Source organism: Paenibacillus sp. FSL R7-0333 (assembly GCF_038000365.1).
In the GTDB taxonomy this organism is placed as follows: Bacteria; Bacillota; Bacilli; order Paenibacillales; family Paenibacillaceae; genus Paenibacillus_AQ; species Paenibacillus_AQ silagei.
The window spans coordinates 7,668,667-7,726,337 of the sequence record NZ_JBBOBZ010000001.1; the positions used below are offsets into that span (position 1 = coordinate 7,668,667).

The window sequence follows — 57,671 nt, forward strand, 5'->3', positions numbered from 1 at the left end:
GCTTGGTGCAGGGTGGAACCTATTTTTCAGATTGAGCAGCTGAGGCGCATCGGGCATTTCAATATGGACACCGACCATTTCCATGATTTCTACGAAATATATTATCTGCTATCCGGGGAGCGGCACTATTATATCCGTAACGGAAGGTACGCGCTGGAAGCCGGAGACCTCGTGTTTATTAACAAAAATCATCTGCACCGCACAACCGGCGGAAGCCATCTTCCGCATGAGCGGGTGCTGATCAGCTTTGACGATGCCTATCTGGAGCCCGTGGCACCCGGGGCAGACTGGATGAATGTGTTCGAAGGGGAGAGCTTCCTGCTGCGGCCTACGGCGCATGAACAGGGACTCATCACAGACCTGCTCCAGGCGATGCAGGAGGAACAGAAGGAGGGGCTGCGCTGGAGCACTGAATATACAAGGATGCTGCTGCTGCAACTGCTGATTACGCTGGAGCGGATAAGGAGGGCGAAGCCCGCCCTGGTCTCACCGGAGCAGAGCGAGGGGCAGCGCCGGGTATACGGTATCATCGAATACCTGGACAACCATTACAGCGAGCGGCTGAGCCTTGGGGGGATTGCCGAGCGGTTCTTCATCAGTGCTACATATCTGTGCCGGATTTTCAAGCAGACGACAGGCTTCACCATCATTGAGTACCTGAACTATGTCCGCATCCGTGAGGCGAAGGTACTGCTCACGCAGACGAAGTGGCCGGTCACCCGGGTGGCGGCGGAGACGGGATTTGAGAGCATTGCGCATTTCGGAAGGGTGTTCAAGGCAATTACAGGACGTTCACCCTTGCAGTACCGCAAGCAGCACCGGGGGTGACGATTACGGCTCGCATCGGCCATCCGCTATTTCATTCGACAATAGCTGTTGGGATGTTACATATCTTTCTATCTTTTGACACAGAGTCTGTCTTATAATAATGAAGGTTGAAATACAAATATTGGGGTGTCCTATGACAATGAAGTCAGGCGGTCTCTGGCTCGTTGCTGCTATGCTAGCGGTAACCGTAACCGGCTGTTCTTCGGGCAGTGCAGGCGCTGGCAGAGATCGCACGGAGAAGCTGAAGGCAGAGATTAGTGAGCTGAAGAAGGAGAACAAGTTTTTAAAGGAAGAGAATGAAGCGCTGAAGAGGGACCTTGTTGTGAGGCCTGTGACAGCGAAAGAGGAAGGCGGTACGGCCGAACTTCTAAGTACCGGGGACAGCCCGGCAGCCGCTGATTCCGGCGATGAACACAAGCGGATCGTAAAAGGCACGCCGCTCACGATCGATGGAACGGGTGAGTATACCATTACCAAGACCTCATTTGGAAAGAAGGTTAATCCATCGAATCCGGGGTCATATTACACCTACTATGAAGCCAAGGAACCGGGCACAACCTATCTGGCGATCACTTTGAAGGTGAAAAATCTCGCAGGTCAAGCCATCAATGCGGGTGGAGTAGCGGAGGTGGAGGTTACATACGATAACAAATATGAATATAGTACCTTCGCGACGATGGAGAAGAACGGCGGTGAAGATTTCACCTATACCAATATCTCGACGATTGGACCGCTGAAGTATGGAACTCTGGTGTTCATGGCCGAGGTTCCTGATGAAGTGAAGTCGAGTGGCAAGACGCTATATGCGGATTTCGAGATTGAGGGCGAAACCTACCGTTATACCATAAAGAAATAAGAGAAGAGCCTGTACGGCCGCAGTGTGAACTGTGGTTAGCAGGCTCTTTATTGATGTTAAGGGATTAGTCCTGAGCGAAAAAGGCCGGCAGATACTCCCTGTTCGCTTCCAGCATCTCATCCAGCATGACGATCGCTACTTCCACGGAAGGGACGAGCGGGTGATGGGCCAGCGCCTGGATCGCCAGGCTGCGGTCACCGGTGACGGCGGCGTCGATGGCTAGCTGCTCATAGGTCTTCACAGCATGAATCAGTCCCTTGGCCATCGGCGGAATCTTCGTCAGCGGCAGCGGGAGGGGGCCGGTCTTCGTAACGACACAGTTCACCTCGATGCTGGCATCGTCCGGCAGGAAGTCCAGGATGCCCCGGTTCGCCACATTCAGCGTCTGAATGTCATTGGTCCCGTTGTAGAGCGAGCGCATCAGGTTCACAGCCGCTTCGGAATAAAAGGCTCCGCCGCGCTGCTCCAGCTGCTTCGGCTTCTCATCCAGCGCAAGGTCGCTGTAGATGGCGAACAGCTCCTCCTCCACACGCTTGACGACTTCGGCGCGGTTCCCGCCTTGCGCGGCGGCTTCCTGCTGCTCCGCGAGCATCGCATCGGTCATGTAGAAGTACTTCAGATAATACGAAGGCAAGGCATTCAGTGATTGCAGGAACTCGGGGTTCCATTCGCGGGCCGGAACATTCTTTGCACTGTAGCCTGCGGTATCCTCCAGCATCTCCTGCAGCTTGTCTTCCCCCTCCACATCAATCCGGGTAATCCAGTGCAGGTGGTTCAGGCCGACGAACTCGGCATAGATCCGGTCCGGGGCTGCGTCGTATTTGGCCGATACCTGCTTGATCAGGCCGATCGGGGCATTACAGAGACCGATGCTCTTCACCTTGGAGTACCGCAGGACCGCCTCGGTGACCATACCTGCGGGATTGGTGAAGTTGAGCAGCCAGGCGTCCGGTGCCAGCTCCTCGATATCCCGGCAGATGCCGAGAATGACCGGGATGGTGCGCAGCGCCTTCAGCATGCCGCCGGGACCGGTCGTCTCTTGGCCGATCACGCCGTATTTCAGCGGGATCGCCTCGTCACGGGCACGGGCATCCAGCATACCGACACGGATCTGCGTGCTGACGAAGTCCGCACCGGCAATGGCCTCGCGGCGGTCGGTGGTGAGATGGACCTCGATCGGCAGGCCGGACTTCTCCACCATACGCTTCGCCAGAGCGCCCACGATGTTCAGCTTGTGCAGGCCAGCCTCAATATCTACGAGCCACAGCTCCCGGACCGGAAGCTCCTTATGATGCAGGATGAAGCCTTCTACCAGTTCGGGGGTATAGGAAGAGCCTCCGCCGATGACGGCAATCTTAAGACCTTGGTTCGCTGTCACAATAAATCACTCCTGTCTGGTGGTAGTGGGAATAAGCTCGAACTCCCTGTAAGCACGCATCGTCTCATACATACCCTGGCTGACGGTGATTCCGTCACTCTCCAGCGCCGACCAGAGAGCGCCGACCACAGGCTCGGTGGAGAGGGTGACCACTGCCCCGCCTGGTGCCGCTTCATGCACAGCCTGCTCAATCGGCCCGCGAATCCAGCCCCGGTCGCCTCGGGTCAGCACGCTTCCGGCCAGGACCACATCAAATTCATCGTTCTCCATACCGAGCCGATGAATGACGGCCGCCGCAGCCTTGCCCAGTTCCACGCCTTGGCGGTTTAGGATCGCCAGAGCGGCAGCATCGCCCTCAGCCGCAGCCGGGAAAAGCAGGCGGGCCGCATCCAGCGGCACCTGCTTCCCGTGATCCAGGAAGTCATCGTACATGTCTTCCACCCGCTCATAGCCGAGCAGCTTCAGGAGCGGCACCGTCAGCAGCGTGGGCGCTTCGCGACCGTCCCAGGCCCGGATGACTGTGCGGAACACCTCGATATTCAGCGCACCGCCGCCGCCGAAATCGCCGTACATATAATCGAACCCGCCGCACTGGAAGTGGCGGCCCTGCGGATTACGGCCCGCCGCATTGGTGCCGGTGCCGCAGATCAGGGCCACCCCGTAGGGGCGGTCCGTCCCCGCCCGCAGGCCGATCATCGTATCGCCGCTGATCGTGTACTGTGTGAATCCGATGCGGCGGATCATCGGATGAAGAATATTATAGTCCGTCTGGCGGTCAGCACCGGCAAGCCCCAGATAGGCTTGCCGAAGCTGATCCAGCCGGAGCCCGGCTTCCGCCAGCGCCATGGAAGCCGCTTCGCGGATGTTATTCTCCGCCTGCGTCACGCTGGTCTGGTGATTGCCGTTGCCGCTCCGGCCTTTGCCGAGGATGCGGCCTTGTTCATCGCATATGAGGGCGTAGGTTTTGCTGCCTCCCCCATCGATCCCCAAGTAGTAAGCCAATGTTTGTACCTCCTAAAGTGTAATCTTCGTCGATTCCCGCACGATCAGCTCCGGATCGATCCGGATAGCGGAGCCGCGCTTCATCTCCCCGCTGATCCGGCGCAGCAGCATGTCGGCGGCGGCGACGCCAATCTTATCCGCCGGCTGGCGTACAGTGGTCAGATGCGGGTGGAGCCGGGAGGCGATATAGTGGTCGTCGTAGCCGACTACAGCAACCTCCTCCGGCACCTTTACGCCTGCCTCCATCAGGGCATTGATCACCCCGAGGGCGATATTGTCATCTCCGGCGAATACCGCCCCCGGCAGCTTACCCTCTGCGAGCCAGCGCTGCGCCGTGTCGTAGCCCATGGTGATCTCAAATTCACCGTGTACGATCTCGAACGGGGCGAGGCCCTGCTCCTGCAGCGCTTGCAGGAAGCCCGCGCGCCGCTCCCGTGTACTGCGGAACATCTCCTGCCCGCAGAGATGGGCGATGGAGGTATACCCCAGCTCCAGCAGGTGGCTGGCTGCGGCATACCCGCCTTTGAAGTTGTCGATGGTGATCGAGTAGCTGTCATTCTCCGGCAGCTGGTTGTCGATCAGCACATAGGGAATGCCCCGCCGCTTCAGCTCGACAATATAATTGTCCTCTTTGATCGGGGAGAGCAGGATAAGTCCGTCCACCCGGTCTTCCTGGATCAGGTAGTGGCTCTCGCCAGAGCCAATGCCATCATATACGGAGATCGCCAGATAATATCCGTGCAGGGCCAGCGTCTCATTCAGCTCCTTGACCACAGCATCGAAGAAGGAATCCTGCAGGGTCGTTACGATCAGGCCGATGATGCCGGTCTTGCCGCTGGCCAGACTGCGGGCTGCTGCATTCGGGCGGTAATCCAGCTCCTTGATCGCGTCGAGCACCTTCTGGCGGTTGTTCTCCCGTACTGACGTTGCTCCGTTTAATACCCGCGATACGGTGACCACGGACAGCCCTGATTTTTTGGCTACATCAAAAATACTTACTTTCATCTCAAGCGCTCCTTGCGGCAGATTGTCCGGTGCTTTTATTCTATCTTCAGTATACAGGCCGCACCGGGGTTTCGCTAAACATATAACCATCGCCGGGCCGCTACCTCTTGATGATCTCCGTAACCTTCTTCTGAATCACCGGCATCACCTCTTCCAGGGTCTTGTGACCCGTCTCGACCGGCTGCAGCTCATTGATGAACATGTCGTTGATCTGCGAGTAGTTGGTGATCAGATGGTTGTAGGATTCATAACCGTATTTGACTGCGCCTTCGTAGACCTTCTTCACATCCTCCGGATCAATGCCGTCAAAATGCTTGTAATACACCTCAGCCGCTTCCGTATTGACTGGTGGATTGCCGCCGCTCAGCTCGATGGACTTCTCCTGGATTTCAGTGGTCATCAGGTATTTGATCCATTCAAAAGCCTCCTTCGGATGCTTCGAGTCCTTCAGAATCAGCAGCGGATCAACGAACAGCGTGCTGCGCACCTTGTCGTTGCCTCCCCATGGCACAGCAGCTACGCCAATTTTGAACGGGAAGTCGTTAGCCCCGGCGAGGTTCCAGGAGCCGCCGATCGACATGCCAATCTTGCCTGCGACGAACGGGTCGCCGTTCTGTCCGGCTACGCTTTTACTCCACTCGGAAGTCGGGGACACCTTCTCCTTAAACACAAGGTCGAACAGCTTCTGGTAAGCGGCAATGACCTCGGGTGAATCGAAATGCGTCTCGGAAGGAACACCGCCGTTGGTCCAGGTATCTTCAGAGTAAGGCTCTGCTCCGAAGTACAGCGGCCGCATATCCCGCTCCGCCCAGGTGAAGTCTACACCGTACTGTGTTTTGGCGATATCGTCCGAGACAAGTGTCATCTTCTTGGCATCCTCCACCATGCGGTCAAACGTCCAGCTCTTATCTTCATAATCACTTGGCGGGTAGGAGACGCCCGCAGCATTGAACATATCCTTGTTGTAGAGCATCAGGGTGACGTACATATTGACCGGTATGCCGTAGGTATGACCGTTTACGGTATAGATTTTCATCAGATTCTCTGGGATATGATAATCCTCGGCTTTGAAGCCGTCTTCCTGAATAAGGTCCGTCAGATCAAGCAGCATGTCTTTGTTATAATACTCGGCAAACCCGCCATATCCGTAATGGCTCGTCACATCCGGGGAATTGCCGCCGGCAATCAGTGTCTGCAGCTTGCTGTCGAACTGCTCATAGGGGGCCTTCTCCACCTTGACCTTGATGTTCGGATGCTCCTTCTCGAATTCCGGGATCAGCTTCTCGATAAAAGTCCGGTCCTCGGAATCAATGGTATAGTGGGATATCGTCACTTGCTCCCCCGAACCGCCGGTATTCCCGGCTCCGCTGTCTCCAGCCGCCACATTGCCTGCCGATTTGCCGCCGCCGCAGCCCGCCAGGACTGCCGCCCCTGTCAGGGCTGTTGCCAGCAGCAACGCATACCTCTTACTCTTCATGTTACGTTTCATTGTCCAATCCCTCCTGAATTTTCCATGTGTTGTAACCCGGGATATCTTTGCTGCCTTACTTGATACCGGTCAGTACGATGCCTTCGACGAACTGCTTCTGGGCGATGGCAAACAGGGTGACGATTGGAACCATAGCCAGGACGGAGGCGACCATCAGCAGATGCCACGGCGGAATGCGGAAGCGCGATGAGGTGAGGGAGGCCATCCCCACGGGAAGCGTGAATTTGTCCGACGAGCTGAGATAGAGCACAGGGGTCAAGAGATCATTCCAGCTGTAGATAAAAGCAAAGATCGCAACCGTCGCCAGCGCCGGCGCAGACAGCGGCAGCGCGATGGTCCGCCACATCCTCAGCTCGCCGCAGCCGTCAATGCGTCCGGCATCGAACAATTCCTCAGGCAGCGTGGAGAAGAATTGCCGCAGCAGGAAGATGTTATACGCCGAGCCGAAGAAGGCAGGCACAATCAGCGGGAGGAAGGTGTCGATCCACTGCATTTTGGAGAACAATACGAACTGCGGAATCATAATGGCCGGATAAGGCAGCATCATCGTGCTCAGCAGCAGGATGAACCAGAAGTTGTTGCCGCGCCCCCGGTACCTGGCGAACCCGTAAGCAACCAGCGCCGAAGAGAGCAGGGTGCCGAATACGGAGAAGCCGGCGATAATCAGGCTGTTCTTGTACAATGTGCCGAACTGGAGAGTCTCAAAAATATCGACATAATTGCGTAAGGCCCAGCTCTCCGGCAGAAACGTCGGCGGGAACTTCAGCATCTCCCGTTTCGACTTCAGCGAGGTGGAGACCATGAAGAACAACGGCAGCAGCATGAGAAACGTTGTGACTAGGAGCGCGGTGAAGCTGGCAATCTTAACGGGCTTGATTCTCCGGCGGAGCCGGGGGGACGGGTCAAGCGGGCGGGTGGCCTTAACAGTGCTCATCGGCTGCTGCCTCCTTCATAATGGACATAACGGCGAGACAGCCTCATAATGACCGCCGTGAACAGCATGACGACAATCAGCAGGACCCAGGCAAGCGCGGAGGAGTATCCGGCGCGGTATTCCTTGAAGGCACTGGTATACAGATTGTAGACGTAGAACCAGGTAGAGTAATTGGGTCCGCCCTGCGTCATGACGAAGGCTTGCGTGAACACCTGGAAGGAGTCGATCAGCCCCATAATCAGTTGGAACAGCAGGACAGGCGAGATCATCGGCAGCGTAATATTCAGGAAAATGCGGAAGCGTCCTGCCCCATCCAGATTGGCAGCTTCGATCAGGCTGGCTGGGACTCCTTGCAGACCAGCGAGGAAGAGGATCATGCCAGAGCCCGCTGTCCAAAGGGACATGATAATTAGGGCATACAGCGCTGTATCGGGATTCATCAGCCAGGCCGGGCCGTGAATGCCGAACCAGGAGAGCATATAATTGAAGAGGCCGATCTGCGGATTGAAGATCCAGTACCAGAGGAGCGACATGGCCACACCGGAGACCATACTCGGGAAATACATCGCTGTGCGGAAGAAGCCGCGCCAGGGGATGGTCTGATGCAGCAGCAGGGCGAACCCCAGGCCCAGCAGCAATTGTACCGGCACGCTGATGAAGGTATATCTTAGGGTGACCTTCACGGAACGCCAGAACAGTTCATTGTGGAACATCTCCGTGTAGTTGGCGAGGCCGATGAATCTGGGCGGATGAATGATGTCATAGTCGGTGAAGCTGTAATACAGCGATGACAGGATCGGGTACAGGGCGAAGATCAGGAAGCCGACCAGCCACGGGGAAATGAACAGATACATGTAGAACGTCTGCCGCCGGCTCTCACTCTTAATCACGGACACACCAGCCTTTCATTGTCAAAAGTATAAGCGCTTTAATTTTAAGGGTAAATAAAAATTTAGTTTGCCAATTTTATTATAGTGGACAAATTATAAGTTAAATCGCTTTAACTTTAATGCCGTCCGTTGACCTAATCATAGTGGATGATCACCAAATAATCAACCCTTTATTTCGGTAATAAAGCGTTACCAGTCAATAAATATAACAAATGAATGGATGATAATGCTGAAAACGGTGAAAATTCCGGTGTGAACAGGGATTTTATGTAAGGAAACCTGACTTATGAGGCGTGATTTCATGAAAAGCTCACCTGCGGGCGATAGATTTGCATACAAAGTGCCTGTCAGTCAACGCGCTGTCCAATGTAATCGGTTTTTCGCATACAATGGGCTCGGTAGCCCTCGCGGAGCCCCATGTAATCGGTTTTCCGATTACAATCAGCCCGTCAGCCCGCGCGCCGCCCGATGTAATCGGTTTTCCGATTACAATCGCCCCGTTAGCCCGCACGCCGCCCATAGTAATCGGTTTTCCGCCTACAATCAGCACGGTAGCCCGCGCGCCGCCCAATGTAATCGGTTTTCGATTACAATCGCCCCGTTAGCCCGCGCGCCGCCCGATGTAATCGGTTTTCCGATTACAATCAGCCCGGTAGCTCTCGCGCCGCCCAATGTAATCGGTTTTCCGATTACAATCAGCCTGGCAGCCCTCGAGCTGCCCGATGTAATCGGTTTTCCGATTACAATCGTCCCGGTAGCCCTCGCGCCGCCCGATGTAATCGTTTTTCCGCCTACATTATACTTTCCGTAGCAGCAAAAAACCGTCCGGCATGCCGGACGGCTACTGCACCCATATCAGCCGGTGCGCGGCTTAGTTCCATTGGTGATCGCCGGACAGATACTTCTCGGTCAGTACGGACAGCAGCTCGATTCCGACTTGATTCTGTCCGCCTTCCGGGATGATCAGATCCGCGTATTTCTTGGAGGGCTCAATGAAGGCCTCGTGCATCGGCTTCACCGTAGTCAGGTATTGCGTATGGATCGAACGGATCGTCCGCCCGCGTTCCTCGATATCCCGCAGCACCCGGCGCAGGATACGCACATCGGGATCGGTGTCCACGAACACCTTGATGTTGAGCTGCTCGCGCAGCTTCTCGTCGGACAGCACATGCAGTCCTTCCAGAATGACGATATTATTCGGGGCAAGCTCTACAGTCTTCTCGGTTGAACGGGCATGAACCGTGAAGTCATACACGGGAGCGAAGGCGGCTTGTCCCGCTTTGAGACAATCCAGATGCTCGATCAGCAGTTCCGTGTCAAAGGCCAGCGGGTGGTCATAGTTAATGGCACCGCGTTCAGCCATGCTGAGGTAAGAATGGTCTTTATAGTAGTTATCCTGGGATATGAATGTTACTTTGTCAGAGCCAAGACGGTCAATCACGGAGCGCGCTACCGTTGTCTTGCCGGAGCCGGTCCCGCCGGCGATACCAATAATAAGCATGGTGAATTTATAAACCTCCCTAAGCAATTGCCTTTGCAATTCCAATATTGTAGCACAGCGGTCAACTTATTTCACCTTGCTGGAGAGGAATATCATGTGAACATTCTAATAATTCGGTTATTTTGTAGAGGAATGATATAATTTCAAGGATTCATGCAGATCGGGTGCTACGAAGAAGGGGGCTGGGATAATAAAATGAACGAGGAGAATGCTTTAATGGAGGCGTTCGGCAGGACGCAGGTGCAGCTTGCTGGCCATGGCGGACGGGACGCAGCTGTACTCAAGAAGGCGCTGGATAGTGTAGAGGACGGCCTCGCTGCGGACATGTACGGAACAGGGACGGTGATTGAGGAGTTCCAGGCAGAGATGGCGGAGACGCTGGGCAAAGAATGCAGCGTGTTCTTCCCCAGCGGCACGATGGCCCAGCAGATTGCCCTGCGTATCTGGAGTGACCGGGAGGGCAGCCCAAAGGTCGCTTATCATCCGCTATGCCACCTGGAGATTCATGAGCAGGACGGCCTGAAGGAGCTGCATCATCTGGAGCCGCTGCTGCTGGGCAGTGCCGACCGTCTGATTACCCTGGAGGATGTGAAGGGGATGGGACCGGGGGTTGCCTGTCTGCTGCTGGAGCTGCCGCAGCGGGAGATCGGCGGACAGCTGCCGGAATATGCCGAACTGGAAGCGATATCGGGGTATTGCCGGGAGCAGGGAATCAGGCTCCATCTGGACGGTGCAAGGCTGTTCGAAGTGCTGCCTTACTATGGGAAGACCGCAGCGGAAGTCAGTGCGCTATTCGATAGCGTGTATGTCTCCCTGTACAAAGGCATCGGCGGGATTGCCGGAGCGATCTTAGCCGGCAGCCGGGAGTTCACGGAGACCTCGAAGATCTGGAAGCGCCGCCACGGGGGAGACCTGATCAGTCTCTATCCCTATATTGTCCCGGCCCGGTATTATTACCGGCAGAGAATCGGCAGGATGTCAGAATACTATGAGCAGGCCAAGGAGCTGGCAGCCTTATTCAACAGCTGCCATAAGGTATCCACGCTGCCGGAGGTTCCGGTCTCGAATATGTTCCACATTCATTTCGCGCTGCCTCTGGAGCAGCTTGCCCCTGTATTGATTGGGATCTATAACGAGACCGGCATTGGCCTGACGCCACGGCTCAAGCCAACCGGCGGGAACTCCTGCTACTACGAGCTGAACATCGGCGATGTCTACGGCGGACTCTCCAAGCCTGCTCTGAGGGAAGCGTTCCGGCTGCTGGATGAGCGGCTGAAGCAGCTCTGATCAGCAAGCTTGCCAAAAACCAAGAGAAGAAGCCTCTGCGGATCTTGTCCGCAAAGGCTTCTTTGTTTATGCCCCCCCACGGAGCAGGCAGCACCTAAGCGCGGCCTGCCAATCAGCCCCGCCTCACGTAGAGTCCTAGGCCTGACTCCGCAGAGCTATTTTTCTAACCGGTCCGGCCACCATCTGCTTCTCAGCCCCGTTCAGTCCGAACAGCCACATGGTAAGCACATAGATGAGGGAGTACAGGATGACATACATGCCCAGATACACGTAAGAAGTGATGCTCACGAAGCTAAGCAGGAACCCGCACACACCGGACAGCAGCACCACCGGAATGAAGACGCGGATGATCTGCAGCCAGAAGTGAAGAATATCAAACTTCAATTTATATTTGTAGTACACATTATTCAGGCATACATTGATGATCATCCCGATGGCCGTAGCAATGGCGCAGCCTGTAATCCCCCAGATCCGGATGAACCAGAAGGTTAAGGCCACCTTCAGAATTGCAACTGAGAAGTAGATAAAGGCCTTCACCCTGTGCATATTCATCGCTTCCAGCATGGTGGCGAACAGCGATTGCACAATCGACGTGATCTGGGGAATGATGATGATCAGCGCAACCGTGTACGCATATTTGTAATCCTGGCCGAGCCAGATCAGAATGAAGCTCTGTCCGAATAACACGAAGCCCGAGACGATGTAGCCTACGATCAGCGCCTGGATTCTGCCTATTTTGACCAGCTCCAGCATTAGGGCCGCCTGATCTGCCCCCTTGACGATCATCTTGGTGAGCTTCGGCAGATAGAAGCTGGCCAGCACATTGGAGAAGTTGAGAATATACGTGTTGAGTTGGGCGGCGATGGCGAAAATGGCTATGGGCGTAGCCCCGAGGAACATCCCGATGATCAGCGGATCAGCATTCGTATAGATCTGGAAGGCAATCGAGGATAATAAGATATACGACGAATAGCTGAAGATTTCCTTGAACAGCTTGGTGTCGAAGCCGTGGAACCGGACCCTCAGATTCAGCTTGGTGCGGCAAAAGACTACGTTGATCACGCCGATTGCCAGGTTCAGTACAAGCGCAACGGTGACCATTCCTGTCGATCTGAAGTCGAACAGCAGGACCAGCACCATCATGGCCGGAGACAGGACCACGCGGATCAGATTGATGATTTTGAGATAGACGAACCGCTCATAGGCCGTAATGATCGAGCTGAAGATATTCAGCGGGAACGAGACAGCCACGTTGATGGCGGCAATGATGAAGATGGTCTTCAGAATGCCCAGCTCAGCTTCATCAAGGCTGCTGAAGATCGCATCGAAATTAAACACCAGAATCACACTGGCAAGTAAGGAGAGGAGTCCGATGGCTGAGAACAGCAGCAAGAACATTCCGTTAATATTGCGCTGGCCTGCGGAGTCATTCTCGGAGATGTATTTCGCATTGAAGCGGATGACCGCGCTGCCGAAGCCCAGATCCAGCAGGACGATATAGGCGATGATGGAGTTCACCAGCGCGAATAATCCATATTCGGATTTCCCCAGGGTCGACACAATGAACGGCGTCGAGCCCAGGGAGATAATAACGCCTAGGAATACCGAAGCATAGGTTATGATTGCAGCAAGTTTTATATTTGTTTTCAAGGGTGGGATCGCTTCCTCGCTACAGAGAGTGTCTTGTGCTTATCTTAAGCGGTAACGATAGACGAAGCAGGTTCTTCAGCGCTGCTATTCGACATGGCTTCAATAATTTGGTTGTAATGCTGGACCGAGAATTCATTATTGTAACGGGGACTCTGGATCGTCTTCAGTTCTTCCAGCAATGCCGGGATTTGCTTCACATCATTCGTGAATTTCACATAGCCCAGATGCTTGATCCATTCGTAGCTGCCTACGACCTTATAATTGTAATTCCCCAGCGCAATACAAGGCGTGGACGTAATCGCTGCAAAAATCATCCCGTGCAGCCGGTCCGTAATCACGACCTCGGCCTCCTTGAACTGATTCCATAGGGTGTTCAGCTCGTGATCCCGGTCTTCCAGGGAGACAGGGCGGAGGATGCAGGTATCCGTGAAGGTAGTGGTGCTGTAGTGCTTGGAGGTGTAATCCTGGATGATCTTTTTGTCCTGCTCGCTGAAAATACTCTCCTTATCGGCTCTAATGCACAGAAGGGCACCGTGGCGCTCCTTGGGAGGATCAGTGATATCCAGGGACATGACAATGTCCGGCGTTAACAGCACTGCGTTGTTTCTGAAACCTGCTTTCATAATTTCGTACGACGTTTTCTCTCTGGCGACCAGAGTGAGGTCCTTATGGGAGCCATAGAGGTCCTGTGTCTTCTTGAACTCCGCGCGGCCCAGCTCGGTATCACCGAAGTAGATGGTCTGCGGGAAGACGATAATTTTGTTATTCGGGAAATCGGAGATAATCTTGCGGCGTACCTCTTCCTCACGGAAATACTCGATTCCGAAGTTGCCCCCGCCTTGAAGCACGAAGATATCCTCCGGCGAACAGAATTCCTCCAGGCACTTCATGTTATGCATCAGCCGGTTGGCTACAATCTCTATAAGTGTATAGTCGGGAAAAGCTTTTCGCAAAAAATTCATCTGCGCATAAGTGATGGCGTGATCGCCCAGATTGTCATGCTCGGGGGAGCCGACGACGTAAATGGCTTTTGTCTTGTCTTTATATGCATTCCGGTAGCTCAGATAGCCCTTATAATATTGATAGACGGGAATATTGCTTACATAATTGCGGAAAGACAGCGGCAGGATCTTCTCAAGGGCTTGGCTCATATCATATTACTTCCCTTCAAACGGAGTTTGGAATAATACAGCATTTTGTATACCGTGGAGCTGGTCATAATCAGCAGGGCAGCGGTCTTCATCTCCCGGCGGAGAATACGGTTGCGCAGGATCGCGGAGGTATGCTTGCTCAGGAACCCGCCCAGCTCGGCCAGATATTCCTTGTTAACTGCAGTCTCGCCGGTAATCAGCTGGAAGTTGCACAGCTCAATGCCTTCCGTTACCGTCCGGGATAACGAGATTTCTTTGGCGATCGGATAGTTTTTATCCTGAATCGTCTCGTAGATCTCCAGCGCCGCGCAATAGCGGTCGTAATATTTCCGGTTGTTCATCGCTCCGGTGATGCTGTCGCTTCGCTTCAGATACAGATATTTGGGGGAATCCAGCGAGACGGTCTTGTTCGCCTGGAGGAATAATTTATAGGTGGTAAAAATGTCCTCGAAATACCGGCCGACCGGGTATCTCACCTGGCTGAACAGCTCGGCCTTGTACAGCTTATCCCAGGCAAGGTTCTGGATCTCGGTATCCTCCAGCAGCTTGTCGATGGCATGCGCATTATCGTATACACGCACCTGGTGCGTGAAGGACTTTTCCAGCTTGACATCATCCTGCACCTCGCAATGACCGCATACAGCGATATCTGCATTGTGGGCGGTGATGAGTCCGTACAGGGCTTCATACATGTCCGGTTCGATCCAGTCATCGCTGTCGACGAACCCGATATACCGGCCCTCTGCCACATCAATTCCATAGTTGCGGGCATCGGACAATCCGCCGTTCTGCTTATGAATGACGACGACACGCGGGTCCAGCTCCTTGTAATACTCGCAAATCTCGCCGCACTTATCGGGTGATCCGTCATTGACCAGAATCAATTCAAAATTGCGGAAGGTCTGCGCCAATATCGAATCCACACACTTCCTCAGGTACAATTCCACGTTGTAGATAGGCACAATAATACTTATCTCTGGCTTCACTCGAGCAGTCACTTCCTTTCCCGGTTCTGATTCGGGTCTACGCGTCACTTTATTTGTGATAATCTTACTATCCGGGTCAAAAGGTTGTATATACTACTAAAGTGTACTTATCACTTGAGGAGGGCCGTGAACTGCCTGACGAGAAGCCGCTGTTCCACAGCAAAAAGACCGCAGCACCACGGGGTGACTGCGGCCTTCGCCTGTTGAAATTTAGTTAAACGTAATCGCCAGCGCGCTGGTAAACTGGCCGCCCGGCGGCAGGGAGATGACGTTCTGCTTCTCCCGGAAATCGCCGGTGAAGCCTTCGATATCAGCCACGCCATGCCAAGGCTCGATACACACGAATGGTGCATTCTTCGGCTGCCAGATGCCGAGATCGGGGAAATTGGTGAAGGCGACTGTTACGCTCTTGTCAGACTGTCTGCTTTTCAGGGCAACCGATTTGGACTGGACATTGCGGAAGACCAAGGCGTCATGCGCGAACATGCCGTGGTTCAGCGGCAGCTTGTTGTCCCCGTCGAGCATAGTCTCGCTCTGGCCTGGAGTAATCAAGCCATTCTCATTCAGGAATAAGCGCTCCAGGCGCTCCGGCTGCTCAAATTCAAGATAATAGTCGGTGAAGCTGCCTTCCCCGCCGACCGGGCAGTTGAATGCCGGATGGGTGCCGAGCTGGAAGAACATCTCCTCTTCTCCGGGATTCTCCACCCGGTAGCCGATGTCCAGCGTGCTGCCGTTCAGCGTATAGGTGAGATACAGATGGAACGGATACGGGTAGCTGGCCAGCGTATCTTCGCTGTGGGAGAGCCGGTAGATCGCCTGCGTCTCGCTTGCCTCCACCAGCGTGAATTCGCTGCGTCTGGCGAAGCCGTGCCGGGCCAGCGGATACGCCTGCCCGTCTACCCGGACCGCTTCGCCTGCGGCTCCCCCGATCATCGGGAACAGCACCGGGGAACGGCCTGTCCAATAGGCGGCGTCTCCGTTCCACATATATTCAGTGTCTGTATCCGTTCTTTTGAAGCTGACCAGCTCAGCACCGAGTGAACTGATCTCGGCCACGGCCAGGCCGCTGCGTAAAATAGTGTTCATGCTTTTACCCCTCTCGCCCTGCAATATGTAATCCTGATGTCTCATATTCTAACAGACTTCCCCGCAGGTGCCAGCATATAACGGAAATTCTCCAGCCTATAATTTTTACAGTATGTACAATGACAAACATGTGGAATTCGTTAACATATAAGGATAGCAATCATTCCATATCAGCGGAAACGGGGGAATAAGCCGATGCAGGTGAAGCAACTATTGGTGAACGGTGGGCGGCTGAAGAATACGATTGAAGCTTTTGCCGATTTCGGGCGGACAGATCATAACGGAGTTACCCGGCTGTCGCTGTCGGAGCAGGATGTGCGGGTGCGCGGCTATTTCACCGCCTGCTGCGAAGAGCTGGGCATGAGCGTGAAGGTGGATGATATGGGCAATATGTATGCCACTCTGGCTGGCAGTGAAGAGGGGCTGCCCATCGTGATCGGCTCACATCTGGATACTGTGAAGAAGGGCGGCAGATTCGACGGTGTGCTGGGGGTGATTGCCGGCCTTGAGGTGGTGAGAACCCTGGTAGATCACGGGATTAAGCCCCGGCTGCCTGTCACGGTGATGAACTTCACCAATGAGGAGGGGGCGCGCTTCGAGCCGTCCATGATGGCTTCTGGGGTCTTGTCCGGCAAGTTCGATAAGGCGGCTATGCTGGAGAAGAAGGACCCGGAGGGGATCACCTTCGGAGATGCGCTCCAGGCCAGTGGCTATGCCGGGGAGGCGGAGAACCGGATCAGGGAAGCGGCGGCTTATCTGGAGCTGCATATTGAGCAAGGCCCTGTGCTGGAGAAGGAGAACGTTAAAATCGGTCTGGTTGACTGTGTTGTGGGCATGGTCTGCTATGAGATTGAAGTGACCGGGGAGTCGGATCATGCCGGGACTACGCCGATGGATATGCGCCGGGATGCGCTGTTTGCCGCTACCGATATTATTACGGAACTGCGCCGCAAGCTGGCCGTGCTGGACCCTGAGCTGGTCTATACGATGGGGCGGATGAATGTGCTGCCGAATATCCATACGGTCATTCCGAACAAGGTGATCTTCACCGTGGAAGCGAGACATAAAGATATGGACGTGGTTCGGGAGGTCGAGGCAGTTATTCACGACCTGCCGGAGGAGCTGCTGGATTGCAGCGTGTCGAAGACGAAGCTGTGGGGCCGCGACACGGTATGGTTCGATCCGGGGATCTGTGCGCTGGTGGAGCAGGCCGCGCAGAAGCTCGGTTACAGCAGCCGGAAGCTGGCTAGCGGCGCGGGGCATGATGCCCAGTTCGTGGCCGGGTTCCTGCCGTCGGCGATGATTTTCGTCCCAAGTGTGAACGGGAAAAGCCATTGCGAGGAAGAGCTCACCTCCTATGAGGATTGCGAAATGGGCGTGAATGTGGTGCTGGAGACGGTGCTGTCGGCGCTTTCCCGTGCCTGAGCGGCGGGTACTAAGCTTAGTTAGATAGTAATATTGGTATATGGATATGCTTAAAGGAGGAATGCAATTTTCCCTCCTTTAAAATTCGCAGTTTATAAAGATTACGAACCAAACTAACTTTTTATTATGCTCATTTTGCGTGAATAGGTAAATTGAAATCCAATCGATCAAACTTCCTCAAAATATCCAAATTGGAGGTAATATGATGAGTACCCCAATAATAATTTCCGATGGCTTGTTCAGTGACACACCATCGTTTGCCGTCCGGATGCGGGTTATTCTGTTCATATGTGTTTAATTCTTCCTCAGGTGCTATTCGAATCTCATTTGTATTATGCAGTGTGTCTATAATCGTATCCAGATTTATATCTACAACATGTTTAAGTTCTGGATAGTGGTCGCTTTTTGGCGAACCCATAAAGTACACGGGCAATGGTAACCAAAACGGCCATGTTACAGGGTCAAAGGATTTCATTTCCAACGATACCGGGTCATAATCGGGGACGCCGTTGAGTAGGATTTGACCACACAGCTTGTACTTGTCTTTTAAAGTCACTGCTTTGTGGTAGATATCACTGTTTTCGTCTGCATATTTAAGTATAAAGTCTGAAAGTCTCTTTGTTACTCCAATATCAGCTTCCGTGGCTTTCTTTGGGTCGAAATGAAACCATGGCAAATGTGCGAAATCATTGTTGCTAGGGATTCCTTGCATCCCCACCCAGCCGTCATCCAACAAATATGTACCGGAATCAAGGTATTTGAGGATACCCATAATAATTGTATCTCTTAGACTGCTAACAGAATCATCTGCCGTGTCCAAATAATCCAACGCTATACATATTGTATAGGGAGAAGAATTAGGGTTCCAATTGTTGCACTCGATGTTGTAACCAAAACCGCCATCCTCATTTTGGTAACTGGACAGAACTGAAAGGAATTCCTCGCAGCTCCCTTTTTCAAATAAATACTTCCACTTTGTAAATTCAAGCGGTCTGGCATTACGGTGAATCAGTTTTCTTAATCTCAAAAACTCATCAAGTGATATTTTTTTCAAAATATTTACCTCCCGTATTGTTACAAAACTTTATATGGTATTATTATACATTTTTTTCATCGGAAGTTGTCGATCGCTGACTAGTTTTCTGTTTAGTAGAGAATATCCTTCACTGTAATCAGCCCATGCCCTGGTGGAGCCGTCACAGTATCTCTGATGCGTGCCGCCGCGAATGGTGTAGGAACAAAGCAGGTTCGGATTATTGTGCTTTTTAAAGGCGGTGGCTTTCGGGGGATTAGTATGAGCGGCCCGTTCTATAGATCCCAGCTATGTGGGATGGCGGTTCCGGACGATATCCCTAATAATGAACCTTATTCGTTATTGGGGATGACTGTGCCGTTACGGTCATTATACCGATGACCACACCGGAGGGGATGAAATGAAGAACCATATATCCAATGCAGCCAACCCATGGGAACAGGCAGACGGAGATCAGTACGTACAGAATATCAGCCGCAAAATCCCCGGATACACGCTGCAATATGACCTGATGGATACGCTGCTAACAGCGCGGCTGGACAATCAGGAGAAGCCCAGGCTACTGATCGTTGGAGCAGGCGGGGGCCAGGAGATTCTGAAGCTGGGCCTAAGCCATCCGGCCTGGAGGTTCAGCGGCCTGGACACCTCGCAGAGTATGCTTCAGGCTGCCAAGCAGCGGCTGGAGGCTGCGGGTCAACCGGGTCTGCTGGATAGAGTGCGGCTGCATCATACGGAGATTGCCGCGTGGAGCAGTAATGCGCTGCATGATGCCGCAACCTGTATGCTGGTGCTTCATTTCGTGCAGGGGAGGGAGAGTAAGCTGGCGCTCCTTCGCAGCATTGCCGCGCGGCTTCGGCCAGGCGCGTCGCTGTGCCTGTCCGCCATCTGCGGGGTGCCGGGTACTCCTGCATGGGAGCTTCAGATGGCAGGCTGGCGGCTGCATATGCTGGGGAACGGGATCGCAGAGGAACAGTGGCAGACCTTCGAGCAATCGTTCGGCGTAATCTCTCATCCGCTCCATGCTGAAGAGATAGAGGAGTTGCTGAAGGAGGCCGGGTTCACTGCCGTATCCCGATTCTTCGGCGCTTATCTGATTGATGGCTGGGTGGCGGTGAAGGCGCTAGAACGATAGCAACTGCACTTTGTACAATGGATTGCTGTAAAAAAGGCTTCCAAATATGATCTATTGTATTCCGTACAGTCGAATATTGAAAAAAGGCCATTTTTCACCCAAAACTCAACATTCCACTGTATGAAATACAATAGAACATCATTTTACGATCAGCTATGCGTTTTCTATTGCACGAAATACAGCTAAACAGAGATTCGGCGGCACATCCGGGGGTTTAGTTGTACAGATTACAATTAAGCCCACCCCGGAGCCTTAATCCGGCATGATCGGGCACGCCAACCCCGCCCCGTCATCCCTTCACCGCCGAGCTGGCCACTCCTTCAATAATGTATTTCTGGCCGAGCAGGAAGACGAGAATCATCGGGATGATACCGGCCGTTGCGGCGGCCATCATGCCGTTGTAATCGACATTGTTCTCCAGGATGAAGTTCTGCAGCCCGAGCGGAACGGTGAACAGATCCTGGTCAATCAGGAAGACGAGCGCGTTCTCATAATCGTTCCAGTGCCAGGAGAAGTCGATAATCGCCAGGGTCGCCAGCGAGGGCTTGGCCATCGGCAGGATGATCCGCGAGAAGATGCGGAAATGGCCGGCACCGTCGATGAAGGCGGCCTCCGAGATTTCATGGGGCACGGAGAGGAAGAACTGCCGCATCATGAATACGCCAAAGATGGTGAACATGCCGGGCAGGATCAGTGCCCAGTGGGTGTTATAGATGCCCGCCCAGTCGAACATGATGAACTTGGGCACGAACAGGACCTGCGGAGGAACCATCATCATGGACAGATAGATCAGGAACATCGTGTTGCGCCCCTTGAATTCAATTCTGGCAAAACCATACGCCGCCAAGGCAGACAGGGAGACCGCGCCGATGGTACTGAGCACAGCGACTTTAAGGGAATTCAGATAATAAGGCACGAAGCTGCCCTGGCCGGACCAGACTTTGATATGATGGCTCCAGTTGAAGTGATCCGGAATCCACTGGATCGGATAGCGGAATACCTCTGCCGGGGTTTTGAAGGAGGTGCTGATCATCCAGAGGAAGGGCACAATCATGACGATGCTGAAGAACAGCATGATCAGGGTGGTGATGCTTTTGGTAACGATGGCTTTATTCATATTCTCAGCTCCTTAGTAGTGAACCCAGCGTTTCTGGCCCAGCCATTGAACCACGGTGAAGATCAGAATGATCAGGAACAGGGCCCAGGAGACCGCTGATGCATAGCCCATCTCGTAATAGCGGAAGGCATTCTGATAGATGAACAAGGATAATACGGTGGTGCTGTTCCCGGGGCCGCCCTGTGTGATCGCCTGGATGATGCCGAACTGCTTGATCGACATGATCAGTCCGGTAATCAGCAGCAGAAAAGTAGTGGGACTCACCAGCGGCCACAGAATGCTGCGGACCGTCTGCCACGTGCGGGCACCGTCGATAGTGGCTGCCTCCAGCAGCTCGCCGGACACCTCCTGCAAAGCGGCGAGGTAGATAATCATGTTATAGCCGAGCATGAACCAGATCCAGATGATATCAATCGCATACATGGACGTATCCATCGTGGACAGCCAGCCGGGAGGATTCTCGATGCCCAGGGAGCGGAGAATGCCATTGATCGGCCCGTTATTCGGGTGGAACAGCAGCATCCAGACGAAGGCTACGGCTACGCCGCTGGTAATGTAGGGCATGAAGTACAAGGCGCGCAGCAGCTTTTTGAGATACACGGAACGGTTCAGGATGACAGCCACCAGGAACGCCAGCCCAATGGATACAGGAACAGAGAGCAGGAACAGCAGCGTGTTCTTAATGGCAATATAGAAGACCTCATCCCCCAGCATCCGCCGGATATTGGCCAGCCCGATGAACTTGGTATGGGGACTCATAAACTTGTAGTCTGTAAACATGAGATAGAACGAATACATAGCCGGTATGATAAAAAATAGTATCACGCCAATCATATTGGGCCCGATAAACAGATAGCCCAGCAGCTGCTGACGTCGCATCCAGGTTGCCTTCACAATAGCCCCACTCCTTTAGGTCTTATAAGTACATTACAAGCATAACAAGCGTCCTCCTGACGGTTAAGGAACAAAACCACCCACTTCATGGCACAGAAATATACAATTACGCAGGCGGCGGCAGGCGCTTCGGTCTTAGATATGTTCTATCCATGTTCCGGCCAGCAAGAATAGCGGCATTCCCGGAAGGAATGCCGCTGGAGCGGTACTATGATCGTTATCTGAAAAGCAGGCTATAAGCTCAAGCGATCCGGCTTCTCCCGCTGCTGATGCCGGTATTGGCTGGGCGTCTGCGCGGTCAGGCGCTTGAAGATCTTGATGAAGTAGTTGTCGCTCACGAAGCCGACCCGGTTACCGATCTCATAGACCGGCAAGTCGGAATCGGTAAGTAGCCGGATTGCCTGATCTACCCGTACACGGTGCAGATAGTGGATCAGGGTATGGCCCGTTTTCTTTTTGAACAGGGTGCTGACATAATTCTCGGCCATCATGACATACTGGGACATCGACTTCACCGTAATATCCTCATCGTAGTGTTCGTGCAGGTAGTGAAGAATCTTCTGGATCTCCGGGTGGCTAGTAATCTCCTCATGGGCCGGCGGGGACACCTTAGACTCCTGAGGGCTATCCGGTTCAACCTTGCGGTTCTTCTCCAGCTCGCCGCTGATCTTGCGCAGTGTGTCCCGGAGTGAATTCACGCTCATCGACAGCTTCAGAATATAATTGGATGCCCCATATTCCATGGCCAGCCGCACATTCTCGAAATCATTCATGCAGGTCAGCATGACGAAGCGGGAATCAAATCCTTCCTCACGGGTTCTGCGCAGCAGCTCGACTCCATCCATCTCCGGCATGACGATATCCGAAATCACCAGATCGGGCGTATTCTCCCGGATCATCTCCAGCGCTTCTGCCCCGTTGCCCGCTTCTCCGCTGACCGTGAAGCCAAGCTCCTCCCAGGCGATAATCTCGCGCACACTTTCCCGTACGAACACCTCGTCCTCCACCAGCAGTACCTTCCACATGTGTAATCCCTCCCGTAGTTATGTGCCTTAAGCCGGATGTTCGTTGCCGTAAGGCGTGGACATTAGCAGCGGCAGCGTCAAGCGCACCGTAACGCCTTCACTGGTTGAGAGAACCTCAAGCTGACCCTCTTCCCGGAACAACAGCCGCAGCCGCTCCTGGATATTACTTAGTCCGATGCCCGGACGCTTGCGCGGAGCCTTGGGGCCGCTGCCCTGCTCCATGCCTACGCCGTTGTCCCGGATCTCGACAATCAGCCTGTGCTCTTCGCGGCGGACGTTCAGCTCAATCAGGCCATGGCCGGGAAGTCTGCTGATTCCGTGAATGATGGCGTTCTCCACCAGCGGCTGGAGACTTAGCTTTGGCACCAGGGCATACAGAATGTCCTCGTCATACGTGAACGTACAGTCGAATTTGTGCGCGTACCGGACCTGCTGAATATGGACATAGGCCTCAACCAGCTCGATTTCATCTTTTAGATGGATCAGATCCTTATCGGTGTTCAGACTGGCCTCCAGCAGCTTGCCGAGCGACAGAGTCATGTTCGTAATATCCTCGTTATGCTCACGGATGGCGATCCATTTGATCGTATTCAGCGTGTTCAGCAGGAAGTGGGGATTCGTCTGGGCCAGCAGCATCTGAAAATGCACCGCCTCCTTCTGGCGCTCCTCCGCCTTCAGCTTCTGGATCAGCAGGTGGGTGTCGTCAAGCATTGTATTGAAGGTCCGGGTCAGCTCAAGGATCTCGCCGCTGAATTTGTGCTCCGGCAGGCGGATCTTCAGGCTTTTCTGCACCGCCGCCTTCATCTTGTTCTGCAGATGGGACAAGGGCCGCGTAATGGTCGTAGCAATCACGAAGGTCATCATCAGGAAGATGCTCGTCAGCACCAGGAACGTAAGGAAGTACTGCTGCTTCAGCCCCTCGATCTCCACGAACAGCACAGACAGCGGAATCCGGTTGACGATATACCAGTCCAGCGACTCCACATAGATATAATTAATCAGGGCGTTCGAGTCCTTGTCGATAAAATATTGCTGTCCCGGCTGCCCGGCGAAGCCCGCCTTCACCTTCTCAGATAGCTGGCTGCCCGGAACCGATTGGGAGATATCCTCGCCCGAGCGGGTGATCAGGAAATACTGCTGCTCCAGATCGGACTGCTTGTGGATGGAGCGCAGCCAGTACGTATAATCAATGCTGATCCGGGCCATGCCATACGGCTGGTTCCGGGCATCCTCCAGATACGCGTATAAGGATAGAAGATAGGCGCTGGTAGAGACATCACGCAGAACGTAGTTGGCATCATTAGGCACCCAGTGATAGGAGCTGTTATTCATCTGCCCCCGGTCGAACCCGGGATTTCCCCGTAGATTCGAATAGACCAGAGAATCCTTGGGCGGATATGAGGTGTATGCGCTTTCAGACAAGTCCAGAATCATGAAGTAGACCGAAGGGTTATACAGGAAGAAGCTATTGTTCAGGTTCTTGAAAATATTCTCCATCAGCCGCTTATTTTCCAGCTCATTACGCTGTCCGGGATGGAGCAGCACGGACTTCACAGTGTCATCCTGCTTCAGGAACAGCAGCGTTTTGAAGGCGATGCTGATCTGGTCCTCCAACGTGCGGTACATCTGCTCCAGCTGATAGTGGCTCTGCTGGCTGATTTTCTTCTGGACCAGCGTCTCAATGCGCTGATAGTTATAGATATTCAGCGCGCCGAACGGCAGCAGAATCAGACAGACAAAGGCGGTGAACAGGCGGTATTTCAACTTCTGGGGAACCAGCATACGCAGCAGCTGTGACACAGGGAAGCACCTCCAAGCCGGTTGATATGCTAGATTATAGCATACTCCCTCCGCCGGATTGGCGATATTTCAAATTGCATGGATTTGTTCCAGCGGACAGGGGAGGATGGCGGAAATGCATAGTTTTGTTCTATCCGGGCTGCTTGACAGCGGGACAAGAAAGACGGAGCGGATGGTTATCCGCCCCGTCTTGTCAAGGGAGCTTTTGGAGTATGGAGGGGTATTTCCTGGCCCCAATCATTGTGCCCGCCGCTACTATTCCTCCTACTGTGGACCGACGGACTCACAGGCTCCTATTTGGCGAAAAAGTCAACTTCATGCTTGCAGGTGGACTCAGAAGCCTTTATATCACTTCAGGTAGCCGGAAATGAAGAGGGAAATTGTAATTAAGCGCATCTGAGTCCGTGTAGCCTCCAGAATAGCCGAATTTGCCCTAATAAGTGCATTCCAGTCCGCAAGAACACGGCTGGAGCTTGCGCGTTCATTCAAGGCTTAGCCTGTTCCTGATAGGGCAAGACAAAAGAAAGAGAGGCGCCATGATTCCCATGGCAAGCCTCCTGTATGATGCACGATACTTCTCTATTTCTTCGCTATCTCCGCTGTCTCCACCCAAGCCGCTACTTCTTCTGCTTCAAATACTCATTATGCCGGGCTGCCATGGCCTGCACGGTCTGGTCAAGCGACTGTGAGCCGAGGAAATACTTCTCGTACTCCTGTGAACGCAGGTCCATTACCTCTTGCGGCAGGCTGCGGACATAGGTTGGCGTCTTATTGTCGAACATGACGTACATCAGGGAGTCCAGATCGTAGGAGTCACTTTTGTCGCCGATGAGGCTCTTGAGCGCATCCTCCTGCTTGGCATCCTTGGAGGCCGGGAGTCTTCCACCCGCTGCCATGGGGGACATGCCGCCATCGGAATACCACTTCAGGAACTCCCAGGCCGCTTCCTGCTTCTTGGACTTGGCGTTAATGGAGATGTAATCGCCGAGGCCCCCGCGGGTCACGTAATCACTGGCGGATTCAGCAAGTCGGGGTACCGGAGCGAAAGCGATTTTGAAATCACGCGGGAAGTCGGTGAAGTTATTCGAGCTGCGCAGCAGCCACGCCCCGATATTGAGCATCGGCACCTCTCCGCTGAGGAACACCTGCTCCACCGGCATCTTGGAAGTCAACTGCTCGCCAAGCGGCGGTGTGGTCTTATCGTCCTGCATCATCCCGTTCAGCGTCTCCAGCCATTGTCTGACCAGCGGATGATCGAGATTGGAGGTGCCGTCCGGCTTAGTGTAGCCCTCCTGGGACAGCACGGAGTCGATGGGGTCCACGAAGGGCTCCATATTTTGAATAAAACCGTACGAATTGCCGCTCTTCAGCTTCTTCGCATACTCGCGCAGCTCATTCCAGGTCCATTCCTTCGGAACCGGCAGGCCTGCCTTATCGAGGGCGTCTTTGTTCAGGGCGATGAAGAACGGGCTCTTGGTTGTCGGAACGCCGTAGAACTTGCCGTCAATCTTCCAGCTCGCAGTGTCCGCGCCCATCTTCTCTTCAATGTTGTAATCGGTGAAGCCGCTGAGGTCCAGGGCCAGTCCCGATTCCACCCGCTTGGCGGCATGGGAGATTGTATAGTTCACGAACAAATCCACATCCTGGCCGGTAATCATCGCCGTATCCAGCTTCAGATTGCCGTCGTCGTCATTGACATAGCGTACATATTCCACTTGAATATCGGGGTGCTCCTTGTTCCAGTTGTCCACCACCTGCTGCGGACCGGATTCCGGGGGGACACCGCCCCACATTTTGAGCGTTACCGGTGTATTCTTACCTGTGGCAGAGCTTCCATTGTCCGCTGAAGATGAATTGCTGCTGTTCCCGCAGCCTGCGGCCAGACCCATGATCAGAACGAGCGAAGTGATTCCGGCAATAACACGGCTCTTGTTCAAAAGCGACAACCTCCCTGTGTGTGTACTGTATAAGCTTGCAATTCAAGAATAGCAGATGGCCGGAAGCGTCAGAAGGAACAAAAAACAGGAGAATATGGAACATAACTTTATAATATCTCCCCGGATTAGGGCTAGGGCGGCAATAGTGCAGGGAAACGTTCTATTCCGGGAGCAGCTGGTGCGGCGTTTCAAGTCCATTGTGTAAAAACACAATCATGTCAGATCATGTTTTTCTTTTTACCCAAAATGCAGCTCCGGCCTGTATGTTATGATTCTTCACATAAGAGAACCCTAACTGACAGGAGCGATGAAAGATGATTATTGGCGTACCGAAAGAGATCAAAAACAACGAAAACCGGGTAGCGATCACCCCGGCGGGTGTTGTCAGCCTGACCGCAGAGGGCCACAAGGTGCTGGTGGAAGCAGGAGCGGGTGTAGGCAGCGGATTCCAGAATGAAGAGTATGCCGCAGCCGGTGCTGAATTGGTGGCAGAAGCCGCCGCAGTGTGGGCCACCGCTGAAATGGTAATGAAGGTAAAAGAGCCGCTGGCCAGCGAATACGGTTACTTCCGTCCAGGGCTTATCCTCTTCACTTATCTGCATCTGGCTCCAGAGCCAGCTCTGGCTGCCGCCCTTAAGGACAAAGGCGTATTCGCCATCGGCTACGAGACGGTAGTGGATGGACGTACGTTGCCGCTGCTCACACCCATGAGCGAGGTAGCAGGACGGATGGCTGTACAACTGGGCGCACAATTCCTGCAAAAGAACTACGGCGGACAGGGCATCCTGCTCTCCGGTGTTCCCGGCGTAAGCCGCGGCAAGGTCAGCATCATCGGCGGAGGTGTCGTCGGCACCAACGCGGCTAAGATGGCCATCGGCCTCGGCGCTGAGGTGACCATTATCGACCTGAGCGCAGACCGGCTCCGCCAGCTTGACGATATTTTCGGCGCACAGATCAGCACCCTGATCTCCAATCCGTACAACATCGCCAAGGCTGTTGCCGAAGCAGACCTGTTGGTAGGGGCAGTGCTTATTCCGGGAGCGAAGGCGCCTAAGCTGGTAACGGAAGCGATGGTGCAGACCATGAAGCCAGGTTCCTTCATTGTAGATGTGGCGATTGACCAGGGCGGGATTGTGGAGACGATTGACCGGGTGACCACGCATGATAACCCTGTCTTTGAGAAGCATGGGGTTCTGCACTATTCCGTAGCCAATATGCCGGGCGCAGTCGCCAAAACCTCGACCATCGCTCTAACCAACGTCACCGTTCCGTACGCCCTGCAAATTGCCAACAAAGGCGTATTCCAGGCCATTGAAGATAATGCAGGTCTGAAGAGCGGCGTCAACGTAGCCAACGGCAAAATCACCTGCCAGGCCGTAGCCGAGGCGCTTGGAGAAGAGTACTTCACGGTTGAAGCTGCTGTAGAGCAGGAGTTCACGCTGATCTAATCTATACAGAGAGAAGTCGGCTAGAGGGGGATCGCAATAGAAAAAAACAGGGGATAGAAAAGTACGCAGGAAAGAGTACGTCTACGCCTATTACAGTCCGGTGAGAGATCGCCGGGCTTTTTTGTGGTGAGCGGGCCGGATGTAATCGAAAAACCGATCACAATGGGCACGTCGAGGGTGAGTGGGCCGGATGTAATCGAAAAACCGATCACAATGGGCATGTCGAGGGTGAGCGGGCCGGATGTAATCGAAAAACCGATTACAATTGGTCAGCTGGAGGCGTGTGGGCTGGATGTAATCGAAAAACCGATTACAACGGGCACGTCGAGGGTGAGCGGGCCGGATGTATGCGAAAAACCGAATACAATTGGTCTGCGGGAGGCATGCGGGCCGAATGTATGCGAAAAACCGGATACAATCGGTCAGCGGAAGGCATGCGGGCTAGATGGACGCGAAATGCTGGCGCGAATGCAGGTATGCCGGATACTTCATTCATGTGAGGTTTTGCACCGCACCAGTTTGCTTTTGACGCAAATTCTTCATGATATGTCAGGTTTTCTACTGAAATCTGTTTTATTCCTATAGGCAACCGCCAGGCAGCGTACTATAATGTAATCACTTATTCTGCTATTCTTCAGGTTGAGGTGGGAACATTGGCACAATCAGAGCCATCATTTGACCGTTTTTTTGACAGTATGGAATCCCTGGCGGATACGCTCAGCGAATCGCTCCAGTCCCAGGTTACGATTGAGGACAGCAACCATCATGTGATCGGCTACAGCTCGCATCAGACGGAGAGCGATCCGGCACGGATCTCGACCATCATTGGCAAAAAGGTGCCGAGCACCGTCATCATCGGCTTGCGCAAAAAAGGCGTCATGCATGAGCTGGAGAGCAGCACGCATCCGATTCGCATCCCTGCGGTAATGGAGGTCGGGCTTGGCCCGCGGCTGGCCATGTGCATCAAGCACCAGCAGGGGATTCTGGGCTATATCTGGGTGGTGGACCGGGGGAATCTCGCCGCAGGGCAGGCGGAGGAACTTGTGGAGAAGGCTGCCGGGACTGCCGGGCGGTATCTGCTGAAGCAGCGCGGATGGAAGACGAAGCAGGAGAAGGCCATGGAGGATTTCTTCTGGAAGCTGCTGACCTCGCATTATGACAGCGAAGCGCATATCCGCCAGGAAGCGGAGGCCGGATCGGTGCTGCTGCCGGAGAACTATTACATTGGGGTGCTGGAGAGCAGCAGGCCGGTAGATGAGCATTTTCTGCAGCGTTTTCGCCGGGTAATGGACACCTTTACCGGGCAGCGGCTGCTGTTCCAGACCGCCGAGCAGAACCGGCTGATTATTCTTTTCTCCTTTATGTTTCCGGTGGAAGGGACGGGGCGGCTGTCTTCGTTCCTGCACAAGCTGCTAGGGGAGCTGGGCCAGAGCGAAGGCGGCAAGCTTACAGCAGGCTGCAGTCCTGAATACCGCGAATATACCTCAGCTGCTGAAGCGTACCGCGAAGCGCTGCAGATTCTGGAGTTGAAGAAGCTGCTGCCTTATCATACCCGTGAGCTGCTGCTCTATGAAGAGATCGGGTTCTGGGCGTACCTTCCGGCGATTCTGGAACAGAAACGGAGCCGCCCCCGCCGGAGCTTGCTGCTCTATCCGCTGAAGGAGCATGACCGTGAGCATAAGAGCGATCTCCTGAAAACCCTCGCCGTATATTTGTCGCTGGACGGGAATTTGAAGGAATCGGCCGCTTTTCTGCATATTCATACCAATACCTTAATGTACCGCCTGAACCGGATCACCGAGATTACAGGCAGGAGCCTCAAGGAGACCGACTACCGTACCTCCATCTACCTGGATCTTCTGACCGAGGAGACCGCGCAGGTAAATCTATGGTTCCAGGAGGCTGCTGGGTCCAAAGAGTAGCTAATGTTTTCGGGCGATCCGAAACGCATTGGTAGCCGCTTCAAAGCCGATTTGAGGATAGAACGTTAAAGCTTCCTCAGAAGACAAGAGTACGATGGCTACTTGATCTCCCAAGGTCTGCTGAAGGAGTTCTACCAGGTCTTTGCCTATATTTTGCTTCTGATACTCTTTGATGACAGCCAAGTCTGAGAGGTAACAGCAGTAACAATAGTCTGTGATGGCCCGTGCTAAGCCTACTACACGCTCACCGTCCCAGCAGCTAATGATGATATCGGCCTGATCAATCATTTTCTCCATACGGTCTAAATCGTTATAAGGCCGCTTAAGCCCCGATAATCTAAACACCTCAGCCATTTGCTCAGGCAGCAGCTGTTCATTGACCTTGAATTCTAATGCCATAATGACTCTCCTTTTAGATTCATTTTTATTATTCTAATCTATAAATGAGCACAATTGGATAAAGAATACTCTTGCATCGTATATGATTAAGTGGAGGTTTTTATGAGAAAAATAGTGAGCGTAATTCTCAGTGTCGCAGTGATCTCAATGAGCATTGGAGTGAATAGTATATTTGCTTCAGCAGCTCCCTCTGGTAGTGTAGCTAGTGTCAAATCTTCCAGAGAACATCCAAGTATTTTTATTAATAATGAAAAATTGGATATCTACGCTAATGTTACAACTCTTGGGACAACGCTTGTTCCTATGCGGCCTATATTCGAGGCTTATGGAATGACAGTAGAATGGAATAACGCGACCAAAACAGTTACTGCGACCAAAGATGATATTATCATTCAGTTAACAAATAATTCATTTGAGGGGGTTGTAAACGGAAATAAAGTGGTATTAACTCAGGCTCCTTCTCTAGAACCTGATAGCAATATATTTTTTGTGAATTTAAGATTTATCTCTGAAGCACTTGGCGCACAGGTTACTTGGAATAAAACGGCTTATAATGCCTCCGTGTATATTAATTTTTCTGAATAATACTGAATTAATATATAGAGTCTGCCTTTCAACTGGGTAGGCTTTTTATATTTTTTATTATTTTTTAAGTTCTGGTTGTAATCCATCTGTGTAAATCACCTTATATAGTGAAGGCATCTGTTCTGAGCCTATCTGCTAACTAGAGGGAGCGTGACATCAATGAAGAAAGTGCTATATGTACCATTGGATGATCGGCCTGTTAATTTGGATGATGTGATTGTGCAGGGGAGATCGGCGGGCATTGATGTGATCACACCGGATGTAACGGATCTTAAGAATCGCCTGGATTCGCAAAAGACAGCATCAGGCACAACCCTGCTGACCACCTCCTCACCGGCCTACGGAGATACCGCCAAGATCCGGCAATGGATTCTGGATCATGCGGCGTCCGTGGACGGTTTTATTCTCTCGGCGGACATGCTTGCCTACGGGGGGCTGATTGGCAGCCGTCGCCTGCGTACGGATGCAGGAGGTGCTTATCCGGCTTACGATGCTGCAATTACAGACTTGCTGGATGTCATCCGTGAAGTGAAGCAAGCTTACCCGGACAAGCCGGTGTATGTAATGGATACGATTATGAGGCTGGCCACCACCTCTTTTGCGGAAGGGCTGGACCTCGCGGCCTATACGGAGTCCCGCAACTTCATGCTTCAGCCGCGCAGGAGCTTCACGCAGTTCGAAGATATTCTCAGTGGATATAACCTGTCACCGACTGGCGACTATGGCAGTACGGCTACTTTTGATAAAGAGCAGTATTACAATACCAGAGCGCATAAGTTCAAGACGAACCGCTATATTCTGGAGGTGCTGGCGCAGGAAGGCTCTATTGATTTCCTTGCAGTCGGTGTGGATGATGCCAATACCCAGGGCGTGCAGATTAACGAGATTCACTATATGGAAGCAGGCATTAATGAATGGTTGGGCGGGACCCAGGGTCAAAATCCGGACCGGGCCGTCATCCTCCCGGATGCAGACGGACTGGGACAGTCCTTACTGGCGCGGATGGCGAATCAGCTCTACCGGAACGGGGCCACAACCAGGTATACCGTTGAATATTTCGGACCGCATGGCTCTACCCTTACGAGTCCGTATGAATATATGGATGTGCATCAGAACATCCTGCGCCATCTGGATATTGTAGGGGGTGAGGCGGTAGGCGATGCCCGTGAGGTGGAGATTATTGCGATTACTGCAGTGGATCAGGTGCTGGCTGCGGTTAACCGTATCGAAGATAACGATTCCCGCCTCGTCCCTTCGGTAGTGATTGACTGTGTCGGCGCAGGTGCAGCAGATGCAAGTATAACTGAGGCTCTACTGGACAGCAGGCATACTGGCGCGCTATTAGGATATAGCGGCTGGAATACGCCGGGGAACAAAATCGGCCTCGCACTGGGCATGGCCCAGGCCCGGTATGCTTATATCGTTACAGAGACCGATGTGGCGGCGCTGGATCTTGCGGTTAACGCTCACGGCTCGCTGCTGTTCAAGCGCTTCCTGAAGGATTACTTCTACAAAAGGCTGGCGATTGGCGAAATCCGGACGTACTCCAGAGCCCATTCGCTCTATGAGAATGTTGCAACGTTTACAGATCAGAATATGTTGTTGTTCAATAGCCCCGAGGACTACGTTCATCTTAAGGCCTTGCTAAGAGAGCGGATGCAGACACACACAGCCACGCTTGCCGGGACGGGAGCCTTCCGGATCGGCAGTGCTGAACCGGCGTGCAGTATCCGGCAGATTAACGGGGGCAGTTGGGTCTTCTCCGAATACGCCAGTGCAGTCCTTCCATACGATGATCCCGATTATATTTGGGGCCGCGCCTTTGAAATTACTTTGAATCCTCATGTCACGTTAGAATAATAGGTGTTTCTGACCGGCAGCTCTCCGTGGATAGATTACGGGGGGCTGTTTACGCACCAATAGGAGGCCCGACACGTACAATAACCTATATTTCATGGCAAGAAGACGAAAGGGGGAAGCAGAATGGGGTATGGATACGCGGCTCCGGCAGATCCGGCATTTGAGAGCAGAATGCGGGGGGAGATTATTGCGGCAGCCCGGGCAATGAATGTAGGGGGGACAGATTTCTCGACCTTCGAGAATTCCCGCTGCAATCCGAGGTACTGGACCCGTACAGGAGGCGGTGGATTTGAGCTGAATTCAAATGTCACTCCTTCGGCGGCGATTAATGATATTTTTGTGAATGGACAGCTGTATGCCTTTGAATGTGCTATGGCGATGGTGATGATTCTCTATAGAGCGACCATCAACATGATCGGAGAGGCGGCCTTCAACCGTAATTTCACCGGCCTGTACCTGTGGGACTGGAACTATGACAGCAATCTGAAGCTGATTACCACGTTCAACAGGAATGAGCTGCAGCCGGGCGATGTGGTCTATTTCAAGAATCCCGACCATGATCCGGCTAAGCCGGAATGGCAGGGGGAGAACGCGATTATGTTGTCCAGAGACAGTTACTACGGACACGGGCTTGGGATTAAGAATGCCACTCAGATGATAACCTCGCTTAACAGGGAGCGGGTGCCGGGCAGCCGGACCTCTGCCTATCTGGCGGATGAGGGGCTTCACCCGGATTTTGCCTATATTGCTTCTCTTGGCAACTCACGACTGAGCCCGCCGGTCTCCGCCAAAGTGAATGCAAAAACGGCCATCTTCTCCAGAATAGGTACGAAATCCTATATTGTCCGCTAGAGCGGCAGCGGTCTAATCCTTGGCCGAACGGAACTTGAGCGGGTGCAGGCCGGTGGTTTTTTTGAAAACAGTACTGAAATAATGGGGATTCTCATAGCCGACCCGCTCTGAGATCTCCATGACCTTCAGGTCCGTGGTCAGCAGAAGCTCCTTCGCCTTGCCTATGCGGATCTGAGTGATATAGTCGGTAATGGTTCTTCCAGTCTCCTTCTTGAACAGCAGGCTGATGTAGTTAGGTGTCAGAAACACCTCCTCGGCAATCCTGGACACGGACAGCTCCGAGGCGTATCCCTCCTGAACGATGGTGCAGATGCTGCTGACGATCCGGCTGTTCCTGGAGGTGTTCTTGCCTGCTACATAAGCGCTTAAGTCATGCAGGAGCGACAGCATATACGCCTTAAGGCCGGTGATCGTGGTCTGCTGGTACAGCTTATCCATGATGCTAATCCGGTCGCTTAGCACCTGCCCGATATCCTCATCTATCTCATATAGGGCTCTGGCGGAGGTGAAAATCATCTCTGCGCAGATACTCTGCACATATTCAATTCTATGCTTGGGCCCGGCCAGTCCGTCGAACAGCTGCTCCAGCAGCCGGGTGACGGTGTCCGTATGTCCTGCCTTCAATTCATTCATCAGCCGGGCCTGGAGTTTATAGATAAAGGTACTCTGCAGCTTCTCCGTGTCGGGCTGGATATCGTTAATGTAGAGGACGGAGGCAGGCCCGGTATAGAATTTGTACACCAGCGCGGCCAGCGCATCCTTATAGGAATCCTCAAGCTGGCCCGCCAGCGGACAAGCCCGCCCGATGCCGACGGAGGCATCCAGCCGCAGATACTTCTGAATATTAGCGATGATTTGTTCGCAGGTCCCGGAGATGGAGGGGGACGGAGGTGTCTGCGGGGTGCAGATCACCATAATGAATTCGTTCTCGCTGGCTACGAAGCTGATGGCGCAGGGGTGGCTGTCCAGGCTCTCCTGAATGATATTCTGGATGGAAAAGTAGAGCAGCTGCTTATGCTCCTCTGAGTATTTATCCACCGCGCTCCGGTATTCATCCAGCTGGAGTACACAGACGCTGAGAAGCGTCCCCTGCTGGAAGGGCAGGTCGAAATACTGTATCTTCTGCCAGATCTCCTCCTCCCTGCGGTAGAGGCCGGCAATCAGATTCTGGAGGAATTTCTCCCGCAGCAGCGGCATACTGTCTTGAAGCTGCTGCTTAAGCTGCTCCAGATCCAGCTGCTGCTCGTGTTCCTCTGTCAGCTTGGCCACCGCCTGGCGGAAGACACTGCGGATCTCGGGCAGCTTGACAGGCTTCAGAATATATCCCTCGGCGTTCACCTTCAGCGCCTCCCGGGCGTAGGAGAAGTCCTGGGCGCCGCTGATAATAATAATCCGGGCCCTGCAGCCTGCCTCCCGCAGCTTCTCTGCTACCTCCAGCCCCCCCATTAGCGGCATCATAATGTCGGTGAACAGGATGTCCGGCCTGAGCTTCAGGCATAATTCGTAGGCCTCCAGCCCGTCTGAGGCTTCCCCGATAATCTCAATCCCGAACTCTTCCTGCCAATCAAACACACGGATCAGACTGCTGCGGATAAACGGCTCGTCATCCGCTATGATCATCGTTAACATCTTCATTCACCTCATTCCAAGTAGTGACCACCGGGAACCGGATGACAGCCAGCAGACCGCAGCCGTCTTCGGTATTGTCGTAATAACGGATGCCGTAGGACTCTCCAAAAAACTGCCGGATCCGCATATGCACATTGCGGATGCCGTAAGACTGGCTGCCCGGCTGCGGGTCTGCCAGCAGCTGGTTCAGCCGTGCGGGATCGGCGCCTATTCCATCGTCGAACACGGAGATGCTAAGCAGCTCCTGCGTCTGCTCTACCCGGATACGGATCGTGCCTGTGCCCCGCCGCTGCTGAATGCCGTGAATCAGGGCATTCTCCACCAGCGGCTGGAGACTGAGCTTCACCACCAGACATTCCTCTGCCAGCGCCCGGTCCGTCTCCTCCAGCTCATAGTGAAGCCGGTCCTGGAAGCGGAACTGCTGAATCTGCAGATAGCTCTCGACCTGCCGCAGCTCATCGCGGAGCGGGATGATATTGCGGCCCTTGCTCAGGCTGTACCGGAAGAAATCCGAGAGTGAGGTGACCATGCTGCTGATCTCAGGAATATCGTGGTTAATGGCAATCCAGTTAATGGAGTCCAGGGTATTGTAGAGAAAATGCGGATTGATCTGGGCCTGGAGCATTTGCAGCTCGGCTTCCTTTTTGCGCAGCTCGGTGACGTAGAGCTTGTCGATCAGCGCCTTAATCTGCTGGAGCAGCTTGTTGTAGCGGTTAAATAAATAGGAGAATTCGTCCTTGCGCCGGTAACGGATGGGGATATTGAAGTTCCCGCTCTCGGCATGCGACATTGACTGGATGAACTTGCGGATCGGAGCGGAGATATTCTCGGAGAGCAGCAGGGCCATCAGAAAGGAGATGAGCATGCAAATGCCAATTACGACATACATCACCCGGCGGAAGGAGACCAGCTCCCCATTCAGCTCACGGACAGGCGAGAAGGACAGGATGGTCCAGCCGGTATTCTCCAGCGTCTTGTACGAGACGAGCATCTCCTCGCTGCCGATAGAGTGGCGGAAGGAATGCAGAGCGGATGAGTGGTCTGAAGAGAGAGGGTTGCTGGTACTGTCAGCAGGGCCTATAGTCAAGCTAAGCTTGCTGTAATAATCCTGAGCGGCGATATTCTGGCCGATGAGTGACGGCTCGGGGCTGATGGCGATCGTTCCGGCCCTGTCTGCGATATAGACCTTGCTGCCGGGGGTAGGCTTATAATGCTCCAGCAGCGTGCCGAATTCGGCTACCGGGATATCAAGGGTGAGAAGTCCGACATAGGGCAGCTGTGCATGCCGGATACCGAACAGGCGCTTCGCGAATTTGAGGGTGAATCTGGAATCCAGTGAGCTAAGGCCCACCACGGCAAAATCGGCTTTGGCCGGAATGCTTAAATACCAGGGCTTCAAGGTAATAAGATCGATATTGAATACACGCCGTGAGAAGTTATATTGGGTATATTCCGGCCGGTTCAGCATATAGAGCATAGGGACGAAGCTGTTGCCGGAGGTCCCGTTCGCGGGGAAATCCTCAAGGATTTTGCTAAGGGCGGCCAGCTCATTAATGATTCCGGTGCTGTCTGCGGGCCGGTTGGAGGAGATGAGGTCCGCGAATTCAGAATTCAGGTACAACGCAGTCATGGATTGATTGGCGGCTTCGAACCGCCGGGCCAGATTATCCTGAACCAGATTGAAGTTATTCTCAATCGATGTATTCATATTCCGGGTAATGATCCCGGCGGATTTGTTATAGATGGTGACCGAGATGATCGTGGTCGGGAGAAGAACGAGGAAGAGAAAGTAGAGGATCAGACGGCTGCGGATGCTGAAGTTATACAGGAAGAGAGCCTTCGACAACGAATCGTAATATTTCTTCATCGGAGTCCTCCTTCAGTAAGTCAATAACTGGTATACATTGTAAAACGCGTGAAGTCAGGATGTCAACGCAGGAGGTGCGGTGTGAAAAGGTTACTGTTCTATCTTATCGCCATCTTAGGGTGCGGGCTGGCTATCTACACTTTTGTCTATGACCGCCCGCTGCTGCCGGACCTCACTCCAGGCGAGAAGGCCCTACCGGCGGCGCAGACCACCCGGGTGAGGGTCGCCCTGTCTGACTGGACGGAGAACCTGGAAGTGAAGAATGCCATCAGCCATTATAATAAAACGAATCCCGATCAGATTGAGATCGTAGTGATGAACCTTGCTACAGACGCCTACGACGATACCTTAAATATGCTGATGACCTCCGGGCAGGGGCCGGATGTGTTCAGTGTCGATAACGCCTGGCTGGCCACTTACGTCAACAAGGGGTATCTTGCTAATCTGTCTGCTGATCTGGATGCCGGATGGCTGTTGCGTTTTCCGGTATGGGCCAGGAAGTACGCATCCGGCCCGTTGTTCAAGGGCGGAATCTACTTCATGCCCTCCAGTATTGATACCGTGCGTCTGATCTACAATAAGCAATTGTTCCGGACCGCCGGACTTGACCCGGAGCAGCCTCCGCTTACCTTTGCCGCACTGGAGCAGGCGGCCCTGCAGATCAGCCAGGCCGGAGCGCCGGTGAACAAATACGGCTTCGCGTTGCCCGGCGGGGATAGCCGGGCCAGTCTCCAGGCCGGACTGGAGCTATCGAATACCTACAGCGGTTATTATCTTTATGATTACCGGTCGGGCCGTTATGACCTGAGTGTGTATGCCCCCTGGCTGCGAATGGTGCGGGAGATGAAGCAGCAGGGCAGTCTCTACCCGGGGGAGACTCTGCTGAAGCTGAGCAGCGCGCTCCGGCAGTTCGCGGACGGCAATATCGGTATGATGTATGTTACCAGCAAAGATTATGTCAAGCTGCAGGAGTATATGCCTAAGGATGACTGGGGGGTGGCGCTCCCTCCGGCGGCGGACCTGTCACGGCGCGGGGCCGGGGCCCTGATGATGGTCCCCCACGCTCCGCTGGTGGTGAACAGTGCGGCGCAGAGCCGGGAGGCTGCGGTGAAGGTCTGGACTTTTCTTCAATCGAAGGAGTTCCTGGGCATGCTGTATCAGCAGGCGCTCGCCCTCCCGGTGACAGACGGGATTATGGATAAGCCGGGCGCTTCACGCGGGCTGCACCACTTCAGGGAATTCTATCCCACCGCAGCAGAATCGATCTATCCGCTCTCCCCGCAGATCATGGACCAGTATGATCCGAATACGGTATCCATGGAGCCGCGTTATTCAGGCGACCGTCCAAGAATGCAGCTGTATCTGCGGATCATCGCGGGGGACATTCCGCTGGACCAGGGACTGGGCAGCGAGAGTGAGCGGCTGAATCAGATGCTGGACATTGCAGCTACCGGGTATTCTTTTCGGCGTGAGGAATATATCTATCCGCAGTTCGATCCCCGCGCCCCGTTATTGGGGGAGAGCCTGCAGAACCGTTCAAGCAGCGGACGGGAATAGAATAGGCTTATATTCAGGGACCTTTCCCGGCCATTGCGGCTGAGTAAGGTTCTCTTTGTGTTGTCTCCTATTTATATGGGATGCCTGCCGGAATCTAGCTCTACTGCACACACCGTGCCGGAATCGCAGAATATTACTATATTGATCCATCTTTCTGCTGCTAGCTTCTATGTAGTCAAAAGATAGATTAAGCGAGGAAAGGAGAATCTATCAGGACAATACAAATCTGTCGTTAAAGGAGACTGGGTAATGACTCTACTATCCACAGGACCACTGGAAAATAATGCAGTAGGAGGGGTAAGACCCACCACACAGGTTACGGTCAGAATTGATAACCGCAGCAGCATTTCAGCTTATACAGTATTGATACAAGGCTATTACATGCAGGGGGGCGTTAGAAATCTGTATGTCAGCCAAACGCTCGATGTGGCTGCCAACGAAGCGATAACAAACACTTATTATGCGGATCTGGACGCTTTTGAATTTCTGTTTGTCACTTCGGCTACTGTGGATGACCCGGTTCAGATCTCCGTATGGGGCAAGAGCAGCACCGGCCAGCTCGTCACCGCCCACCGGGTGGTCTCGGCTGAACTGCTGGGCGATACTGGTGTAACGGGGGCCACTGGGGCGACTGGAGCGACCGGTGTGACGGGCCCGACTGGCGCAACTGGCGCAGGAGTGACGGGGGCGACCGGGGCAGGGGTGACCGGTGCGACCGGCGTGATGGGCCCGACAGGTGCAACTGGCGCAGGAGTGACGGGGGCGACTGGAGCGACCGGGGCGGTGGGTGCAACGGGAGTAGGAGTGACGGGCCCGACAGGTGTAACTGGCGCAGGAGTGACGGGGGCGACTGGAGCGACCGGGGCAGGAGTGACCGGAGCGACCGGCGTGACGGGCCCAACAGGCGCAACGGGCGCGGGAGTGACTGGAGCGACCGGGGCAACGGGAGTAGGAGTGACCGGTGCAACGGGGGCGACTGGAGCGACCGGGGCAGGAGTGACCGGAGCGACCGGCGTGACGGGCCCGACAGGCGCAACGGGCGCGGGAGTGACTGGAGCGACCGGGGCAGGAGTGACCGGTGCGACCGGTGCGACCGGCGTGACGGGCCCGACAGGTGCAACTGGCGCAGGAGTGACGGGGGTGACCGGGGCAACGGGCGCAGGAGTGACCGGAGCGACCGGGGCAACGGGAGTAGGAGCGACCGGAGCAACGGGCGTAGGCGTGACCGGAGCGACCGGAGCAACGGGCGTAGGTGTGACCGGAGCGACCGGGGCAACGGGCGTGGGAGTGACCGGAGCGACCGGGGCAACGGGAGTAGGTGTGACCGGTGCGACCGGGGCAACGGGAGTAGGTGTGACCGGAGCGACCGGGGCAACGGGAGTAGGAGTGACTGGAGCGACCGGGGCAACGGGCGTAGGAGTGACCGGAGCGACCGGAGCAACGGGCGTGGGAGTGACCGGGGCGACAGGTGCAACGGGCGTGGGAGTGACCGGGGAGACCGGGGCAACGGGAGTAGGCGTGACCGGAGCGACCGGAGCAACGGGAGTAGGAGTGACCGGAGCGACCGGAGCAACGGGCGTAGGCGTGACCGGGGCGACCGGTGCAACGGGCGTAGGAGTGACCGGAGCGACCGGAGCAACGGGCGCGGGAGTAACGGGAGTGACCGGAGCGACCGGAGCAACGGGCGTAGGAGTGACCGGAGCGACTGGAGCAACAGGAGTGGGAGTGACCGGAGCGACTGGAGCAACAGGAGTGGGAGTGACCGGGGCGACCGGAGCAACGGGCGTAGGAGTGACTGGCGCGACAGGAGCAACGGGCGCGGGAGTAACGGGAGTGACCGGAGCGACCGGAGCAACAGGCGTGGGAGTGACCGGGGCGACCGGGGCAACGGGAGTAGGAGTGACCGGAGCGACCGGAGCAACGGGAGTAGGTGTGACCGGGGCGACCGGGGCAACGGGCGTAGGAGTGACCGGAGCGACCGGAGCAACGGGCGTAGGAGTGACCGGAGCGACTGGAGCAACAGGAGTGGGAGTGACCGGGGCGACTGGAGCAACGGGCGTGGGAGTGACGGGTGCGACCGGGGCAACCGGCCCGAATTTGGCAACGGAAGGGTTCTCCGCATTCCTGCCGACGTTCTCGGTCTCGACCAGTACTCAGCTTACCGGCTGGACTGTGACTTCGCCTTACTATGACAGTGCGACATTTAATGAGACCACGGGCAACTATACTATACCGGTATCCGGCAGATATTCGTTTGAGGCGACCATTAACTACAGCACTACGGCTGCAATCACGGTTGCGTTGGGAGCAGGGATAGATCCGGCTTTTGTAGTGCAAAGAACATCCCCGACAGTGACAAATCTGGTAACCGGATTGTTCCCGCTGCTGAATGTTAACGTTGCGCTTGTGTTGTCCCTCCGCACGATTTTGGGCAACGGAACGGTAACCTTGACGGGTGAATTTGAATTAACGGCAGGCGATGTGATCGGACTGTTCTATGTAGCAGACGGATTAACTATTCCGCTTGATCTTGGCGGCTCCTCGTCAGGCACTGTATGGTCTGTCCACAGACTGACTTAACCCCGGCAGGCAGACCAGTCCTGTAAGCTCAGCCAAAAGAGCGTTCCACAGCGGTCATCGTGGAGCGCTTTTTTGCATTTTGTCCCTTCGGCTTCACTGCCTTCCGGCAAATGGGTTCTGGTACGGAAAGCAGTTGGATTTTCACCACTTACTCATGGACAGAAGCCTTCTTGTAGGGAAACAGTTGGAGAAACAGCACTTAAAATTCAGCAAATATAGCAGAGTAGGGGAAATACGCAAAATTAAATGACGTTTATCCAACTAAAACCTGAAAATAATCCAAAATATTCATATTAAAATACGTTTATCCAATTAATTTACCTCAAGCCAGAGCGAGAAAGGGCGCGCTGTCCACCTCATAGCAGAGTGAGAAGGGGCGCGCGGCCACCTTATGCCAGAGTCAGAGCGAGAGAGGTGTGATGTCCGATCTCTGCGACTGCCATTTCTTGCTGCCCTTACTTGCCCGGAAGAAGTGAGCCCTTCCAAACTCTGTAGGATTTTGAACTTTTATTATAGATGGACTTATTTAGCATGGAGCCGCCTGCGGGTACACTTAAGTCAGGGAAGAGAGGGACTGCTGAAGGAACACAGGAGGCGGAAGACAATGGTTATGAAGACGAAAAAGAGACACGGGCTGAAGCATCTGCTGAAGCATAAGGTGCTGCTGCTGATGCTGCTGCCGGGCGTAGTATTTTTGCTGATCAACAACTATCTGCCGATGTTCGGAATTGTGATTGCGTTTAAGAATATCAACTATGTGGACGGGATTCTCGGCAGTCCGTGGGTGGGGCTGGATAACTTCAAATTCCTCTTCGCCACCTCGGATGCCTGGATTATCACGCGCAATACGGTGCTCTACAACTTCGTGTTCATTGTGCTCAATCTGGTTTTTGCCGTATCCATTGCGGTTGCCCTGAATGAGCTGAGGAACAAGCTGGCCGCCAAATTCTATCAGAGCATCATGTTCTTCCCCTACTTCCTGTCGATGGTGGTGGTGAGCTATCTGGTGTTCGCTTTTCTGAATGTTGAATACGGTTTCATTAATAAAGGGGTCTTCGCCATGTTCGGGCTGGATGAGCTGAACTGGTATTCGGAGCCGAAGTACTGGCCGTTCATTCTGCCGCTGATCAATCTCTGGAAAGGGGTGGGCTATGGCTGTGTCATCTATCTGGCGGCCATCATCGGCATTGACAACGAGTACTATGAAGCGGCCCTGATCGACGGTGCCAGCAAGTGGAAGCAGATCCTGCATATCACGATTCCGCTCATCCGGCCGGTCATTATTATTACAACGATTCTGGCGATCGGGGGCATCTTCCGCTCCGACTTCGGGCTGTTCTACCAGACCACACTGAACTCCGGGGCGCTGTACCCGACTACACTGGTCATCGACACCTACGTCTATAACGCGCTGATTAATATGGGTAACCTGGGGATGTCCGCAGCGGCCGGATTATACCAATCGGTGGTCGGCTTTTTCCTGGTCCTCGGCTCGAACTGGATCGTGCGTAAGGTTGACAAGGATCAGGCGGTTTTCTAGCTAAAAGTCTGGCAGCGCACGTACCCTGTAGAAGGAGTGGAAATCCGTGGCTAATAACGAAATATCCCGCTTCACTAACGTTCTTCTCCATATTATTTTTATCATCCTGTCCCTGGCCTGCCTGCTGCCGATTGTACTGGTCTTCATGATCTCCATTACCGATTACGATTACATCGTCCGCAATGGCTATCAATTCATTCCGGAGAAGCTTAGCCTGGAGGCTTACGCCTATATATTCAAGGATTACAGCGTGGTGCTGCGGGCGTACGGCATTTCCTTCTTCGTCACCATCACTGGAACGCTGGTCAGCGTGTTCATCTCTTCCCTGTATGCGTATCCGATTTCGCGGGCGGATTTCCGGTACCGGGGGGTGTTCGCTTTCCTGATCTTTTTCACCATGCTGTTCGGCGGCGGGCTGGTACCGTGGTATATGGTCTACACCCAGGTGCTCGACCTCAAGAACTCCATCTGGGCGCTGGTCGTGCCGATGCTGCTGTCCCCGTTCAATGTGCTGATTATGAAGACGTACTTCCAGATGAGCGTGCCGCCTGCGCTGATTGAAGCCTCTACGATTGACGGAGCGGGGGAGCTAAGGACGTTCTTCCGGATTGTTTTCCCGCTGTCTTTGCCGGTCTTCGCGACCATTGGGCTGTTCAATACCCTGCATTACTGGAACGACTGGTTTAACAGCATGATTTTCATTACCGACACAGACCTCTATTCCCTCCAATATCTCATGTACAAAATGATCTCCCAGGCAGACTACCTGAGCCGCAATGGGGCACTTATTCAAGGCTCGGCCACCGAGCTGGCCAAATTGCCGGGGGAAACGATCCGTATGGCGATGGCGCTGATCGGCATCGGGCCGATTGTGCTGGCCTATCCGTTCTTCCAGCGGTATTTTATCAAAGGACTGACGCTCGGCTCTATCAAAGGCTAACCTCGGAACCTACCGATTAGCATATATTTGTTCCATCAAGGGGAGGAAAAAGTATGGCAGGTAAAAAAGTCACAGGTCTGCTGCTGTCATTTGTGCTTATGGCGGGGTTCACCCTGGCCGGATGCTCCGGCAATAACAACAATACGGCTGCGCCTACAGAGAAAACGGGAGAGAGTACCACAGCTCCGGCAGCAACGAAGGAAGCTACAGCAACGGAAGCGCCCGGGACCAAAGCGCCGGATGCGCTTGAGCCGGTGGAGCTGTCCCTGTATCTGCCCGGCGGGCCGGATAAGGACGTGGCGTCCGTGGAGCAGGAGATCAATGCTTATCTGAAGGACAAAATCAATGCCACAATCAAGATTAACCAGCTGAGCTGGGATAAACCGGCTGACAAGGTCAACCTGATGATCCAGTCCGGCGAGGTGTTCGATATGGTCTATACCTGGAACTTCATGACCAACGCCGCGAAGGGGGCGTATCTGCCGCTGGAGGAGCTGCTGGACACCTATGCCAAGGAGACGAAGGCACAGATTAATCCCGCATACCTGCAGGCAGCCACCGTCAACGGACATTTGTATGCGGTTCCAACCGAGAAGGAGCTGGGGCAGTCGGTCGGGTTCGCTTTTGACAAGGCGATTGTGGATAAATACGGCTTCGATGTGAACAGCCTCCAGAAGCTGGAGGATATTGAACCGATGCTGAAGACGATTAAGGAGAAGGAGCCGGCGCTCTCCCCGCTGTTCATGAACCATACCGACAGTCTGCACTGGTTCACCGCGTATCCCGACAGCGAGGATCTGGACGGCAGCAATGATATCCCGACCCTGCTTGATTACAAGACCATGAAGGTGTTCAACGAATACGACACGCCAGCCATGACGCAGCGTCTGAAGCTGATCCGCAGCTGGTATGAAGCGGGCTATATCAACAAGAACGGAGCTACAGACAAGACCGAGCTGAAGGATGCGGTCAAAAGCGGCAAAGCCTGGTTCGTCTACGGCAACATGAATCCGACCTCCACCAATGACTGGACCCGGCTCGCCGAGAAGCCAATGATCATCAAGACGCTGCTGCCTGTTCAGGTCAGCACCAAGAGTCTGCAGGGCTCCATGCTCGCCATCTCCAGAACCTCGAAGAACCCCGAGCGGGCGATGATGTTCATGAACCTGATCCACACCGATCCGGTGCTCTACAACCTGCTGACCTTCGGCATTGAGGGCAAGCACTACAAGAAGCTGGAGAACAATACTGTAGAGTTCATTGCGGACAGCGGCTACAACTCCGTATCCTCCTGGATGATCGGCAATGTGCTGCTGAACTACCTGAATAAGGATGAAGATCCGAAGCGTGTGCAGCTCTATACGGACTGGAATAAGAATTCGAATATTTCACCAGTTATCGGGTTTGTGTTCGATTCGACCAAGGTGCAGTCACAGATCGGGGCACTGATCAACATCACGAAGCAGTATAAGAACACCCTGTTCTCCGGGGAAAAGGACCCTGAGCCGGTCCTGAAGGAGATGAACAGCAAGCTGAAGGCCGCAGGCCTGGACGCTGTGATTACGGAAATTCAGAGTCAGCTCGACGCTTTTCTGGCCGCCAAATAAGCAGTAGAGGCCATAGCACGCCCGGTTCCCTGCCGCAAGCAGCCATAGCGGCCGCCTGCGGCAGGTACCGGGTATTCTCTTTCGCTAATCCAGCCTTTGGGGAGCCCCTATCTGATCAAGAGAGGGTGTTATTATGCGAATTCAGAGAATCACAGTTAAATTGCTCATTGCAGCTCTGGTATGGATGTCCGCCTCATTGCCCGGAGTACAGATCAGCTCCGCCGAAATGCCGCCTGCACAGGCGGTTATTGAAGACAGCGAATCCGCTGCGGTGTTCCCGCCTCCGGGGTCTGCGGCTGAACCGTTACATGAGAGTACACTCAGTGCAGCCAGTACAGTCACAGAGGATACCTACCAGCCGTCTCCGCTGCTCTGGCAGGTGGGCGAGCAGGATAACAGCTCCGCAGAATTTACAGTGTATCAGGATGTGTACAGTGAGAATATCACCCTCCCCGTCAATCCCCTGAACTGGAATACAATCTCCCGCGGTATGAAGCTGGACCGCAACGGCACGATGACGCTTACCTTCAATCTAACAGAAGTCCCCCTCTATGGTACAGAATTCAGCTTCAAGGTACTGGATGCAAGCACCGCTATTCCGCAGCTGGCCGTATTCACCAATGGCAGCTTCAGCGGGCTGATTCAGATTACCGGGCTGAACGACGGAGAGACCCCCCTTACGAACACATGGAAAGAAACCTATAGACTCTACATTCCCTCAGAACAGCTGAAGACCGGCAGCAATGAGCTGAAGCTGACCGTGGACCGCGGGTTATACGCTGATCCGCAGTCGCCAGGATATGACGGTGACAAGTATCTGTGGTTCGAATGGGATTATCTCAGGCTGGAATCATTGACTGAGCCGGCTGCCGAGCCTATCCACGGACGGTATGTCCACCTGGGAAGCACGATAGCTGCCTCGACCTTCCGCTACGACGAGCATGCGATCCGCCATCTGGCCCCGATGGCCAAGTGGCTGGGCATTGCCTACAGCGGTAACTGGATGCGTACCTCCTTCTGGTCCGATACCAGCGCAGGCTGGGACCCGCAGGGCCGCAAGTACCTGGAGACGCTGCGCGACCTCAATCTTGCGCCCATGGTTAATATCATCGGCGGCAACTGGAAGACTAACAGCGAGCTGGCGGCAGGGACGATCAGCTCTGCGCTGAGGAGCTACTACAGCGGCTTTGTCAGCAAATTCGGGGATCTGTACCAGTATGCTGAGACGGGCAATGAGCCGGGATTGTTCGGCTGGGCACAGAAGGCGGTGCTGGCGCTTCATGAAATGATGGACGAGGAGAGGCAGACGAACAGCCAGCCTTACTTGAAAATTGTTGCTCCCGGCTGGGCCTACTGGCCGTATAACGGCACCCCTGACGGCTGGGAACGGGATGCTGCCCAGCGTGCGCCGATTGAAGCGCTGTCGGATGTGACCAACGGACACAGCTATGGCGGGACCGGCGTCCAGCCGTTGCCGGGCGGAAGCCTGTATGAGAATCTGCGGGTGTATAGTGCTTCAGAGGAAGGCTTCGGCAAAGAGATGGCCATGAGCGAGACCGGCAGCAACGACAATCATTCCGACAATACGAAATACGGGACGTATGCTTACAGGTTTGCTTCTGCTTTTGAACGGGAGCTGCGGGGGAATATCGGGTATGCCGACCATATTATGCAGCATGCCGCCTTCTTCAATGACGGGACGGAGTTTGGCCTGTTCGATTCCGCGATCAACTGGAACACACACCGCTATGAGGATACAGCGGCGGTACCGGCTAATATAAATGAATCCGGGGAGACCCGGCTGAAGACGTTCCGCAGACTGGCTGCCGCTTACGCCACCCATGGAAGTCCGCTGGACTACGAGGTGCTGAATGGAGCCGAACTGACCGGGCTGAAGGCGTATTTCCGCGCAGTGGATACCTCAGCGCTGGGCACTACAGCCATCGGAGCTTCGTCCGATAAAATCCTGCTGAACTTCGTCAACTTTGAGACGTCGCCGGTGACGATTCAGGTGAAGGTTAAGATGCCGTCCAGCGGAGCGTATGCCGGGGAACGGTTCGGTCCAGGGGAGACGTACGCCGCTGCCTACTCCAGGGTGGAGCTTGCGGCAGATCCCTACCTTACCCTTACAGTGGCACTGGACGCGGGAGAGACGGTCCAGTATATTCTGGATGAGCAGGAGACCGCCGCGCCATCCGCACCGGGAAGTCCATCAGCAGCAGCCGTAAGCCATGAGCAAATCCGGCTGACCTGGACGGCTTCCACAGACAACGCTGCTGTCGTCAGCTATAACGTCTACCGTGACGGCGGAGCGGCTCCGGTGATCAATATTCCGGGACGGCTGACCTTCTGGAGTGACTATACCGTAGCGCCCCAGACCACTTACAGCTACACGGTGCAGGCCGTGGATGACTCCGGCAATGTATCGCCTCTTAGCACAGCCGTATCAGCGACTACACCGGTCATGCCGATTACACCGCATGCCGCAGGAGATCCGGCCAAGTTCGAGGCCGAAGCTACCGCCTTTGCCCTGCCGCTGAAGACCGGCAATAACAGCAGCGCCTCGGGCGGCAAGGTCGTGGAGCAGACGCATAGCGGAGGCTTAACGATCCAAGGCTTCCATTCCGTGAACGGAGGCAGCTATACTTTAACAATTGTATACGCTTCCAATGAGGAATCGAAGAAAAACATCCTCGTGAACGGCGTGAAGCAGTCCACAGTAACCCTGCCTTCTACGGGAAGCTGGACCGCGAATCTCACCGCACGGCAGTATGGGATTACCCTCCAGCCGGGCTATAACATGATCAGCTTTACCTCCGCCGGGAAGGGGGCAAATCTCGATTATTTCAAGCTGGAGGAAGGGCTGTATGTTCCGCTCTCCCACTGGTATCCGGCCGCACATGATCATCCTTACATTGACTATGCCGGATTCACCCCTGCGCCCAATGGAGTCTCCCATGTGACCTATGAGGAGGATGCAACGGCTGCCTTCAGCTTCAATGGCATCGGTGTCCGCTGGAGATCGGATATCAAGAGCGATATGGGCAGTGCAGATGTCTACGTCGATGGCGAGTATAAGGAGACTATAGTCATTCCGCAGGCAGGGCTGGAGGGTGATCATAAAATCGTCTACGAGCTGACAGGCCTAGCATATGGGCTGCACCGGATCGAGATTGCAGGCAACGGCGGAAAGGTGATGGTCAGCGGGCTGGAGTACGAGAGCTACGAGTCTGTGTTGCCCGTACCGGGACCGGATCTGACGGTGACGGATATCGGCTGGCATATTGTGAACAGCGACGGCAGCCCTTCCGCGCACAGCACACCGCAGCTGGGCGACTCCCTGATCTTCTGGGCCAAAGTGAAGAACATCGGCGTCCGCCCCACACCGCTGAATGCCTCGACCGGACTCGGACAGATTACCGGCGGCGCCTTCTCGGTCAACGGCGGGGTGGTCTCGTGGACGGACACGAATACCAGTGTGATTCAGCCGGGTGAGGAGATTACCTTGACGGCTAATGCCAGTGCGCAGGGAACCCCCCGGTGGACGGTGCCGACGATCGGCGAGTTTACGGTCAGCTTTTTTGTGAATGATATCTGGCGTTATGCGGAGATGAACAAGGAGAATAACAAGCGGGGGCAGACGCTGCAGATCAGCCTGCCCTGACGGGCTAATCAGCCGCCGGGCATTCCACGCAGGCAATTTGTAGAATATTGAACTTATATTATAGCTGGCTGTATGTAGAGCAGCTTCGCGATCCGGTACACTGAACTGGAAGAGAACCTGCCGGGAGGAGTAGGAATGATGCAGAAGCCGTTAAGCAAGGAAGAACAGGAGTGGGTGGAGGCTACGCTTGAAGCGATGAGCCTCCGCGAGCTGATTGGGCAGACGATGCAAGACCATGCAGGCAGACTGCCGTTCAAGGGAGATGATGAAGCGGGTCTCCGCAGGTATCTGGAGCAGTATCCGGTGGGCAGCTTCTTCATCGGCGGGGAGGTTATTCAGAAGGCCGCAGGCAAAGCGGAGGATTACCGGGACTGGGCGGGGATGCTGCAGGGCATCAGCAGGTTCCCGCTGCTGTTCTCCGGTGATCTGGAATTCGGGGCAGGCTCAGCCGTGAGAAGTCTCACGGCCTTCCCGCCGCTCCTTGCGCTTGCCGCCGCCGACGATGAAGACCTGGCTTACGAATACGGCAAATATACCGCGCTGGAAGGGCGGGCAGCCGGGTTCACCTGGGCGCTGGCCCCGGGCACCGACCTGCTGCTGAACTGGATGAATCCCGTTATTACGACCCGTTGTCTCGGCGATGAGGCCGGGCGGGCGGCGCGTCTGGCCGCCGCTGTCATGCGGGGAATGCAGGAGCACGGCCTTGCGGCCTGCGCCAAGCATTTTCCCGGTGACGGGGTCGATTACAGGGATCAGCATATCATTACCACTATTAATAGTCTGTCCGAGGAGGAGTGGTTCGCCACTTACGGACAGGTGGCCGGGGAGATGATCAGCCAGGGGGTCATGTCCTATATGACCGGACATATTGCCCTTCCCTGGATCGAAGACGGGGCAGGCGGCGCTGGATCGAAGCCGATTCCGGCAACCGTCTCGGAGCGGATTACCACAGGATTGCTGCGGGAGCGGCTGGGCTTCGATGGAGTGGTGCTGTCAGATGCGCTCGATATGGGCGGATTTTTATCCTGGGGAGACTACACGCAGCGCATCATAGACTGCTTCAATTGCGGTACGGATGTGCTGCTCTGGCCGGGGGTGCGGTACTTCGCGGTGATGGAGCAGGCGGTGGAGGACGGACGCGTCAGCCGGGAACGGCTGAAGGCCAGCGTCCGGCGGATTCTGGAGCTGAAGGCGCGGCTTGGCGTGCATGCTGCCCGTGCCGGGGGAGCGGATGGTAGGGCGCTGCCGCTGCTGGACGATAAGCTGCTGCCTGGTCTCGACCAGCAGGTCAGACAGTTCAGCCGCGAGCTAGCCGGGCGCTGCATTACCCTCGTCCGCAACCGCACCGGCCAGCTGCCGCTGAATCCGCAGGAGGTCCGGCGGGTGCTGGTCATCATGCTGAACAAGGTGACGGAGGGGCGCAGATATGAGCGGATGAATCTTTTTGTGGAGCAGCTTAAGGCTAGAGGACTTGCGGTCGATATTCTGGATGAATTCGAGCCGCTGACGACACTGCGGCAATGGGAGCTGTCCGGGGTCCGCTGGGATGCCGCCTTCGCCCCCTATTTCCTTCCGCTGCACGGAATGATGAATACCGCCCGTCCAGTGGGTGAAGCGGCCAAAGCCATCTGGGCCATGCAGCATGCAGAGACAGTCCGGCCGATCGGTATTTCGTTCGCTACGCCGTATCTGCTGCAGGACATTCCCTTCTTAGATACCCTGGTGAATGCGTATTCTCTGCATGAAGATACGGTAGAGCTGACGGTTAAGGCGTTGTTCGGAGAGATTCCGTTTCAGGGAAGCTCCCCGGTGAAAGCGGAGATTTGAGAGGGCGATTACGGTTCAGGGAGGCTTCAGACGTCTTGAGTGCGAAACAGGAATCAGAGGCAAAACGGGCAGCGGGCAGGAAGCGGGAACTGGAGGCGAAGCTGCGCCAGATCTTTGAATATATGCGTCTTGAACGGCATCAAGGGAATTGGGGAATGGATATTAACCACTGGGACTGGGTGCCCGGTGTCGGGGTCATCTCTATGCTTGAATATGGCACAAGGACTGGTCAGGATGAGGTGACGGATTACCTGCTGCACTGGGTGAACCGGAATAAGCAGAAGGCCGAAGGGGTTCGGGTTATCAATTCCCTGGCTCCCTACGCGGTCTTTCCTGAGCTGTACCGGCTGACCGGGGACCCGTGGTTTCTCAGCCGGGCGCAGGAGGTTGCCGCATGGATGCTGGATACTGCCCCCCGGACCCGGGAAGGCGCGCTGGAGCATACCGTGACAGAGGCCGTGGAATTCCCTGAACAGGTATGGGCCGATACGGTGTATATGGCCGTGCTGTTCCTGGCCCGGCTTGTCGGTCTGACCGGCGACCAGGAGCTTGCTGCCGCCGCCGTGCAGCAGACCTTGCAGCACCTTCGGCTGCTCCAGGACCCGGCGACGGGGCTGCTATTTCATGGCTGGAACAGCCGGGCAGGCAGCCATATGTCGGCAGCCCGCTGGGCCCGGGCCAATGCCTGGGTGGCACTTGCGGTCCCGGAGATTGTGGCCGGGACCGGAAGCCTGACTGCTATTCCACAGGAGCTGTACAGCCGCTACCGCAGGCTTGCTTCTGCCCTGCGGCAGGCGCAGGGGGCCGGCGGCTTGTGGCATACAGTGCTCGATCAGCCGGATTATTACGAGGAGACCTCGGCCAGCGCCGGTATTGCCTGCGGCTTCCTGAAGGCGGTGAAGAGCGGACTGCTGGAGGATGCCTATCTGGAGAGCGCGGAGGCGGCACTTGCGGGGATTCTTCCGCTCATCCGCGAAGACGGTGAGGTGCAAGGGGTCTCGGGAGGCACTCCGGTCATGCCGTCGATAGCGGCCTATAACACCATAGAGAGATATTCGGCACTGTATGGGCAAGGGCTGGTGATGCAACTGCTGACAGAGGCATTGGATCTGGGGGAAATGAAGCATCGTCTTGAGAGGCAAGAGCATGAGGAGCGTCAGGAGCACCAGGGGCGACAAGAGGGCCAGGGGCGTGAAGAACATAAGGAGCGCCAGGGACGACAAGAGGACCAAGGGCATGAAGAACATGAAAAGTGTCAGGGAGGACAAGAGGACCAAGGGCGTGAAGAACATCCAGAGCGTCAAGGGGGTCAGCGACGTCAGGAGCAATCCGAGGGGATAGGTTCATTAAATGTTGAAGGGGAGGCAGGGGGATGACGGTGAAGGATAACGCAGAAGCTGCGGGTGGAGGGCTGGATCAGCGGCAACGGCTGATTCATAAGGTGACCGGACTGGAATCCCGCTATGACTCGGACATTTGCATGCTGCGCTCCCCGTTCAGCAGCCCGGGTTATCATACGACGCTGAAGCAGGCGGAGTTCATCCACTCCACCAGAGACTCGCTCAGCTATGCGCTTGGACTGCTCGACACGGAGCTGGCCTGTTATGAAGAGCGGGCATTCGATATTATCCGGCAGGTCATCTCCTTGCAGGATACGGACCCGGCGCATGATACCTTCGGCATCTGGTCCTGGTTCTATGAGGAGCCGCTGGACCAGATGGCTCCGCCGGACTGGAATTGGGCGGACTTCTGCGGCAGCCGACTGGTGCAGGCCCTTTCGCGCCACGGCCACCGTTTCCCGCACGTTCTGCGGGAAGCAGCCGTCTTGTCCATAGAGTGTGCCTGCGAAGCCATTATCCGGCGCAATGTCGGACCGGATTATACCAATATTGCGATTATTGGCGCGTTCGTGACCAGAATTGCCGGGGAGAAGTTGGGGCGTAAGGATTATGCGGACTATGGGCTGGAGCGGCTCAGGAGGCTGCATGCTCATACCCTGAAGCATGGGGCTTTTCAGGAATATAACAGCCCGGTCTACACCTACATTGCCATTCTGGAGCTGTCGAAGCTTCAGTCCGAGACCTCGGACAGCAGGGTTAAGGCATGGACCAGAGAGCTGCTAGAGCTGACCTGGAGGACCGTGGCCGGGTATTATCACCCCGCCACGGCCCAGTGGTCCGGCCCGCATTCCCGCTGTTACGGAGTGCTGCTGGAGGACCAGAGCAAGGCGTTTCTGCAACTGGCGACAGGAGGAGCCGTGATGTTCTTCCCATGGGAGGAGCTGCCCTACGAAGAGGAATGGTATATGAGCGGTATTCATTGTCCCCCTGCCTATCTGAAGGGCTTCAAGGTTCCTGAGACGAAGGTGATAAGGCAACGCTTGGAAGGGGAGGAGAAAGGGCAGGAGCAGGGGGCAGGGAAAGAGCGGAAGCGGGAGCGGGGGCAGGAGCAGGAGCAAAAATGGGGCCAGAAACGGGAGCAGGAGCATGGTCAGGGTCAGGACCGGGAACAGGACCGTGATCAGGAACGGGAGCAAGAGAGGGAGCAGGGGCAAGGGCAGGAGCAGGAACAGGAACAGGAGCAGGAATGGGAGCAAGAGCAAGGGCAGGGTCAGGAGCGGGACCAGGTGCTAGAGCGAGGTCGGGGGCAAGAGCAGGGTAAGGGTCGTGACGGCAGGTGGGCGGTTACTTATATGACTCCGCAGTGGAGCATGGGCTCCTTCACCTATAGTGATCTGTGGAACCAAAGACGGCCGCTGCTGATCTATGCCAATAATAACGGACAGCCCTCATATCTCCGGCTCCGCTGCCTGCATGACGGCTATGACTACTGCTCCGCACGCTTCCAATCGCTGCAGGAAGCAGGCCATGTGCTGTTCGGGATCGATTTCATAACGGATGGCGGGGATACCCATCCGAATCTGGACCGGACCGGCGGTGTGATTGCGGCTTCGGACCTGCGGCTGCGGCTGGAGGTTGGCGGCGCTCTGGAGGGAGTTACAGCCGCATTAACAGAAGAAGGTACGGTTATCACCATTGCAGGGACGGAGTTTGGCCTGACAACCTGGTTCGCGGCATTCAGCGGGCAAGCGGATACAGGCAACCGATTGGTGTGGGAACTTCATAAGGCAGACGGCCGGATGAATATCGATATGATTCTCTACGCCGGTCCGCGCAGGATGCTGGACTTCACCTCTATGCAGCAGGCTGCGCTGGTGTTCTCTCTGGCGGCTGGGGCGGAAGGGAGATTGAACTCTGCCCTGCTTCTGGAGCTGACGGATGAGGGCGGCCTGCGGGTTAGCAGTGGAAGCGAGCACGAAGGGGGCAGAGTGCAGGGAGTTGCAGGAGGGAAGGCGGCGGGAGCGAATAAAGTCAACGAATGGAATGAAGTGAATGAAGCGAATGAAAATGATGAAACGAATGCTGCGAAGGGAGAGCGGGGTGTAAGAGTCGTGAACAGCATGAACAGCATGAATAGCGTGAATAGCATGAAAAGTATGAAGGGAGGTTTCGTACTTAACCTGCGGCCCGCTCCGGGAGAGTAGCTGACATCACCGCTCAAAGGCTGAATGTATGCGAAATACCGAACACAATTTGCTGGTACAACGGCCGATGACCAAATATATGTGAAAAACCGAATAAAATAGACCAGTGCACCGCACTTGGACCAAATTATGCGGAAATCCGAATACAATCGGTGCTGCTGCGATGAGGGTTGGGCCCCATGTTCTGCAGCCCGTAACATTGTAGAGATCCTGCAAAATGTGCAGCAATATTGCCCAGCATCGTGCACCCGCAGGGTAATTTGATCCTATAACCTCATGGACAACACAAGGAGCTGGCCCTGTAATGCGGGGACCAGCTCCTGTGACATTCAGCGATTTTATTGTGGCAGCTCTACAAAGTCATCTCTGAACCGCTCGTAATCGGCGGCCCGGCATTCCAGCTTCAGGCGTGTGCCCTGCTCTTCGTAGCTGACGGACTGCACATCGGCATGTTCGTTGAAGTAGGAGACAATGCTGCCCCGGTCGAAGGGGACCAGGATCTCACACTGTACATAGTCGGTGAAGATACGGCTGCGGATCAGAGTGACCAGCTCGGCGATTCCGCGGTTTTTCTTAGCAGACAGGGTTACAGAGTTCTCCTCCACCTGCGGGTAAGGCTCCTCCCTCAGATCGGCCTTGTTGTAGGCGTACAGGGTAGGGATTCCGTCAGCACCCAACGCCTTCAGGGTCTCATTCGTTACAGCCATATGCTGCTCATGCTGCGGATCGGCAATATCGACGACATGAATCAGCAGATCCGCTTCCGTTACCTCCTCCAGGGTCGAGCGGAACGCCTTCACCAGATGATGAGGCAGCTGGCTGACGAAGCCTACGGTGTCGGTTAACAGGAAGGTCTTGTGATCGGGCAGCACAATGCTGCGCACTGAGGTCTCAAGCGTCGCGAACAGCATATCCTTGGCGAGCACGCCTTTGCCCGAACCGGGATGATAGGTCTCCACCAGTGTGTTCATTAAGCTGGACTTGCCGGTGTTGGTGTAGCCGACCAGACAGACCACAGGTACCTCATTCTTATGCCGCTGCTTACGCTGGATCTGGCGTCTTGCGACCTGCGTCTGCAGCTCTAACTGAAGCGCCGAGATCCGCTCTTCAATCCGTCTGCGGTCCAGCTCCAGCTTCGTTTCCCCAGCTCCCCGGTTCTTCAAGCCGGCCCCGCCGCCCTGTCTGCCGAGAGATTCGCGCAGTCCGCTCAGGCGGGGGAGCATATATTGCAGCTGTGCGACCTCTACTTGGAGCTGAGCCTCCTTGGTCTTCGCCCGCGAGGCGAAGATATTCAGAATCAGAATGGTCCGGTCAATAACCTGGCGGTCCAGGGCGGACTCCAGATTGCGGATCTGGGAAGGGGACAGCTCATCGTTGAAAATAACGATCGGTGCTTCATGCTGCTCCATCAGCAGCGCCAGCTCCTGGATTTTGCCGGTTCCGATGTAATGCGAGGGGTTCACCCGGCTGGATTTCTGGCTAAGCTCAGCCACGACCTCAATCTCGCAGGCGGCTGCCAGATTGCGCAGCTCCTCCATCGAATAAGCGAAGTTCGTGTCGTTCTGCAGCTGCATGCCGACGATAACGGCTTTCTGTAGTATGGGTTCCATATATAGATCAACCTCCATAATGTAATTTGAGCATCAAAAAAGCACAGGCAGTCTGCCTGTGCTAACAGTAGTTGGAGGAACAACAGAATAAAGTCTGGTATAGCCCGCTGCGCGGGAGCAGCTATACGGCCATGCTTGCCATAGACACCATGAAGGTTCAAGCGGCAAGGGCAAGGGCCCCGGCAACTTAAAAAGATATAGAGCTAATCCTCCCGGTAAACACAGATTCTGGCGGAGCGGATACAGGCCTTATTGGGCACAGTGTACCGGTTCCGGGAATCAGTGTACGGGTTGCGGATTAACAGGTGTATGCTATGGGTTACGTGTTATGGACAGACTTATCCTGAGTCCTCTGCACAAGGCAGAGCTTTCGCGCTATGGGAAATAATTAGCCGCGCAAAGTGCGAATCCGGATATAGTCTATCACACGCAACCCTCCGTTCTAAAAAAGTTACATTGATTTTAGCACAGTGTCTGTGAATTGACAACTGCCATGGCCTGTAAACAGACCAGAAACTTCCAATTTCATCTGCATATCCTATTGAATACAGCTCTAACGGAGGGTGATAATTATGCCTATACTGACAACCAATATGTTAACAAAGAACCCTACCCCGGGAGCAGGACACATCAGTCAGGCAGTAGTGAAGGTAGTAAACAATGGGATTGCCCAGGGAACGGTCTATTTGACTGGTTACAACAACGATGTAAGTCCCTCAACGCTGTTCGCGCAGGAGTTGTTCGAGTCGAACTATCGGGAGGTTGTGACCAAAACGTATAATATTACGCAGAATTTTTTCCAATTCAATATCTCCTATTCCCAGGAGCAGGTACGGGTGCGGATCTTCCTTGTGGACAGCAGCGGGCTCTGGAGTCCCGTTACCCTGCAGCCCATGGCGCTTAGCCGGATTACCTCAGAGTTTCGTAACAATATCCCCGTAACGAGCAGCGACACCGCAGCCATCAGCTTCCGCAGAAGCACCACGATCGCCGTTCCTGAAGCAGTGGCCGCCGAGATCGTTCCAGACGGGCTGGAAATTCTGGCCTCCACCCCTATCCGCTATAAGGTGATAGCCGGGGGGACCGTGAATGGAACTTTTGTGAATTACCCTACGCCGACTACGGCTATCCCTGTCACTGAAACAGCGCTGCTGGTGAACTATACCTGTACAGCAGTCACCGGCGGACGGGTGCTGACTCAAGGCATCGGCTCCGGCATATCCGGAGCATACCAGAATGTGGCGGTGAATCTGCTGAATCAGCGGCTCGCCTACGATCTTCAGCAAGTACCGGTCACGCTGGTGGTCAGCTCGCTTGCCGGTGAGGACAATGTGGCGGCCACCTTCAGAATGTCCGAGCAATGGTGAAGGCCGAAGGGTGAAGGTCCAGTAATGCCACGCTGGCTGACTGGTAACAGACCGATGACAGACCTGTAGCAGATAAAAGATAACCGAAGCAGGGGGATATCCACAGCGGCGGGTTATCCCACCCATTCCCGGCGCAGCGTGAACAGATCCTTCAGCGCGTCTGTGGACAGCTCGGTGATCCAGCCCTCGGAGCCGGAGATGACGTCGTCGCTGAGCTGCTGCTTGCTCTCCAGCATCTCGTCAATCTTCTCCTCCAGCGTGCCGAGCGAGATGAACTTATGCACCTGTACATCCCGGGTCTGGCCCATGCGGTAGGCACGGTCCGTAGCCTGATTCTCCACCGCCGGATTCCACCAGCGGTCGAAATGGAACACATGGTTGGCGGCCGTCAGGTTGAGGCCGACCCCGCCCGCTTTGAGCGAGAGGATGAATACATTCGGCTGATCGGACGGCTGTGCTCCGGCGGC

General features: G+C 54.7%; 43 protein-coding genes (1 of these 43 running past the window's edge). 20 read left to right on the forward strand and 23 right to left on the reverse strand.

Annotation, left to right across the window (positions count from 1 at the left end; all coding sequences use genetic code 11):
• Positions 1-12: 12 nt before the first annotated feature.
• Together MKY86_RS33140 and MKY86_RS33145 are read left to right on the forward strand one after the other, a co-directional pair.
• On the forward strand, positions 13-828 hold the full coding sequence (locus tag MKY86_RS33140; RefSeq protein ID WP_339252903.1) for an AraC family transcriptional regulator: 816 nt from the start codon (positions 13-15) through the stop codon (positions 826-828).
• Between the two features lie 133 nt (positions 829-961).
• Entirely contained in the window at positions 962-1,684 is a 723-nt protein-coding gene (locus MKY86_RS33145; protein WP_340827742.1) for a bZIP transcription factor, read from the forward strand.
• A gap of 64 nt (positions 1,685-1,748) precedes the next feature.
• On the opposite strand, the gene MKY86_RS33150 is transcribed toward MKY86_RS33145, so the two are convergent.
• The 8 genes from MKY86_RS33150 to udk form a co-directional block, all read right to left on the reverse strand.
• A complete protein-coding gene (locus MKY86_RS33150) occupies positions 1,749-3,062 on the reverse strand; it encodes a 6-phospho-beta-glucosidase (protein ID WP_076077241.1) in 1,314 nt (437 codons plus the stop codon).
• Positions 3,063-3,068: 6 nt separating this feature from the next.
• Positions 3,069-4,064 (reverse strand): N-acetylglucosamine kinase, encoded by a 996-nt coding sequence (locus tag MKY86_RS33155; RefSeq protein WP_076077243.1) that lies wholly within the window; start codon positions 4,062-4,064, stop codon positions 3,069-3,071.
• 12 nt (positions 4,065-4,076) lie between these two features.
• Positions 4,077-5,069, reverse strand: coding sequence for a LacI family DNA-binding transcriptional regulator (locus tag MKY86_RS33160; RefSeq protein ID WP_076077246.1), 993 nt, complete (start codon positions 5,067-5,069; stop codon positions 4,077-4,079).
• 100 nt (positions 5,070-5,169) lie between these two features.
• Complete coding sequence (locus MKY86_RS33165; protein WP_083684719.1) at positions 5,170-6,558, reverse strand: extracellular solute-binding protein; 1,389 nt, start codon at positions 6,556-6,558, stop codon at positions 5,170-5,172.
• A 55-nt stretch (positions 6,559-6,613) separates the two neighbouring features.
• Positions 6,614-7,492, reverse strand: coding sequence for a carbohydrate ABC transporter permease (locus tag MKY86_RS33170; RefSeq protein ID WP_036726374.1), 879 nt, complete (start codon positions 7,490-7,492; stop codon positions 6,614-6,616).
• Complete coding sequence (locus MKY86_RS33175) at positions 7,489-8,382, reverse strand: carbohydrate ABC transporter permease (protein ID WP_340827743.1); 894 nt, start codon at positions 8,380-8,382, stop codon at positions 7,489-7,491. The genes MKY86_RS33170 and MKY86_RS33175 overlap by 4 nt, the downstream gene beginning before the upstream one ends.
• Positions 8,383-8,692: 310 nt before the next feature.
• Positions 8,693-8,932: a hypothetical protein gene (locus MKY86_RS33180; RefSeq protein WP_340827744.1), complete on the reverse strand. Its 240-nt coding sequence runs from the start codon at positions 8,930-8,932 to the stop codon at positions 8,693-8,695.
• Between the two features lie 321 nt (positions 8,933-9,253).
• Entirely contained in the window at positions 9,254-9,883 is a 630-nt protein-coding gene (gene udk / locus MKY86_RS33185) for a uridine kinase (protein WP_036726376.1), read from the reverse strand.
• A gap of 195 nt (positions 9,884-10,078) precedes the next feature.
• Between udk and MKY86_RS33190 the strand changes: the two genes are divergently transcribed.
• Positions 10,079-11,170, forward strand: a complete 1,092-nt coding sequence (locus MKY86_RS33190; RefSeq protein WP_076077251.1) for a threonine aldolase family protein — start codon at positions 10,079-10,081, stop codon at positions 11,168-11,170.
• A gap of 135 nt (positions 11,171-11,305) precedes the next feature.
• On the opposite strand, the gene MKY86_RS33195 is transcribed toward MKY86_RS33190, so the two are convergent.
• From MKY86_RS33195 to MKY86_RS33210, 4 genes are all read right to left on the reverse strand, one after another.
• Positions 11,306-12,820 (reverse strand): oligosaccharide flippase family protein, encoded by a 1,515-nt coding sequence (locus MKY86_RS33195; protein WP_076077254.1) that lies wholly within the window; start codon positions 12,818-12,820, stop codon positions 11,306-11,308.
• 44 nt (positions 12,821-12,864) lie between these two features.
• The gene (locus tag MKY86_RS33200) at positions 12,865-13,971 is read right to left on the reverse strand and encodes a polysaccharide pyruvyl transferase family protein (RefSeq protein WP_076077256.1); all 1,107 of its coding nucleotides are present in this window, start codon (positions 13,969-13,971) and stop codon (positions 12,865-12,867) included.
• Complete coding sequence (locus MKY86_RS33205) at positions 13,968-14,957, reverse strand: glycosyltransferase family 2 protein (protein WP_076077260.1); 990 nt, start codon at positions 14,955-14,957, stop codon at positions 13,968-13,970. Before MKY86_RS33205 ends, MKY86_RS33200 begins: the two co-directional genes overlap by 4 nt.
• A 210-nt stretch (positions 14,958-15,167) precedes the next feature.
• Positions 15,168-16,043 carry an aldose 1-epimerase family protein gene (locus MKY86_RS33210; RefSeq protein WP_076077263.1) on the reverse strand — a complete coding sequence of 292 codons (876 nt, stop codon included), beginning with the start codon at positions 16,041-16,043 and terminating at the stop codon, positions 15,168-15,170.
• Positions 16,044-16,238: 195 nt separating this feature from the next.
• On the opposite strand from MKY86_RS33210, the gene MKY86_RS33215 reads away from it, so the two are divergent.
• The gene (locus MKY86_RS33215) at positions 16,239-17,468 is read left to right on the forward strand and encodes a Zn-dependent hydrolase (RefSeq protein WP_076077265.1); all 1,230 of its coding nucleotides are present in this window, start codon (positions 16,239-16,241) and stop codon (positions 17,466-17,468) included.
• A 130-nt stretch (positions 17,469-17,598) separates the two neighbouring features.
• Here MKY86_RS33215 and MKY86_RS33220 read toward each other — a convergent pair whose 3' ends face one another.
• Positions 17,599-18,522 (reverse strand): hypothetical protein, encoded by a 924-nt coding sequence (locus MKY86_RS33220; protein WP_076077268.1) that lies wholly within the window; start codon positions 18,520-18,522, stop codon positions 17,599-17,601.
• A gap of 379 nt (positions 18,523-18,901) precedes the next feature.
• Between MKY86_RS33220 and MKY86_RS33225 the strand changes: the two genes are divergently transcribed.
• On the forward strand, positions 18,902-19,633 hold the full coding sequence (locus tag MKY86_RS33225; RefSeq protein WP_076077270.1) for a class I SAM-dependent methyltransferase: 732 nt from the start codon (positions 18,902-18,904) through the stop codon (positions 19,631-19,633).
• A 289-nt stretch (positions 19,634-19,922) separates the two neighbouring features.
• Here MKY86_RS33225 and MKY86_RS33230 read toward each other — a convergent pair whose 3' ends face one another.
• From MKY86_RS33230 to MKY86_RS33250, 5 genes are all read right to left on the reverse strand, one after another.
• Positions 19,923-20,750 (reverse strand): carbohydrate ABC transporter permease, encoded by an 828-nt coding sequence (locus tag MKY86_RS33230; RefSeq protein ID WP_076077273.1) that lies wholly within the window; start codon positions 20,748-20,750, stop codon positions 19,923-19,925.
• A 12-nt stretch (positions 20,751-20,762) separates the two neighbouring features.
• Complete coding sequence (locus tag MKY86_RS33235) at positions 20,763-21,644, reverse strand: carbohydrate ABC transporter permease (RefSeq protein WP_076077276.1); 882 nt, start codon at positions 21,642-21,644, stop codon at positions 20,763-20,765.
• Between the two features lie 233 nt (positions 21,645-21,877).
• Positions 21,878-22,669, reverse strand: coding sequence for a response regulator (locus tag MKY86_RS33240; RefSeq protein ID WP_076077278.1), 792 nt, complete (start codon positions 22,667-22,669; stop codon positions 21,878-21,880).
• 27 nt (positions 22,670-22,696) lie between these two features.
• A complete protein-coding gene (locus MKY86_RS33245) occupies positions 22,697-24,469 on the reverse strand; it encodes a histidine kinase (protein ID WP_143803626.1) in 1,773 nt (590 codons plus the stop codon).
• A gap of 617 nt (positions 24,470-25,086) precedes the next feature.
• Entirely contained in the window at positions 25,087-26,406 is a 1,320-nt protein-coding gene (locus MKY86_RS33250; RefSeq protein ID WP_340827745.1) for an ABC transporter substrate-binding protein, read from the reverse strand.
• 314 nt (positions 26,407-26,720) lie between these two features.
• Here MKY86_RS33250 and ald point away from each other — a divergent pair, with 314 nt between their 5' ends.
• Positions 26,721-27,854, forward strand: a complete 1,134-nt coding sequence (gene ald / locus MKY86_RS33255; RefSeq protein ID WP_076077282.1) for an alanine dehydrogenase — start codon at positions 26,721-26,723, stop codon at positions 27,852-27,854.
• Positions 27,855-28,507: 653 nt separating this feature from the next.
• Positions 28,508-29,776: a PucR family transcriptional regulator gene (locus tag MKY86_RS33260; RefSeq protein WP_076077287.1), complete on the forward strand. Its 1,269-nt coding sequence runs from the start codon at positions 28,508-28,510 to the stop codon at positions 29,774-29,776.
• Here MKY86_RS33260 and MKY86_RS33265 read toward each other — a convergent pair whose 3' ends face one another.
• Entirely contained in the window at positions 29,777-30,175 is a 399-nt protein-coding gene (locus MKY86_RS33265; RefSeq protein WP_076077289.1) for a GNAT family N-acetyltransferase, read from the reverse strand.
• Positions 30,176-30,277: 102 nt separating this feature from the next.
• On the opposite strand from MKY86_RS33265, the gene MKY86_RS33270 reads away from it, so the two are divergent.
• The 3 genes from MKY86_RS33270 (at position 30,278) to MKY86_RS33280 (ending at position 33,472) form a co-directional block, all read left to right on the forward strand.
• Positions 30,278-30,760, forward strand: coding sequence for a copper amine oxidase N-terminal domain-containing protein (locus MKY86_RS33270; RefSeq protein WP_340827746.1), 483 nt, complete (start codon positions 30,278-30,280; stop codon positions 30,758-30,760).
• A 159-nt stretch (positions 30,761-30,919) separates the two neighbouring features.
• Entirely contained in the window at positions 30,920-32,620 is a 1,701-nt protein-coding gene (locus tag MKY86_RS33275) for a DUF4127 family protein (protein ID WP_076077292.1), read from the forward strand.
• Between the two features lie 123 nt (positions 32,621-32,743).
• Positions 32,744-33,472, forward strand: a complete 729-nt coding sequence (locus MKY86_RS33280) for a protein-glutamine gamma-glutamyltransferase (RefSeq protein WP_076077294.1) — start codon at positions 32,744-32,746, stop codon at positions 33,470-33,472.
• A 12-nt stretch (positions 33,473-33,484) separates the two neighbouring features.
• Here MKY86_RS33280 and MKY86_RS33285 read toward each other — a convergent pair whose 3' ends face one another.
• Both MKY86_RS33285 and MKY86_RS33290 read right to left on the reverse strand, forming a co-directional pair.
• Entirely contained in the window at positions 33,485-35,101 is a 1,617-nt protein-coding gene (locus MKY86_RS33285; RefSeq protein WP_076077297.1) for a response regulator, read from the reverse strand.
• A complete protein-coding gene (locus MKY86_RS33290; RefSeq protein ID WP_076077300.1) occupies positions 35,076-36,968 on the reverse strand; it encodes a cache domain-containing sensor histidine kinase in 1,893 nt (630 codons plus the stop codon). The genes MKY86_RS33285 and MKY86_RS33290 overlap by 26 nt, the downstream gene beginning before the upstream one ends.
• 81 nt (positions 36,969-37,049) lie before the next feature.
• On the opposite strand from MKY86_RS33290, the gene MKY86_RS33295 reads away from it, so the two are divergent.
• From MKY86_RS33295 to MKY86_RS33335, 9 genes are all read left to right on the forward strand, one after another.
• Positions 37,050-38,525, forward strand: coding sequence for an ABC transporter substrate-binding protein (locus tag MKY86_RS33295; RefSeq protein ID WP_076077303.1), 1,476 nt, complete (start codon positions 37,050-37,052; stop codon positions 38,523-38,525).
• Positions 38,526-38,774: 249 nt separating this feature from the next.
• Entirely contained in the window at positions 38,775-41,105 is a 2,331-nt protein-coding gene (locus MKY86_RS33300) for a beta strand repeat-containing protein (RefSeq protein WP_340827747.1), read from the forward strand.
• A 604-nt stretch (positions 41,106-41,709) separates the two neighbouring features.
• Positions 41,710-42,645 (forward strand): ABC transporter permease, encoded by a 936-nt coding sequence (locus MKY86_RS33305; RefSeq protein WP_445669922.1) that lies wholly within the window; start codon positions 41,710-41,712, stop codon positions 42,643-42,645.
• A 46-nt stretch (positions 42,646-42,691) separates the two neighbouring features.
• Complete coding sequence (locus MKY86_RS33310) at positions 42,692-43,585, forward strand: carbohydrate ABC transporter permease (RefSeq protein ID WP_076077305.1); 894 nt, start codon at positions 42,692-42,694, stop codon at positions 43,583-43,585.
• A gap of 53 nt (positions 43,586-43,638) precedes the next feature.
• A complete protein-coding gene (locus MKY86_RS33315) occupies positions 43,639-45,192 on the forward strand; it encodes an ABC transporter substrate-binding protein (protein WP_076077324.1) in 1,554 nt (517 codons plus the stop codon).
• Positions 45,193-45,325: 133 nt separating this feature from the next.
• Positions 45,326-48,856, forward strand: coding sequence for a carbohydrate-binding domain-containing protein (locus tag MKY86_RS33320; RefSeq protein WP_076077327.1), 3,531 nt, complete (start codon positions 45,326-45,328; stop codon positions 48,854-48,856).
• Positions 48,857-48,991: 135 nt separating this feature from the next.
• Positions 48,992-50,683, forward strand: coding sequence for a glycoside hydrolase family 3 protein (locus MKY86_RS33325; RefSeq protein ID WP_076077330.1), 1,692 nt, complete (start codon positions 48,992-48,994; stop codon positions 50,681-50,683).
• A 35-nt stretch (positions 50,684-50,718) separates the two neighbouring features.
• Complete coding sequence (locus MKY86_RS33330; protein ID WP_340827748.1) at positions 50,719-52,059, forward strand: glycoside hydrolase family 88/105 protein; 1,341 nt, start codon at positions 50,719-50,721, stop codon at positions 52,057-52,059.
• Positions 52,056-54,227, forward strand: coding sequence for a hypothetical protein (locus MKY86_RS33335; RefSeq protein WP_076077332.1), 2,172 nt, complete (start codon positions 52,056-52,058; stop codon positions 54,225-54,227). Before MKY86_RS33330 ends, MKY86_RS33335 begins: the two co-directional genes overlap by 4 nt.
• Positions 54,228-54,565: 338 nt before the next feature.
• Here the strand turns inward: MKY86_RS33335 and hflX are convergent, their stop codons facing one another.
• Positions 54,566-55,837: a GTPase HflX gene (hflX, locus tag MKY86_RS33340; RefSeq protein WP_076077335.1), complete on the reverse strand. Its 1,272-nt coding sequence runs from the start codon at positions 55,835-55,837 to the stop codon at positions 54,566-54,568.
• A gap of 572 nt (positions 55,838-56,409) precedes the next feature.
• Between hflX and MKY86_RS33345 the strand changes: the two genes are divergently transcribed.
• A complete protein-coding gene (locus MKY86_RS33345) occupies positions 56,410-57,204 on the forward strand; it encodes a hypothetical protein (RefSeq protein WP_076077338.1) in 795 nt (264 codons plus the stop codon).
• A 113-nt stretch (positions 57,205-57,317) separates the two neighbouring features.
• On the opposite strand, the gene MKY86_RS33350 is transcribed toward MKY86_RS33345, so the two are convergent.
• Positions 57,318-57,671: the final stretch of a DEAD/DEAH box helicase gene (locus MKY86_RS33350; RefSeq protein ID WP_076077341.1), read on the reverse strand. Its footprint extends 2,688 nt past the window's final position; 354 of the gene's 3,042 nt are visible here — the last part of the coding sequence; its start codon lies off the right edge, out of view; its stop codon occupies positions 57,318-57,320.

Coding starts and splice junctions, on each gene's coding strand:
- MKY86_RS33305 (WP_445669922.1), top strand. CDS start 41,710: ATGGTTATGAAGACGAAAAAGAGACACGGGCTGAAGCATCTGCTGAAG.
- MKY86_RS33300 (WP_340827747.1), top strand. CDS start 38,775: ATGACTCTACTATCCACAGGACCACTGGAAAATAATGCAGTAGGAGGG.
- MKY86_RS33225 (WP_076077270.1), top strand. CDS start 18,902: ATGAAGAACCATATATCCAATGCAGCCAACCCATGGGAACAGGCAGAC.
- MKY86_RS33345 (WP_076077338.1), top strand. CDS start 56,410: ATGCCTATACTGACAACCAATATGTTAACAAAGAACCCTACCCCGGGA.
- udk (WP_036726376.1), bottom strand. CDS start 9,883: ATGCTTATTATTGGTATCGCCGGCGGGACCGGCTCCGGCAAGACAACG.
- MKY86_RS33200 (WP_076077256.1), bottom strand. CDS start 13,971: ATGAGCCAAGCCCTTGAGAAGATCCTGCCGCTGTCTTTCCGCAATTAT.
- MKY86_RS33325 (WP_076077330.1), top strand. CDS start 48,992: ATGATGCAGAAGCCGTTAAGCAAGGAAGAACAGGAGTGGGTGGAGGCT.
- MKY86_RS33290 (WP_076077300.1), bottom strand. CDS start 36,968: ATGAAGAAATATTACGATTCGTTGTCGAAGGCTCTCTTCCTGTATAAC.
- MKY86_RS33280 (WP_076077294.1), top strand. CDS start 32,744: ATGGGGTATGGATACGCGGCTCCGGCAGATCCGGCATTTGAGAGCAGA.
- MKY86_RS33170 (WP_036726374.1), bottom strand. CDS start 7,492: ATGAGCACTGTTAAGGCCACCCGCCCGCTTGACCCGTCCCCCCGGCTC.
- MKY86_RS33285 (WP_076077297.1), bottom strand. CDS start 35,101: ATGTTAACGATGATCATAGCGGATGACGAGCCGTTTATCCGCAGCAGT.
- MKY86_RS33335 (WP_076077332.1), top strand. CDS start 52,056: ATGACGGTGAAGGATAACGCAGAAGCTGCGGGTGGAGGGCTGGATCAG.
- MKY86_RS33230 (WP_076077273.1), bottom strand. CDS start 20,750: ATGAATAAAGCCATCGTTACCAAAAGCATCACCACCCTGATCATGCTG.
- hflX (WP_076077335.1), bottom strand. CDS start 55,837: ATGGAACCCATACTACAGAAAGCCGTTATCGTCGGCATGCAGCTGCAG.
- MKY86_RS33320 (WP_076077327.1), top strand. CDS start 45,326: ATGCGAATTCAGAGAATCACAGTTAAATTGCTCATTGCAGCTCTGGTA.
- MKY86_RS33240 (WP_076077278.1), bottom strand. CDS start 22,669: ATGTGGAAGGTACTGCTGGTGGAGGACGAGGTGTTCGTACGGGAAAGT.
- MKY86_RS33315 (WP_076077324.1), top strand. CDS start 43,639: ATGGCAGGTAAAAAAGTCACAGGTCTGCTGCTGTCATTTGTGCTTATG.
- MKY86_RS33270 (WP_340827746.1), top strand. CDS start 30,278: ATGAGAAAAATAGTGAGCGTAATTCTCAGTGTCGCAGTGATCTCAATG.
- MKY86_RS33275 (WP_076077292.1), top strand. CDS start 30,920: ATGAAGAAAGTGCTATATGTACCATTGGATGATCGGCCTGTTAATTTG.
- ald (WP_076077282.1), top strand. CDS start 26,721: ATGATTATTGGCGTACCGAAAGAGATCAAAAACAACGAAAACCGGGTA.
- MKY86_RS33215 (WP_076077265.1), top strand. CDS start 16,239: ATGCAGGTGAAGCAACTATTGGTGAACGGTGGGCGGCTGAAGAATACG.
- MKY86_RS33165 (WP_083684719.1), bottom strand. CDS start 6,558: ATGAAACGTAACATGAAGAGTAAGAGGTATGCGTTGCTGCTGGCAACA.
- MKY86_RS33145 (WP_340827742.1), top strand. CDS start 962: ATGACAATGAAGTCAGGCGGTCTCTGGCTCGTTGCTGCTATGCTAGCG.
- MKY86_RS33265 (WP_076077289.1), bottom strand. CDS start 30,175: ATGGCATTAGAATTCAAGGTCAATGAACAGCTGCTGCCTGAGCAAATG.
- MKY86_RS33160 (WP_076077246.1), bottom strand. CDS start 5,069: ATGAAAGTAAGTATTTTTGATGTAGCCAAAAAATCAGGGCTGTCCGTG.
- MKY86_RS33190 (WP_076077251.1), top strand. CDS start 10,079: ATGAACGAGGAGAATGCTTTAATGGAGGCGTTCGGCAGGACGCAGGTG.
- MKY86_RS33210 (WP_076077263.1), bottom strand. CDS start 16,043: ATGAACACTATTTTACGCAGCGGCCTGGCCGTGGCCGAGATCAGTTCA.